Raw genomic sequence first — 56,741 nt, forward strand, 5'->3', positions numbered from 1 at the left:
CGGCGGTGCATGGTTCGTAGCTAGTCCCGTCGTTCGAAGAGTTCCAACGTTTCCGATGCCAAGTCTCGAATGGCAGCGGCTCTCCTAGATCGTCGGTTTGTCGGATTGCTATGTTCTGTGACAGGGTTCCGCCCGAGGTTTCCATATCTTCGGAATCACTTGGATTCGACGTGGAACAGGCGGTTAGTGCAAACAGTGTGATTAGCGACAAAGTTGCGATTCTCGAGTTTGCCATCGGTGTTCGTCTGGTCACGATCTCTATGCTTTGTAGCCGTACCCGCAATGGCTTTCGAGTTCGCAACCGGTTGACCCGATTCCCGGCTGATTCTTTGCTGAAGCGCAAAACTACTCGGGGATACTGTCAATAGTTGCGCGGGTAAGGGCCATTGCGCGGTCGCAGATCTCGGAAAGTTGAGGCCTCGGAAGTGAGGCAAAAGACACGCCCGTCACCACACCGGATTCTCGTGATTGCACATACGTGAAGCAATCACCTGAGTTTAGGGACGCGACGCCTACCTGCCGCCCAGACAACTCCCTGTCGGGCAACCAATTGAAGAACTCATTGCGAGATCGGTAACTTTGCAGACTGCTGAAGTCTCCTACGATCTGATGCGCGGACCAATCTAGCATCGATGGGTCCAAATACTGCCAATCGCATCCGCGGAGGGTTTGACCATTGACGGTTGCGGCGTCTGCGACAGATTTCGGATCTAGTCCCTGCGACTCTGCGATCTCAGGTGTAACAGCTGTGCACGGCTCGTATGGGGTGCCGTCATTGGACCGGTTCCAACGCTCTGGCATGCTGTTAGCGAAAGGCAAACTGACGCCATTGTCGTCCGTCTGCCTTACTGGCGATTCTTGGGGATTGCTTGATGTCCCGTTTGGAGTTGTTGCGGTCGCGCCGCACCCGCTGACGAACAGGAGCGATATTAGTATGCATAGGGGATAGAGGTTCTTCATTTCTCAGTTTGGGCCGTGGTCGAAGTCGAGGGATCCTTCGATATCGGTTTGTTCAATAACCTCTGCCGCGGCGGAGCACTGCTGGGCTAAAGCGCGAAGGCTGGAAACCTGCGAAACAAGATTTCCCTGCCACCCGACATCGCTCACGACGAGATTCCTGATCTTCTCTCTGAGTGCGTCGCCCTCTTCGCAGTCGTCGCCAAGGTAGTTTACCTGGGCAATTTTGACAGCGGCCGCTCTGCATTTTTCGAGATGTTCTGCAGCCTCTGTCGCCGCTTTCGCCCGCGCCTCCCACATCCCCTTCTCGGAGTACACAGCGATCCCATCCACCGGCTGCCCCCAATCCCGCTGATCTGGCGCAGCAGCGATCTCGGGTGGCTCGATGCACAGCGGCACGCTCGAGCCACTCAGCTTGGGTTCGTCACTCACGGATTCCTCCCCACGTTGGTTCGGACGCACAGACCCCCGTTGTGGTTCCCCGCGTCAACGCCTGTGAGCGGAGTGACGAGATCCGCCCAGATTGTCTTGTAGCATAGCGGGCCAGGTCCGGTGGACAGACGTCTGCCGGGGGGAGCCGGATCGGAGGGGCGATGACAGGCGCGGTCGGGGGCGGCAACACCAACTGGTTCGTCGCGATCCAACAGATCCTGTCGCGTCTGGAGTCGATGGGGCCGGAATCGGCCGCCGCCGACGCACAAGCACTCGCCCAGGCGATCTCGGCAGCTCACCAGGCCGCATCGACGCTCTACCGCTTCGGCGGCGACGGCCTCCAGGGTGTGGCGGCCTCCTCCAGTGAGGACGCGGCCCGGCAGATCTCGAGCGACATCGTCTCTGCGGCGGCCAACGCCAAGCCGGGAGTGGACGCGCTGGTGTCAGCCCAAGGCGTGCTCGCCGCCTCCCAGGCGCAACGCGGCTCGCTGTTGCAGTTGCAAGCCGAACTCACCGACCCGTTCGGCGATGCATACGGTGCGATGATGCGCGCCGGCCTGCTCATGACCCAGACCTACAACGGGCCGATGAGTTCGGCGGGTGACGGCCTGGGTTCGGCGGCGATGCCGTCCGGTACCCCCGGTGCCGGAGCAGGGGGCAGCGGGGGAGCGACCGCTGGTGGGTCCGGTGGCGGTTCGACCGCCGCCGCCAAGGGGTCTGCCGGTGCCGCGATGGACCTCGGCGAGTACGGCGCGCAATCGTCGAAAACCCCTGCGACGCCGATGGCCGATGGTGCCCCTTCCGCTCCGCCGGCTGGGCCCTCGACAGCAGGCTCCGGGGACACACCACTCTCCCTGGGCGAGACCGCCGCGAGTGGAGGTGGCGGCGACGGGCCCGACAGCCTCATGCGCGGGGGACTCGGCAGTCCCGAGTCAACGGGCGGTTCGACGACGCCGACCGGAATGATGCCCGGTGCTCTCGCCTCGGGCGCCGGTGGCGGCGCCAGAGCCGTTGGCGGGGCAGGCTCATCGAGTGGTTCCGGCGGGTCGGGCGGTTCCGGGAGCTCGAGCGGGGCCAATCCGGCTGCGCTCTCGCGCCGATTGGCCGCGCCGATGCCGATGGCGCCGAGTCCGCCGGCCGGCACGTCGGCACCGACGCCGGTGGGTGCCGGCCCGAGTCGTGCGGGTGCAGCGCCCGTCGGTGCTCCGCACGGAGGACGCGGTCGCGGGTCGAACGACACCGAGCACAAGGCGCCGCACTACCTGCACACCACCGAGAACGGCTCGGAGATCGTGGGCGAACTTCCGCTGGTCGCGCCACGGGTCATCGGCGACTGGGCGCCACCGCTGCCCGCCGAACCGACGCCGGACAGCAAGGCCGCCGACGGCGACAAGGGCGACAGTCCGGACAAAGATCTTCGTCTCTGAGGACTGGCCTGATCATCCACAGGCGCTGAGATGTCCACAGATCGCGTTCCAACTTCTGTGCGCGGCCTGAACCCTCCTACTGCCCGGCGATGCTGTATCCATGAGCGAGAACGCATCTCGGCCGCCGTCATCCCGGCAGGGTCCGAGGCCTCGGCCGCGACCCGGTACCGCCGACATCGGGCGCCTGGGGGAGGACCTGGCTGCCGACCATGTCCGGAATCTGGGTTGGTCTGTCCTGGAGAGAAATTGGCGCAACCGGTTCGGTGAGCTGGACTTGATCGCGGCAGACGGGGATGAACTCGTCGTCGTCGAGGTGAAGACGCGAGCGTCCCGGGTCTTCAACGACCCGGTCGCCGCGGTCACGCCACTGAAGCTGGCGCGGATGCGGCGACTGATCCGACAGTGGTTGGCCGACAACCGAGATCGATGGTGGTCGCGAATCCGGTTCGACGTCATCTCCGTTCAGCTCGATCCCCGCGACCCGACGGCCGTCGACACAGCCATCGTCCGCCACCATCGGGGCGTCTTCGAGTGACCGACCCGTCGATGATGACCGGACTCGGTCGCACGCACACCGTCGGCCTCAACGCATTTCAGGCCAACGAGATCGAGATCCAGGCCAACGTCGGCCACGGCCTCCCCGGATTCTGCGTCGGCGGCAAAGTGGATGCGTCGTTGCGAGAGGCGCGGGACCGGGTGCGCCCGGCGATCACCAACAGCGGATTCAAGTTTCCCGACCTCAAGGTGACCGTGTCGCTGGCTCCGGCCGATCTCCCCAAGGGCGGATCGTCTTTCGATCTGGGCATGGCGCTGGCCATTCTGGCAGCGACCAGCCAGGTCGACACGACGCGGGCCGCCAAGACCGTGTTTCTCGGCGAGCTGGGGCTCGACGGTGGGCTCCGCCCGGTCCGCGGAGTTCTGCCGGCGCTCAAACACGCGCGCGATCGCGGCTACACGCACGCGGTGGTGCCGATGCCGAACGTCGCCGAAGCGGTGCTGGTCGCCGATCTCGACATCGGCGGCGCCCGCTGCCTCCGCGATGTGGCCGGCTGGCTCAAGGGAGACCTGGTACTCGACACCGTCAGCGATGCCGCGGTGGTTCCGCCACCCGCCGAGATACACGACATGGCCGACGTGGTCGGTCAGTCGGAGGCCCGGCACGCGCTCGAGATCGCCGCCGCCGGTGCCCATCACGTCCTGATGACCGGGCCGCCGGGCATCGGCAAGACGATGCTCGCCCGCCGCCTGCCCGGCATTCTGCCGCCACTGGGGAGCGAGGAGTCTCTGGAGGTCACCGCCATCCACAGCATCGCGGGCACACTGCGAGCCGGCCATCCGCTGGTCACCGATGCGCCCTTCATCGCACCGCACCACACCACGTCGGTCACGGCGTTGCTGGGCGGCGGTACCGGACTGGCACGGCCGGGTGCGGTGTCACGTGCGCATCGCGGTGTGCTATTCCTCGACGAGTGTGCCGAGATGGGCCCGAAGGTTCTCGACTCACTGCGCCAGCCGCTCGAGGAGGGCGAGGTGCGGGTCTCACGTCGCGACGGTGTCGCGACCTATCCTTCCCGGTTCCAGCTGATCATGGCCGCCAACCCCTGTCCGTGCGCGCCTGCCCACGACATCGATTGTGTCTGTTCGTCGATGGCCCGGCGCCGCTACCTCGGCAAACTGTCCGGACCGTTGATGGATCGGGTGGACATCCGTGTGCGCATGGACCCACCGGGCAACGCGGCGTTGATGACCGCCGTCGAGGAACCCAGCTCCGCGGTACGCGAACGGGTGGCGCGCGCCCGTGGCGCCGCCATCGAGCGCTGGGGTGAACACGGATGGCTGACCAACGCCGAGGTACCCGGATCTGCTCTCCGACAACGCTTTCGCCTTTCACCGGCCGCGTTGCGTCCGGTGGAGCTGTTTCTGCGTGACGGCCGGGTCACCGCACGCGGTGCGGATCGGGCGATCCGCCTGGCATGGACGTTGTCGGACCTCAAGGGCGCCGAGCAACCCGGCGAGACCGAGGTCGCCGAAGCGTTGCTCTACCGCGATCGGGGCGGACGCTGATGGGGGCCCGCGACGATGCGGAGTGCCGGGCGTGGGCGTACCTCGCTCGTGCCGCGGAGCCGCCGAGTGCGGCGGTCCTGGCGCTGTGCGACGACCTCGGCCCTGTCGACGCTGCCGATGCGATTCGGTCGCGGTCAGTGCCGCGTGGCCACGAGGCCGCCCTCGAGGTGACCGGAGCGCGGGCCGATACCGACATGTCGGGCGAGGACCTCGAGATCGCCGATCGGGTCGGTGCTCGGCTGGTCACCAGGGCCGACGACGAATGGCCGGGCTGGCAGCTGATGGCACTGGGCCAGGCCGACACCGCATTCCGTGGTGGAGAGCCGCTCGCGCTGTGGGTCCGCGGGCCGGGCCGGCTCGATGAGATGGCCGGCGCGGGGATCGCTCTCGTCGGCTCCCGGGCGGCATCGTCCTACGGCGAACAGGTGACGTCGTCGCTCGCGGGCGGACTCGCGGCCGAAGGAGTGGCGGTGATCTCCGGGGCTGCCTACGGCATCGATGGGGCCGCACACCGTGCGGCGCTGGCCTGCGGTGCACCGACCATAGCGGTGATGGCGTGCGGAATCGATCGCGAGTATCCGGCCGGCCACGCGCGGTTGATCAGCGAGATCGCGGCACACGGTCTCGTGGTGTCCGAGTACCCGCCCGGCACCACCGCCGCGAAACATCGCTTCCTCACCCGTAACCGGCTGGTCGCGGCGATGGCGAACGCAGTGATCGTGATCGAGGCCGGCCGCCGATCGGGGGCCGCGAACACGGCGGCGTGGGCTCGAAAGCTCGGACGACCGCTGGGGGCGGTGCCCGGACCGGTCACGTCGGCGACGTCGGTCGGATGCCATCAGATGATCGCCGACGGATCGGCGGTGCTGGTGTTCGATGCGCCTTCGGCCCTCGCCCTGTCCGCACCCGACGCGACGCTCGGGACCGGTGGTGGTCGCGCACGGTCCACCGATTCGCTGTCTTCCGACGAGAAGCGGGTGCACGACGCGATTCCCGGTCGTGGCGCGGTGACCATCGACGAGATCGCGTTCTCCGCCGGCCTCGACCTCGCGGTCGTGCGGTCGGCCCTGGCGCGGATGGACGTGAGCGGCCACGTCCAGAACGTCGACGGCGCGTGGAAGTTGGCCAGATGAGCCCGCCGGTCGGTCGAGGCCTCGCGTACTACCTCCGGGTGAGCATCTCGACGAAGATGCGCTTGTCATCCTCGGTCGGCGCTTCCACCCGCTCTCCGCCCTGCATGTATCCGATCCCGACATAGACGAGTGCGGTGGCGCGGGCGTGCGCGTCGACATCCGAGAACCCGAGTTCGACGAAGGCGGTGCGGGCGACCTCGAACACGGTGTGGTCCAGAGCCACCACCGACGCCTCGAGGGTCGGGTCGGTCTCGGCCCAGGCACGCACGGCCGCCTCGACGGAACGTCGGCGGGTATCGCTGACGAGTTGGCCCATCGTCTGGATGCGTTCGATCGGCGGCAGCTTCTCCAGGTCCGCCAACATCTGGCGTGCGGTTTCCTCGACTGCACGGCAGTGGTCGGACAGCGCAGTCATCAACGCGGAGATGTCGGTGAAATGCCAGTAGAAGCTGCCCTTGGTGACCCCGAGCCGCTCACACAGTCGGGAGATCTTGATGGCACCGACGCCGTCGCTGATGAGCACCTGCATCGCCGCGTTGAGCCAATCGTCGACGGTGAGGCGGGATCCTCGTCTCGACGACGACGAATCCGGCATGGCAACCCTCGATCGAACTGGAGAAATGGGACATTCAACGACTTGAACTCCCAGATTAGATCACTTCACAAACCGGGGTGGACGCGGATCGGTTGACTTAGGCTTACCTAAGAAGCGTAGGGTGGGTGGCCGAGAGGAGGCTTCATGGCCAAGAACCTGAACGTCATGACCGTACTTCGTCGTGAGCAACTGACCCCGCACCTGGTGCGCCTGTACCTCGGGGGTGCCGGATTCGACGACTTCGTCCCGGCAGGCGAGCCCGCCACCTGGGACACCGACATGTACATCAAGCTGGCGTTCGGTCCGGACGGTGCGCCGTATCGGGGCCGTGATTTCGACCGCAAGTTGATCCGTCTGATGCCGCGCCGGGAACAGCCGGTGCTGCGGACCTACACGGTCCGGGCGATCGACCTGGCAGCTCGGGAGATCGCCGTCGACTTCGTCGTGCACGGAGACGAGGGAATCGCCGGTCCGTGGGCCGCGACCGTCGAACCGGGCACCACGATCCGATTCATCGGGCCGGGCAGTGGCTACCGCCCGCGGTCGGACGCCCCGTGGCACCTGCTGGCCGGCGACGAGGCCGGTCTGCCCGCGCTGGCCGCTGCGCTGGAAGCTCTTCCCGCCGACGCCGTCGCGAAGGTGTTCATCGAGGTGGCCGGGCCCGAGGACGAGATCTCGCTGACGGCCCCGGCCGGCGCCGACATCGTCTGGATCCACCGCGGCGCTCCCGCCGGCGAGGTCGGCGACGACAACGCGGGCGACAACGCACCGATCATCCAGGCAGTCCGCGACGCCGAGTGGCTCGACGGTGAGCCGCACGTGTTCATCCACGGCGAGGCGCAGGCGGTCATGCACAACCTTCGCGGCTACGTTCGCAAGGAGCGTGGTGTGAGCGCGTCGAACGCCTCCATCTCGGGGTACTGGCGGCGCGGCCGCACCGAAGAGGGCTTCCGCGAGTGGAAGTCGGAACTCCGTGCGGCAGAGGAAGCGGCCACCGCCGGCGCGTAGTCGTCGGATCACATCCGGAACTGCCCCGGCACCTCGTCGGCCGTGACGCCGACTCGGCCACGATCCGGCAACGCCCCGCGTGGCCGGTTGCGCGGTGTACGTCGGCGCGCTTGGGTCGGTCCATGACCGACGGTCACGAGGCGCACAGCGGGCTCATCGACGAGTTCGCGGCCTTCCTGCGCTACGAAAAGGGTCACAGCGAGCACACCGTGCGCGCCTACATCGGCGACGTGCGTGGACTCGTCGCGTATGCAGGCGCGCGCGGAGTCAGCGTCGATGACGTCGACCTGGCGCTGCTGCGATCATGGCTCGCCGACCACACACGCCGGGGTGCTGCGCGGACGACGATCGCCCGTCAGGTCTCATCCGCCAAGGCGTTCTGCAGCTGGGCGTCCCGGGAAGGCGTGTTCGACGGCGACCCGTCGACCCGATTGCAGGCCCCGACATCGCACCGAAGCCTTCCGACGGTGCTCGCACCCGACCAGGCGGCGGCGACCCTCGCCGCCGTCGATGCGTCGTCGACCGCGGACGACCCCATCGTGATCCGTGACGCCGTGATCCTGGAGTTGTTGTACGCCAGCGGAATCCGTGTCGGAGAACTGTGCGGACTCGACATCGGCGACGTCGACCGTGACCGCCGGGTGCTGCGGGTGATCGGCAAGGGCAACAAACAGCGGTCGGCGCCCTACGGTGAGCCCGCCGAGCGCGCCATCGACCGGTGGTTGGGTGATGGCCGGCCGGCGCTCGCGGACGCCCGATCCGGCGACGCGCTCCTGCTCGGTGCCAAAGGTGGTCGGCTGAATCAGCGGATGGCCCGCACTGTGGTGCACCGGGCGGTCCAGCAGGCAGGCGCGCCCGACGTCGGACCGCATGGCCTGCGTCACAGCGCCGCGACCCACCTGCTCGAGGGCGGCGCCGACCTGCGGGTGGTGCAGGAATTGCTCGGTCATTCGTCGTTGGCTACCACGCAGATCTACACCCACGTCAGCGTGGAACGGTTACGCGCAGTCCACCGGCAGGCCCATCCGCGAGCGTGAGGTCGTCACCGACGGGCTTGAGGCGCACCCGCACCGCACCCAGCAGACCCATCGGGTTCAGGTAGACCGCCGACCGTGCGCTGCCACGGCGAGCACCCCAATGTAGGCACGCCGCGACCGGGCAGCCGGGATGACCCACGACGGCGACACCGATGACCTCACCGCGCCGCACCGATTGGCCCTGCCGCACCGATGCGCGGACAGGTTCATAGGTCGTGATCAGCTCACCCTGATGCTGGATCGAGACAACCGGCCGGCCGGCCAACACGCCGGCGAAACGCACCCGGCCGGCCCCGGCGGCGCGTACCGCAGCGCCCGGGAACGTCGCCAGGTCGACGCCGCGGTGGCCCGGCTCCCAGCGCTGTCGTGGCGGATCGAACGTGCGTACCACCGTCGGCCCTGAGTCCAGGGGCGCGACGAACCGTCTCGTCTCCGCCCAGGCCAGTGCGGGTATGAGCCACACCAGCAGCGCGACGACCAGCAGTTCCGCGAGTACCGTGAGTGCCGCGCGCAGCGCTCTCGAGTGCAGTCCCCGCAGCCCGGGACTCGGTGGTGTCATGAACTTCAGACGCACGAGGAGTGCCGGTGGCTCCCGGCAATTTCCGCGCGGTGGGTTTCGGGGCCGGTCGGCATCGGGCGCCGGGCGCCGGCGATTTTGGTTTTCCGCAGCTGACCGGCGTAAACTCGCTGACGCACCTCATCGCAGATCGGTGAGGTGACTTCGCGCGCCTGCGTAGCGACCCGTCGTCCTCGATGACGACGACGTCCACAACGCCGGGTGGGCGGTCCCGGAAGCGGCTTCGTCGCGACCGGGTCCACCACGGCAGCAGGCGCCAGGGTCGGCATCAACCGGTGTCGACATCAACTGCACACAAAGGATCAAGACGACATGGCTGTCGTGACCATGAAGCAGCTGCTGGACAGCGGCGCACACTTCGGGCATCAGACCCGCCGTTGGAACCCGAAGATGAAGCGGTTCATCTTCACCGACCGCAACGGCATCTACATCATCGACCTGCAGCAGACGCTCACCTACATCGACAAGGCGTACGAGTTCGTCAAGGAGACCGTCGCCCACGGTGGCACCGTGCTGTTCGTCGGCACCAAGAAGCAGGCGCAGGAGTCGATCGCCGCAGAGGCGACCCGCGTCGGCATGCCGTACGTGAACCAGCGCTGGCTCGGTGGCATGCTCACCAACTTCTCGACCGTCCACAAGCGCCTGCAGCGTCTGAAGGAACTCGAGACCATGGAGCAGACCGGTGGTTTCGAGGGTCGCACCAAGAAGGAAATCCTCATGCTCACGCGTGAGAAGAACAAGCTGGAGCGCACCCTCGGTGGTATCCGAGATATGGCCAAGGTGCCGTCTGCCGTTTGGGTTGTGGACACCAACAAGGAGCACATTGCTGTCGGTGAGGCACGCAAGCTCAACATCCCGGTCATCGCGATCCTCGACACCAACTGCGATCCCGACCTCGTCGACTACCCGATCCCGGGCAACGACGACGCGATCCGCAGCGCCGCACTGCTGACCCGCGTGGTCGCCTCGGCCGTCGCCGAAGGCGTGCAGGCACGCGCCGGCCAGTCGTCCGACGACTCCAAGCCGGAGGCGGGCGGCGGCGAGCCGCTGGCCGAGTGGGAGCAGGAGCTGCTCACCCAGGCCACCGCGTCTGCCGGGGGCGACGCCGGCTCTGCCGCACCGGCCCAGTAGCAGCGGGATCGCTCGTACAGGTCCCGAGGTCTGTCCGGGTCGTGACCCGGCCCGGACAGACATCCGACACTCTCTCTAAGGAGGCTCGCCAACGATGGCGAACTACACCGCAGCCGATGTGAAACGACTTCGCGAGCTCACCGGCTCGGGAATGCTGGACTGCAAGAACGCGCTGGCCAACAACGACGGCGACTTCGACAAGGCCGTCGAGGAACTGCGCATCAAGGGCGCCAAGGACGTCGGCAAGCGCGCCGAGCGCTCCACCGCCGAAGGCCTCGTGGCCGCCAAGGACGGCGCGCTCGTCGAGATCAACTCCGAGACCGACTTCGTCGCCAAGAACGCCGAGTTCCAGGAACTCGCCGATCAGATCGTGGCGGTCGCCGCCGCGGAGAAGACCACCGACATCGATTCGCTGAAGGTTGCCAAGCTCGGCGACGGCACCGTCGACGACGCCGTGCAGGCTTTGTCGGCCAAGATCGGTGAGAAGCTCGAACTGCGTCGCGTGGCCTACCACGACGGCCCGGTCGCGGTGTACCTGCACAAGCGTGCATCGGATCTGCCGCCCGCCGTCGGCGTGCTCGTCTCCTACACCGGTGAAGGTGAGGAGGCCGCAGAGGCCGCCCGCGGCGCCGCGATGCAGGTCGCCGCGCTGAAGGCGAAGTACGCCACGCGTGACGAGGTCCCCGCCGACATCGTCGAGAACGAGCGTCGTATCGCCGAGCAGACCGCCAAGGAAGAGGGCAAGCCCGAGCAGGCGCTGCCGAAGATCGTCGAAGGCCGCGTCAACGGCTTCTACAAGGACGTCGTGCTTCTCGACCAGCCGTCGGTGCAGGACTCCAAGAAGACCGTCAAGGCTCTCCTCGAGGAGGCCGGCGTGAGCGTCAACGGCTTCACCCGCTTCGAGGTCGGCCAGGCCTGATCCGGCTCTCCATACCGCAACCCCGCGTCGGCACCATCCGGCGCGGGGTCGCTGTGTGTCTGGGCCACCGAAGCAATGACGCCCCGCGCCACCGCATGACGCCGCACACGTCGTGCCGGGACGTACGATATCGACTGAATCGAACAGTGGAGGAAGTTGGATGAGCGAAACGCCCGCCACTCGGGAAGCCGAGCGTCACGGTTTCACCCGGGTGCTTCTCAAACTCGGCGGTGAGATGTTCGGTGGTGGTGGCGTCGGGCTCGACCCGGACGTCGTCGCGACGGTCGCCGACCAGATCGCCGAGGTCGTCGGATCGGGTGTCCAGGTCGCAGTCGTCATCGGTGGCGGGAACTTCTTCCGCGGCGCCGAACTGCAGCAGCGGGGTCTCGACCGTGCGCGCTCCGATTACATGGGGATGCTCGGCACCGTGATGAATTGCCTGGCGCTGCAAGACTTCCTGGAGAAGCGCGGGGTCAACACCCGAGTGCAGACGGCCATCACCATGGGTCAGGTCGCCGAGCCCTACCTGCCGCTGCGAGCCCAGCGTCACCTGGAGAAGGGGCGTGTGGTGATCTTCGGCGCCGGTATGGGCATGCCGTACTTCTCCACCGACACCACCGCGGCGCAACGCGCGCTGGAGATCAAGGCCGAGGTCGTGTTGATGGCGAAGAACGTCGACGGCGTGTTCGACGCCGACCCGCGCAAAGTCCCCGACGCCACCTTGTTCACCGAGATCACCCATCGAGAGGTTCTCGACAAGGAACTGAAGGTCGCCGACGCGACCGCCTTCAGTCTCTGTATGGACAACAAAATGCCGATCCTGGTGTTCAATTTGCTCGAGGAGGGCAACATCGCCCGCGCAGTGGCAGGCGAGCGGATCGGCACCCTGGTCGCCACCTGATGGTCGCGAGCACACCCACCCAACACGCACAGCACCGAGTAGATATGGGACGACGATGATCGACGATGCGCTCCTGGACGCCGAAGAGAAGATGGAGAAGGCGGTCAGTGTCGCCAAGGACGACATGGGATCGATCCGCACCGGCCGCGCCAATCCGGCGATGTTCAACAAGGTCGCGATCGACTACTACGGCGCTCTGACCCCCATCACGCAGCTCGCCGGCATCAACACCCCGGAAGCGCGCCTCGTGGTGATCAAGCCATACGAGGCCTCGACGCTGCGCGACATCGAGACCGCCATCCGCAACTCGGATCTCGGCGTCAACCCCACCAACGACGGCAACGTCATCCGGGTGGCCATCCCGCAGCTCACCGAAGATCGTCGTCGCGATCTGGTCAAGCAGGCCAAGAGCAAGGGCGAGGACGCGAAGGTGGCGATCCGCAACGTCCGCCGCAAGGCCGTCGACGAGCTCAAACGTATCCAGAAGGACGGCGAGGCCGGCGAGGACGAGGTCACCCGCGCCGAGAAGGAACTCGACAAGACCACTGCGGGATACGTATCGCAAGTCGACGACCTGGTGAAACACAAAGAGAACGAATTGCTCGAGGTGTGAGCGCGGACGCCGCTCGCGCCTCCGCACCGAAACCGATGGCCACAGAATCCTCCGAGAGTCCGCCCGACGCCCCGGATCCGACAAAGAAGTCGCGAGCCGGGCGTAACCTTCCCGCGGCTCTGGCAGTCGGTTTCTCCCTCGGGATCTCGATCATCGTGATCCTGATGTTCGTCCCGAAGATCTGGTACGGCCTGGTTGCCGTGTCCTTCGCCGTGGCGACCTGGGAGGTGTTCAAACGCCTCCGGGACGGTGGTTACCAGATCGCGTTCTGGCCGTTGCTCGTCGGCGGGCAGGCGATCATCTGGGCCGGCTGGCCCTGGGGGACCACCGGGATTCTGACGGCATTCGCCGGGACGGTCCTGGTCCTGATGGTGTGGATGCTCCTGGCCAACGGCATCCACCGGGCTCCGGAGAATTATCTGCACAACCTGGCCACCAGTGTGTTCGTCCTCGCCTGGCTGCCCCTGCTCGCCGCATTCGGCGCGCACCTCGTGGTGCAGGATCAGGGAGCGGCCCGGGTCGCGACACTGATGGTCGTCGTCGTGTGTTCCGACGTCGGCGGCTACGCGTTCGGGGTGCTGTTCGGCAAGCATCCGATGGTGCCCGCCATCAGCCCGAAGAAGAGCTGGGAGGGATTCGTCGGGTCGCTCGTCGTCGGTACCAGCGGCGCCGTGGGCTGTGTGGTCTTCCTGCTCGACACCCACTGGTGGATCGGGATGATCCTCGGTCCGGTGCTGGTCGTCTGCGCCACGCTGGGCGACCTCGTCGAATCCCAGGTCAAACGCGACCTCGGGATCAAGGACATGGGCACGCTACTGCCGGGGCACGGCGGCATCATGGATCGGCTCGACTCGCTGCTGCCGTCCGCGTTCATCGTGTGGGCGGTGCTGACAGCCCTGTTGTGATTGGTTAGTTTCGCGCCTTGCGTAGTGCGCGACTCATCTGCAGCATCCGAAGCCCGCCGACCGCCGCGACGATCAACGCACCCGCGATGGCCGCGATGAGCAGGCTGACCCCGAGCGGCAGATTGACCTCCCAGAAGATCAGCATGATCCGCTGCGATTCCAGGTTCTGCAGGATGAATACCAACAGCAGAATGGTGACGATCGCGCCGATGACCACCCCGAAATAAGTTGCTCGGGTGCGGGTGTGCTCGACCTTCTTGACCCGCGTCCGCAAGGCATCGCGTTCCGCCATCAGTGCCTGGTGGTCGGGGTCGGTCTCCGGCACGGGCGGCGGTGAACTCCCGATCGGGTCGGGGCCGTCGACCGGTGGCTGCTGTTGCTGCGGATCCGGTGTCGTCATGCACCAATCATGACATGCGACAATGTCGATATGGCCTCATTGCCACTCGTGTTCGACGCGCCCAAACGAGGGCGACCACCCACCCACTTCGCCGATCTCGATCACACTGCCCGGGTCGAGGCGGTGCAGGAACTCGGGTTGCCGAAGTTCCGGGCGAATCAGCTCGCACGGCAGTACTACGGACGCCTCAACAGTGATGTCGAGGAGATGAGCGATGTCCCCGCGTCATCGCGGGACGCCGTGGCCGGCAAACTGTTCCCCTCCCTGTTGACGCCTGTACGCCACATCGGCTGCGACGGCGGGGACACCCGCAAGACCCTGTGGCGACTCCACGACGGCACGCTGCTCGAGAGCGTGCTGATGCGGTATCCGGACCGCAACACGCTCTGCATCTCCAGCCAGGCCGGGTGCGGGATGGCGTGCCCCTTCTGCGCCACCGGCCAGGGCGGCCTCGATCGCAACCTGTCGACCGCCGAGATCGTCGACCAGGTACGCGCCGCCGCCAGGTCACTGCGCGACGGCGAATTCGGTCCACCCGGGCGGCTGTCGAACATCGTGTTCATGGGCATGGGGGAGCCGCTGGCCAACTACAAGCGCGTGGTCAGCGCGGTCCGGCAGATCACCTCACCGGTACCCGACGGGCTCGGCATCTCGGCGCGATCGGTGACGGTCTCCACGGTCGGGCTCGCACCATCCATTCGGCGCCTCGCCGACGAGGGCGTGGCCGTCACCCTCGCGGTGTCGTTGCACACGCCCGACGACGAACTCCGCGACACCTTGGTGCCGGTCAACAACCGATGGTCGGTGGCCGAGGTGCTCGAGGCGGCGCGCTACTATGCCGACACCACCGGCCGTCGGGTATCGATCGAATACGCCCTGATCCGTGACGTCAACGATCAGCCCTGGCGTGCGGACATGTTGGGGGAGAAGCTACGCCGCGCCCTCGGATCGTTGGTGCACGTGAACCTGATTCCGCTCAACCCGACCCCGGGTTCGGAATGGGACGCCAGTCCCAAGCCCGTCGAGCGGGAGTTCGTGCGCCGCGTGCGTGAGCAGGGCGTCTCGTGCACCGTCCGGGATACCCGCGGTCAGGAGATCGCCGCGGCGTGCGGTCAGCTCGCGGCCGAAGAGCGCTGAGTCAGCTCTTCCAGCGACCGCGCTTGGCAAAAGCGGGCTTGACCAGGAAGTAGACCAGCACCAGGGCGAATCCGATGAGGTAGAGGTCCTCCACGCGCCCGGTGTGGTTGCCGATCAGCATGCCCAGCAGAGCGATCACACAGAACCAGCCGGCGAACATGAACCCCTTGCGCGCGCTCTGATGCCAGCCGAAGCGGGCCGACGGCGCATCCGCGGGCTCGCGAACCCACCCGGTGTCGATCTGCTCAACCTCGGTGCTTGCCACGCTGGCTCCTCACTGTGCGTGCGGTGTTACCGGTGTCACGGGAAGTCTGACGGCCGGTAGTAGTTCGGGATCAGCATAACGTGGCGCACCCTGCGTGTGGCGTCGACCTCTCGGCGGGATGTCAGCCGGTCCGCGGATTGCTCGTCGAGAAGCGAGCCCATCGAGATCGCAGTAGTGCGCGGGTCGTCCCAACGACGGTGGTGAGCCGGGTGGTCGGATCGGTGACAGAATGCCGCCATGTCCGACACCGCGCACCGAACGCTGGCCGACTACCGCAGTGAGCACTACCCCCGCGACATGGTCGGGTACGGCGCGACACCACCCGACCCGCAGTGGCCCGGAGGCGCGAAGATCGCGGTGCAGTTCGTCCTCAACTACGAGGAGGGCTCGGAGAACAATGTGCTCGAGAACGACCGGGGGAGTGAGACCTTTCTCTCGGAGATGATCGGCGCGCAGTCATTCCCCAATCGGCACATGAGCATGGAATCGATCTACGAGTACGGCTCGCGCGCCGGCGTGTGGCGCATCCTGCGCACGTTCTCCCGGCGTGAGTTGCCGCTGACGATATTCGCCGTCGCACAGGCGATGGCGCGTAACCCGGAGGCCGCGGCTGCCTTCGTCGAACGCGGTGACGAGATCGCCTGCCACGGATACCGTTGGCTCAGTTACCAATTGGTTGATTCATACGTTGAACGCGAGCACATGCACGCGGCGATCGACCTGCTGACCGAGATCACCGGGCAACGCCCGCAGGGCTGGTACACCGGCCGGGATTCACCGAACACCCGGCGGCTCGTCGTCGAACAAGGCGGATTCCTCTACGACTCCGACAGCTACGCCGACGACCTCCCGTACTGGGTGAAGGTGCCGCGCGGCGACGACCAGGTCGATCACCTCGTGGTGCCGTACACCCTCGACACCAACGACATGCGGTTCGCCTCTCCCGGCGGATTCCCGTCGGGAGAGCAGTTCTTCGCGCACCTGCGCGACGCGTTCGACGTGCTCTACGCCGAAGGGGTGGCCGGCTCACCGAAGATGCTCTCGGTCGGCCTGCACTGCCGGCTCGTCGGGCGCCCGGCCCGCCTCGCCGCCCTGGAACGATTCCTCGACCACATCCAGTCCCACGACGACGTGTGGATCACCCGGCGCATCGACATCGCCGAACACTGGCGGACGGTCCATCCAGCCGGCTGACGACGGTCCGGCGGGCCCGATCGACGAGATCCTGGGGCACGGCCAACGGAGTGTGGGTGTCGGTCGATCGTGAGCTGGGGGATTTGAGGTCTACTCGGCGCAGGCGGGACAATGAGCCGGTGACGACGCGCGTACTCATCCTGGGATCGACGGGGTCGATCGGTGTCCAGGCGCTCGAGGTGATCGCCGAGCATCCCGATCGCTTCACGGCGGTCGGCCTCGGCGCCGGCGGCGGCAACGTCGGGCTGCTGCGTGAGCAGGCCAAAGCATTCGGCATCCCGGCCGGTGCGCTCGCGCTCGCCGACCCGGATGCGGCGCGCAGGCTGTCCGACGGCCTCGGGTCGACCGTGATCGGCGGACCCGACGCGATGTGCGACCTGATCGACACGGTCGAGGCCGATGTGATCCTCAATGCCGTCGTCGGTTCCATCGGACTGCGGCCCAGCCTCGCGGCGTTGCGGTCGGGTGCGCGGTTGGCGTTGGCCAACAAGGAGTCGCTGGTGGCCGGCGGATCCCTGGTCCTCGACGCGGCCGCGCCCGGGCAGATCGTGCCGGTCGACTCCGAACACTCGGCTCTCGCCCAGTGTCTACGCGGCGGCACACCCGACGAGGTCGACCGGCTGGTGCTCACCGCGTCGGGAGGACCGTTCCGCGGCTGGACGCGCGATGCCCTGGACGACGTCACCCCGGAGCAGGCCGGTCGCCACCCCACCTGGTCGATGGGCCCGATGATCACGCTCAACTCGGCGACACTCGTGAACAAGGCGCTCGAGGTGATCGAGGCGCATCTGCTGTTCGGCGTCGACTACGACCGCATCGACGTCACCGTGCATCCGCAGTCGATCGTGCACTCGATGGTGACCTTCGTCGACGGCGCCACCATCGCCAAGGCGTCACCCCCGTCGATGAAACTGCCGATCGCGCTGGCGCTCGGGTGGCCCGACCGCGTCCCGGGCTCGTCGTCGGCGTGCGACTTCTCGACGGCATCCGCGTGGACATTCGAGCCGGTGGACAACGACGTGTTCCCGGCCATCGAGCTCGCGCGCGCCGCCGGTCGGGCCGGCGGTTCGTCGACCGCGGTCTACAACGCCGCCAACGAGGCGGCCGCCGCGGGTTTCTTCGCCGGCGCGATCCGCTTTCCCCGCATCGTCGAGATCATCGGCGAGGTGCTCGGCGAGGCAGATCAGTGGCGGGCCGAGCCAGGTACTGTGGATGACGTCTTGGCCGCCGACCGGTGGGCACGCGAGCGCGCAACGCGGCTGGTGGCGGCAATTTCGGATGGAGTGAGTCAGTGAGTTTCGCGCTGGGCGTGGTGCTGTTCGCCGCGGCGTTGCTGCTGTCGGTGGCCTGGCACGAGTGCGGTCACATGTGGGCGGCGCAGGCGACCGGCATGAAGGTCCGGCGCTACTTCGTCGGCTTCGGTCCGACTGTGTGGTCGACGCGCCGAGGCGAGACCGAGTACGGCCTCAAAGCCCTGCCGCTGGGTGGCTTCTGCGACATCGCCGGCATGACGCCCTACGACGAGATCGCCGACGCCGACCGCCCACGTGCGATGTACCTGCAGAAGCCGTGGAAGCGGCTGGTCGTCCTATTCGCCGGTCCGGCGCAGAACTTCATCCTCGGATTCGTGCTCGTCATCGTGGTGGGTGCGATCTGGGGGTTGCCCAACATCAGCCAGGACCCGGTGCCGGCGACCGTCGCACAGACCAGTTGTGTGCCGTCGTCCACCACATATTCGGACTCCGCCGAGCCGGTGTCGGCCCCATGCTCGGGAACCGGCCCCGCGGGTGCCGCCGGACTGCAGCCCGGCGACACGATCGTCGCCGTCAACGGGCAGTCGGTGTCGGACTTCTCCGAGGTCTCGCCGCTCATCGGGCAGGGGACCGGTCCGGTTGATCTCACCGTGCAACGCGGCGGCGAGCAACTGAACTTCACCATCACGCCGGAACCGTCCACCGTCGTCGTCAACAGCGCAGGCGAGACCACCACCGAACAGACCGCCAAGGTCGGCATCACCTTCGACCCGCCGCCGTCGATCACCCACTACGACGGTCTGGCCGTGATCCCCGGCGCGTTCGCGTTCACCGGTGACCTGTTCGTGGCGACCTGGGACGCGCTGCTGTCGCTGCCGTCGAAGGTGAGCGCCCTGTGGACCGCCGTCACCGGCGGTGAGCGGGCCGCGGACACCCCGGTCAGCGTCTACGGCGCGTCGGTGATGGGCGGACAGGCCGCGGAACGCGGTGCGTGGAGCATCTTCCTGATGCTGCTGATCAGCATCAACTTCTTCCTCGGCTTGTTCAACCTGGTGCCGCTATTACCGTTGGATGGTGGGCACATGGCCATCGTCGGCTACGAGAAGGCTCGCAACACCGTTCGCGGGTGGTTCGGCCGGGCCGCAGGCGGTCCCGTCGACTACCTGAAGCTCATGCCGATCACCTACGCGGTGGTCGTCGTGATGGGCGGGTTCATGGTGCTCACGCTGACCGCCGACATCGTCAATCCGATCAAGATCTTCTGATTGCCAACGAACTTCACACCCACAGCTTCCGATCACACGAGGTGAACGAGATGAACGCCCCAACGTCGCCTGACGCGATCCCGGTCGGGCTCGGCATGCCGGCTCCGCCGGCGCCGGTGCTGGCACCGCGACGCACAACCCGCCAGATCCAGGTCGGCCCGGTCGGGGTGGGCAGCGACCACCCCATCTCGGTGCAGTCGATGACCACCACCAAGACCCACGACATCAACGCCACCCTGCAGCAGATCGCCGAGCTGACCGCGTCGGGCTGCGACATCGTGCGTGTCGCCTGCCCGCGTCCCGAGGATGCCGAGGCGCTGCCGATCATCGCGAAGAAGTCGAAGATCCCGGTGATCGCCGACATCCATTTCCAGCCGAAGTACATCTTCGCCGCGATCGACGCCGGCTGTGCGGCGGTACGCGTCAACCCCGGCAACATCAAGGAGTTCGACGGCCGCGTCAAGGAGGTCGCGCAGGCTGCCGGTGCGGCCGGGATCCCCATCCGCATCGGTGTCAACGCCGGATCGCTGGACAAGCGGATCATGCAGAAGTACGGCAAGGCCACCCCGGAAGCCCTCGTGGAGTCCGCGCTGTGGGAGGCGGGCCTGTTCGAGGAGCACGGCTTCGGCGACATCAAGATCTCGGTCAAGCACAACGACCCGGTCATCATGGTCGAGGCGTATCGGCAGCTGGCCGCCCAGTGCGACTACCCCCTGCACCTGGGTGTGACCGAGGCCGGACCTTCGTTCCAGGGCACGATCAAGTCGGCGGTCGCGTTCGGCTCGCTGTTGGCCGACGGGATCGGCGACACCATCCGCGTGTCGCTGTCGGCGCCGCCGGCGGAGGAGATCAAGGTCGGCGACGCCATCCTGCAGTCCCTGAACCTGCGCCCACGCAAGCTGGAGATCGTGTCCTGCCCGTCGTGCGGTCGCGCCCAGGTCGACGTCTACAAGCTGGCCGACGCCGTCACCGCAGGACTCGAGGGCATGGAGGTGCCGCTGCGGGTCGCCGTGATGGGATGCGTGGTGAACGGACCGGGTGAGGCCCGCGAGGCCGACCTCGGTGTCGCATCCGGCAACGGCAAGGGACAGATCTTCGTCAAGGGTGAGGTCATCAAGACCGTTCCCGAAGCGGAGATCGTCGAGACCTTGATCGACGAAGCGCTGCGAATTGCAGGAGAATCGGGTGACACTGGTGACAGGGAAGCGGGTCCGCCGGTGGTCACGGTCAGCTGATCGTGTCGCCTGCGGCCACCGTCGACGGTTGAGAGGCCGTGTGACGCATCCCGCCCGAGGACGGCAGAGGGAGCGGTGGTGCTGAAGCTACTGGGTGATCGCCCGCTGGGCGCACGGGATGCGCCGGTGGTCGAGCATGTGCTGTCGTCGGACCCGGTGGCGATGTGCATGGTCGCAGCCCGCTTCGAGTCGCACGGCATCAACCCACGCCTGCTCGGTGGTGAACTGTGGACCACCGACGACCCGACCACATCCCTGTGTTTCTCCGGCGCCAACCTCATCCCGCTGCTCGGGTCCATCGCCGACATGGACGCGTTCGCCGACCGGGCCGCCGCCGCGCCCCGCGTGTGTTCGTCGATCGTCGGCCGCGCCGAGATGGTGCTGGCGTTCTGGGATCGGGTCGGCGCGTGTTGGGGCCCGGCGCGGGAGGTCCGCGACAGCCAGCCGCTGATGGCGCTCACCGGGGCACCGCTCGTCGCCCCCGACCCCCTCGTACGCCTGGTCACCCTCGACGACCTCGATGCCTACCTGCCCGCGGCAATCGACATGTTCATCGGGGAGGTCGGCGTCGACCCGTGCGCCGGTGACGGCGGCCGCTCCTATCGTCGCCGCCTGGCATCGCTGATCACCGCACAACGGGTGTTCGCGCGGTTCGACGGCGGTGAGGTGGTGTTCAAGGCGGAGATCGGCTCCCTGTCGCGGCGGGTCGGGCAGATCCAGGGCGTGTGGGTGGCGCCGCATCGTCGCGGCGAAGGACTCGGAGCAGCGGGCACCGCTGCCGTCGCCGCAGGAATCATCGGGCTTGGCCGAACACCCAGTCTGTACGTCAACAGCTTCAACCTCCCCGCACGGGAGATCTACCGGAAAGTCGGGTTCAGCGAGATCGCGACATTCGCCACCGTTCTGGTCGACTGAACGGGGTCTCGACACCGTCCGAGCCTGACCAGGAGATCTTGCCGCGTGGCGCCGGGGTTTTCGAGGTCTCCGCCCATATGATCGACATCAATGTTGCGGATGAGTCGACGTGCGGTCAGTGTTGCGTGTGTGACGGTGAGCGCTGCGCTGACCGTGGGTGTGGCCGGATGCGCCACCGTCGACGACGGGCCTCGGCAGGCGGTCGAGCAATTCCTCGCCGCCTATGGGGCCGGTGACATCGCCGGGGCAGCCGCACTCACCGACAACCCGCAGCAGGCGCAGGATGGTCTCGGCGCCGCGTGGGAAGGGCTGTCCGCGGAGGATCTCACCGCGAGTACCGGCAAGGCGCGCGTCACCGGTGACACCGCCGACATCGACGTCACCTACCACTGGGACCTGCCCCGCGACCGCGAGTGGAGCTACCCGGCCCGGGTGAAGATGGTCCGGTCGGACGCCGGTTGGGCGGTGCGATGGACATCAACCGACATACATCCGGATCTCGGCGCCAATCAACGACTTTCCCTGCAGATCGTGGAGGCACCGCGCGCGACCGTGAACGAGTCCGACGGCTCGGAGGTTCTGGTCAACGGCACCGTCGTCGGCATCAACTTCGATGCGGCCGAGGCTGCGGCGAACGGTTCGGTCGCCGACTCGGTCACCCGCCTCGTCTCCGCGTTGCGCCCGTTCGTGCCGTCGCTGTCCGCGCAGAAGATTGCCGAAGAGTCCACCGCCGGTGGCGGACAGTATCCGATCACACGCCTGTCCCAGCGCGACTTCGACCGGCTGCGTGACCAATTGGCCATCCCCGGTGTCGTGCACAACCAGCAGGCCGAACTGGTCGCGAAGAACCCCGATTTCGCTCCCGCGTTGCTCACCGAGGTCAAGAAGGTCGTCGACACCGAGGTCGACGGGCGCGTCGGCTGGCGGGTGGTGACGGTCAACCCGAACGGACTCGACGCCGACGTCCTCGCCGATCACGCCCCCGACCCGGCACCCGCGATCTCCCTCAGCCTGTCGCGGCGAGTCCAGAACGCCGCGCAGCGTGCTGTCGACGCCACCAACCGTTTCCAGGTCGCCATGGTCGTGCTGCAGCCATCGACGGGACGCGTCCTCGCCGTCGCCCAGAACAAGGCCGCCGATCGCGACGGCCCGATCGCGACGACGGGACTCTATCCGCCGGGCTCGACGTTCAAGATGGTCACCGCGGCGTCGGCGATCAGCCGGGACCTCGCGCACCCCGGATCGATGGTTCCCTGCCCCGGAGAGATCGAGATCGGGCCGCGCCGGATCCCCAACTACAACGGGTTCTCGCTGGGCACCGTCACGATGCAGAAGGCGTTCGCGAGTTCGTGCAACACGACCTTCGCCTTCCTCGCGAGCAAGATGGGGCCGTCGGACCTTGCCCACACCGCCGCGGCGATGGGCGTGGGTCAGCAATACGACATCGCAGGGCTCGACGTGGTGTCCGGGTCGGTGCCGATCGCGCCGGAACTCGTCGCCCGCACCGAGGACGGATTCGGGCAGGGCAAGGTCCTGGTGAGCCCCTTCGGCCTCGCAACGGTCGCCGCGACAGTGGCCAACAACGGCAAAGCCCCTGTGCCGCAACTGATCCTCGGTAAGCCGACCACGGTGGAGGGGCCGCAGCCGTCGCTGGACCCGGCAGTCGTCGCAGAACTGCGCCCGATGATGCGTGAAGTGGTCACGCAGGGCACGGCCACGGTCATCGACGGTCAGGGCGAAGTTCTCGGCAAGACCGGTGAGGCCGAGTTCGCGGGCGGATCACACGCCTGGTTCGCCGGCTACCGTGGTGACCTGGCGTTCGCGACCCTGGTCGTGCGCGGCGGCGACTCGAACAACGCGGTCGGCGTCACGCGCGACTTCTTCGCCGGGCTGCCTCCGGGGTATGCGGTCCGCGCTCGGTCCTGAGCGGTCGTGGTCGGGGTCGCGGTCGGGGTCGGGGGATCTCGATACGGCTCCTCGCTGCCGCTCGTCGTCCTACTCGATCAACGGAGGGGACGGTTCGCCTCCACGATCAGCGAGTGAGAAGCCGCGAGTGTTCACAACCGCTGGTCGAGTAGCCGCGATGTCGTCCCAACCGCTGGTCGAGTAGCCGCGAACGAAGTGAGTGGCGTATCGAGACCCCTTGCGCGCATACCGCTCTCACGTCCGCCGCGGCACGATGATCGGCTGCCCGGACTCGGGGTGATCCCAGATCTCGACCGGATGGTCGTAGGTTCTCGACAACAGGTCGGCCGTCATCACCTCGCGGGTGGGGCCGTGGGCGAGGAGGTGCCCGTCCTTCATGAGTGCGACCCGGTCGGCGTAGGCGGCCGCCAGCGACAGGTCATGCACGACCAACAGGATTGCGGCCCCGTCGTCGCGGGCGGCGCGCAGGATGTCGAGCACCGACTCCTGGTGGTGGATGTCGAGTGCGGCGGTCGGCTCGTCGAGCAGCATCACCGGGGTCTGCTGGGCGAGGGCCCGCGCGATCGACACCCGCGCCTGTTGGCCACCGGAGAGCTGTGCGAAGGGGCGGTCGGTGATGTCATGCAGATCGCAGGCCCGGATGGCGTCGTCGATGATCTCCGGCGACCGCACCGCGGCCGGTGTGCGCAACCACGGGAACCGACCCATCTCGACGACCTCGATCACCGAGAACGGGGTGTCGGTCCGATTGTGCTGGGTGACGAACGATCGCAGCCGCGCGAGTTGCCGCGACGATGTCTTCGACACGGCATGCTCGCCGATGCGCACGGTCCCGGCGTCGGGCTCGCGTAGTCCCGCCAGAACGGACAGCAGGGTGGACTTCCCGCAACCGTTGGGGCCGACGAGTGCGAGCAGGCTGCCCGGCTCGACCTGCAGCGAGACGTCGCGGACCACATCTCGCCCACCCAGGTTCACGGTGATGTTCTCGGCGGTGACGCCCAGGCGTTCGGACACGGCGGTCACCAGCCGGCCCCTGCCCGTCGGCTGCGGCGGAGCAGCAGGAAGAACACCGGTCCGCCGATGAGGGAGGTGAACATGCCCAGCGGGAGGTCGGCGTCGCCGAGCATCGTGCGCGCGGCGAGATCGGCGGCGGTGATCACGAGTGCGCCGCCGACGACGCTCGCAGGCAACAGGATCGCGTGGCGCGGGCCGACGATGAGACGGAGGACGTGCGGCACGACCAGTCCGACGAACATGATGATTCCGGAGAACGCGACGGCGGCGCCAGTGAGGATCGACACCAGGACGATCACCTGTCGACGTACGACCTCGACGTTGACGCCCAGCGACGCGGCCTGGATCTCGCCCAATGCGAGCAGATCGAGCTTGTGCGCGAGCACCAGCGACGCCGCGATCGCCGCCACGATCAACGGAGCTGCGACCCACACCTCGTTCCAGGTGGTGCCCGCCAGGGAGCCCAGCTGCCAGAAGACGATCTGCTCGCGTGCGGCCGTGGAGGCGACGAATGTCAGATAGGCGATGATGCCGAGCGTGAACGCGTTCACGGCGATCCCGGTGAGGACCAACATGATCGCCGACGTCGAACCGTCGCGCAGCGACAAGACGTACACCGACGCCGCGGTGAACAACGCGAACACGAACGCCGCGCCGGCCAGTGCCCAGTCACTGTCGAAGCTGCCGCCGAGCACGATCATCAGACACGCTCCGACGGCTGCGCCCGACGAGACGCCGATGATGCCGGGTTCGGCGAGTGGATTGGCCAGCACGCCCTGCAACAGGCAGCCGCCGGCGCCGAGAGCGGCACCCACCAGCAACCCCAACACGATTCGCGGGAATCGCACGTTCCACAACGCGGCCTCGCCGTTGGGGTGTGACGGCAGTGGGCCGATCTCGATGTGGAAGTGGTGCGCCAGACTGCCGAGCACCTCGAGCGGTGGCACCCCGACTCGACCCATTCCGGCCGAGATCACCACCAGCGCGGCTGTCGACAGGAGTAGCGCGGTCAGGACGAGAACGCTGCGGGTGCGGTGCTTGGCGCGGTGTTCGGCGGCGAGCGTCGCGGACCGCTGGGTCGTGGGTGCGCTCATACGTAGATCGCCTGCGCCAGGGAGCCGAGTACCTCGCCGACGTCCGGCCCGAACGCGAGGATCTTGGTCTCGTCCATCTGGACGACTCGTCCGTGCCTGCCCGCATCGGTCTCGGCGATACCCGGAAGTGCGAGCACGCCGTCGAGGCCGCCGACGGTGTCCGCGCCCTGGGTCATCACCAGGATCACGTTGGGGTCGGCCGCGATCATCGCCTCGGCGCTGACGGCGGTGAACGCACCCGTCAGGTCCGCCTCGGCGCCCGCGTCACGGCCACCGAGATTCTCGATGAGGTCGTCGGCCCCCGATCCCGGACCGGCCAGCAAGATCAGGTTGCGGCCGCGGATGTACACGAACGCCATGACCGGTTCCCCGGACGGCGAGGGCACCAACTCCCGTGCGTCGGCGACCTGACGGTCGGTGCGTTCGACGAGTCGCTCGCCCTCCTCGGGCACGCCGAGGGCTTCGGCGACCGACCGCATCAACGCGTCGTTCGTCTCGAGGTTGCGTGTGCCGGGGAATGCCACGACGGGGATGCCCGAGTCGGCGATCTGGTCGACCGCGGCGTCCGGCACGGTGTTTTCGTTGACGAGCAGCACTGTCGGCGCCAGCGCCAGCACGGCCTCGGCGTTGAGGCTGTGCCCGCGGTTGGTGACCACCGGCAACCCGACCGCGGACGGGAACGCCGTCGATGTGTCGCGGCCGACCACGTTGGGTCCGAGACCGAGTGCGAAGACGATGGTGCCGAGAGTGCCGTTGATGTCGACGGCGATGATCCGGCTCGCGTCGGTCACGGTGACCGGGCCGCGGCCCACCGAGTCGACGGTCACCGGCAACGTGGGTGTCGGGTCGTCGGCGACGGGTTCGACGTCGCGTTGGGGCAGTTCGGCGGTCTGCGGCCCTTCGCGCAGGTTGGCGGTGGGTGCCATCGACGGCGCCGGCTGCTCGATGGGTTCGACGAAGCAGGCCGAGGCGAGGGTCATGACCGCCACGAGCACGGCCGCGACAAGGGGCCGGCGTTTCTTGATCGGGGTCACGCGGCGCCCTTCGTGGCTCGTCGCTTGCGCTCCTCGCACCTCAGGGAGCGGGGGTGGCTCGCGCGCTCCTCGCACCTCAGGGAGCGGGGGTGGTTCCCCCACCTGGTCCCTGAGGAGCCCGCGAGGAACGAGCGTGCGTCACGAAGGGCCACGTTTCCTCCCGTCCCGCTGAGCAGACCCGACTTTAGTCTCACCTTAGTTCGCGGCCACCGGGCCACACCGGCCCGCCTCCGGCCCGCGACCCGAGTCGATAAGCTGGACGGCATGACTGTTCGCGCTGCCCTGCGGCCCGGCACCCTCTCGCCGACCCGCCCCGTCCCGGATTCGATCGAGCGGCCGGAGTACGCGTGGCGGGACACGGTCAACGAAGGACACGAACCGTGGGTGCAGACGCCGGAGACCATCGAGAAGATGCGGGTCGCCGGCAAGATCGCGGCGAACGCGCTGGCCGAGGCCGGCAAAGCGGTCGCACCCGGTGTGACCACCGACGAACTCGACCGGATCGCGCACGAGTACATGATCGACCACGGCGCGTACCCGTCGACCCTGGGCTACAAGGGGTTTCCCAAGTCGTGCTGCACGTCGTTGAACGAGGTGATCTGCCACGGCATCCCGGACTCCACGGTCGTCTCCGACGGGGACATCGTCAACATCGACGTCACCGCCTACATCGACGGTGTGCATGGGGACACCAACGCGACCTTCCTGGCCGGTGATGTGTCCGCCGAGGCCACCGACCTCGTCGAACGGACCCGGGTCGCCACCGAGCGCGCCATCAAGGCGGTGAAGCCGGGACGTGAACTCAACGTCATCGGCCGGGTCATCGAGTCATATGCGAACCGGTTCGGCTACAACGTGGTCCGCGACTTCACCGGCCACGGGATCGGTGAGACCTTCCACAACGGGCTGGTGATCCTGCACTACGACGAACCCAACGTCGACACGGTCATCGAGCCCGGCATGGTGTTCACCATCGAACCGATGATCAATCTCGGCGGGCTCGGCTACGAGATCTGGGACGACGGCTGGACGGTTGTCACCAACGACCGGAAGTGGACCGCCCAGTTCGAACACACTCTCGTGGTGACCGACGACGGCGCGGAGATCCTGACCCTGCCCGACCGGTGACGGCGGTCTCCCCGGTGCACCACGCGTGAACGGCGCGCTCCTGGTCGGCGGCACCAGCTCGGATGCCGGTAAAAGCCTCATCGTGGCCGGCTTGTGCCGCCTGCTCCACCGCCGCGGGGTCCGGGTGGCGCCGTTCAAGGCGCAGAACATGTCGAACAACTCCGCGGTCACCCTCGACGGCGGCGAGATCGGCCGCGCGCAGGCGCTGCAGGCCTACGCGTGCGGGCTGGAGCCGTCCACCCGATTCAACCCGGTGCTACTCAAACCCGGCAGCGATCGCCGCTCCCACATCGTGGTCCGCGGGCAGCCGGTGGGCGAGGCGGGGGCCCGCGATTATCACGAGTGGCGTGGCCGTTTGGCCGGCATTGTCACCGACGAGCTGGCATCGCTGCGGACCGAGTTCGACGTGGTGATCTGCGAGGGCGCCGGGTCGGTGGCCGAGATCAACCTGCGGGCGACGGACCTCGCCAACATGGGCCTGGCCCGGGCGGCTGCCATGCCTGTCCTACTGGTCAGCGACATCGACCGCGGCGGATCGCTGGCGCATCTGTTCGGTTCGACCGCGGTGCTCGACGAGGCAGACCAGCGGTTGATCGCCGGGTACGTCATCAACAAGTTCCGGGGCGACCCGTCGATCCTGGCGCCCGGCCTCGACATGCTGCACCGGCTCACGGGCCGGCCGACACTCGGCGTCGTCCCGTTCAGCGACGAGCTCTGGATCGATGCCGAGGACTCGCTGTCGACGCCGGTCGGCCGCCGCGTCGGGCCGTCTGAGGACGCCGACACCAGCAGGCCGACGGTGCGGCTGTCGGTGGCCGCGATCCGGCTGCCGCGGGTGTCGAACACCACCGATGTCGAGGCGTTGGGCTGCGAGCCGGGTGTCGACGTCACCTGGGTGGACGACCCGGCGGCTGTTCGGGCCGCCGATCTCGTCGTGCTGCCGGGTACGCGCGCGACGGTGTCCGACCTCGCCTGGCTGCGTGCCCGCGGCATCGATGCGGCATTGATCGAACGTGCCCGTAGCGGGCGGCCCGTCATCGGCGTCTGCGGTGGCTTCCAGATGCTCGGTCGGCGCATCGACGACCCGGTCGAATCCCGGATCGGCCCGGTCGATGCGCTCGGGCTGCTCGACGTCGACATCGTCTTCGACCCGAACAAAGTGCTCCGACAGGTGTCCGGTACCGGCATGGGTCATTCGATCAGCGGCTATGAGATTCACCACGGCCGCATCGGGCGGTCGGGGGAGCAGCCATGGATCGAGGATGCCGTCCACGGTCCGGAGGGCGCCGTTCGCGGCGCAGTGCGCGGAACACACTGGCACGGGCTGCTGTCGTCGGACGCCTTTCGTCGAAAACTGCTGCGTGAAATGGCTGTCGAGGCAGGGAAACCGGGTTTTGTCGTGTCCGAGACGACGTCGGTGGACGAGACCCGCAACGCCCAGGTGGACCTGATCGCCGACCTCGTGGGTGAGCACCTCGACGTGCCAGCGATCGAGGCGCTCATCGCGCGGGGTGCCGACCCGCGGGCACCGGTCATCACGCATTCGGTCGGCTGAGAGCACCAGCGGCACAGGGTGCCGACCGGGGGCGAAGATTCTCGCCTATCCTGGGCCCGTGGACACGCAACAGCGCGCCGTTCAGCTCGGCGAGCACACTTTCGACATCCGGATCAGCGGCCCCGAGGACGGAAAATGGGTGTTGCTGCTGCACGGCTTCCCTGTCAACGGGACCTGCTATGACAAGGTCGTTCCCCGTCTCCACGAAAGTGGATTGCGCACAATTGTTTTCGACCAGCGCGGGTACAGCCCCGGTGCCCGGCCGGACGGCGTGGACGCGTACGCGCTCAACCTGCTGGTCGATGACGCGATCGGCGTGCTCGACAGTCTGCACGTGCAGTACGCGATGCTGGTCGGACACGATTGGGGTGGCATCGTCGCCTGGCACCTCGCGGGCAAGCATCCCGACCGGTTCACCGGCCTGGTGGCGGCGAGTACCGGTCACCCCTCGGCGATGCGTGACGCCCTCGACTCCACCGACCAGCGGGAACGTTCGCTGTACATCAAGGACTTCATCGCCGACGACGCGGAACAGAAGCTGCTGGCCGACGACGGTGCGGCGCTGCTCGCCACCGGGATCACCGCCGACGAACTGGCTCCGCTGACCGAGCCGGGGGCGCTCACCGGCCCGCTGAACTGGTACCGGGCCAACTTCACCGGCAAGATCGCCGAGAAGTTGGCCTGCCCGCCGGTCGAGATCCCGACGACGATGGTGTGGGGTGACGGTGACGAGGCACTCGGCCGTGAGCAGGCTCAGCTGAGTGGACGGTACGCGTACTCGGACTTCCGGTATTGCGAACTGCCCGGCATCGGTCACTGGATTCCCCAGCAGGCCAGTGCCGCACTGGCATCGGAGATCGCGCTGCGCTCCACGGTGTTCTGACCGAGGCGACGATCCGTCGCCGACTGTCATCCGTTCGACGTACGGGGCAGCGGGAATTGGGGTAGTAGGGCACGCCAAGTGACGTAGTCGCCTACGCGTGTCGGACGTCACCACACCGGCCACCCTTGATACATGAACGTGCCGGCAGATCGCACCGTACCCATCCGGGTGACAACGTGGGGAGCCGCGGCGATCACCGCCGTCGCGACGGTTGCCGTCGCGGGCTGTACGAAGGATCTCGAGCCCGAGTCCAGCCAGGTCGTCCTCCAGGCCGCATCGTCGCAGGGTGACTCGCCGTGGACCGAATCGGTCGCCGAACCCGTCGACATGTCGAAAGTGGTCACGCTCGACGCCAAGGTGACGGGTCCGGCCGGGCAGGCGACGGCGGCCGACGGCACCATGGTGGGTCTGTACGGTGGAACAGCCGACCAGACTGCCTGTGACGCACCGCAACTCACCTCCTTCCTCGCTGCGGACCCGGCCAAGGCGGCCGCGTGGCAGAGCGTCCTCGGTGTCACCGACATCTCGGCGTACATCGCGTCGTTGCGTCCCGTCGTCCTCATGCGGGACACGCTCGTCACCGACCACGGCTACCAGGACGGCAGTCCCACCGAGTTCGACGCACTGCTGCAGAAGGGCACCGCCGTGTTCGTCGACACCGCATGGGTGCCGCGCGTTCGCTGTGCCAGTGGCAGCCCGCTGACGCCGTCGGACGTCGAGCTCGCCGAGGCCGACTACACCGGGGACCAGTGGCCGGAGATGCAGGAACGCGAGGTGGTGTCGCCGCCGGCGCCGCACACCGGTTCGTCATCGGCGCACTCGTCGGAGCCCGTCACCTCGTCGAATGCCCCCGAACCGCCTGGCCGCCCTGTGGATGAGTCGCCGGCTGGCGATCAAGATGATGCGGAAGGCTCCCCAATGCCCGGCGGCGACGAGCAGCCGCCCGGTGACGGCGGGACCGACACCGGGGGAGGCGGTCCCTATGAGGTTCCGCCGGAACCGGCGCAACCGGGCGTGGGGGGCGAGGGCGCGGGTAACCAGGGTGGGCTGCCCGACCCACAGTTTGCCGACGATCCGGTTGTCTACCCCGACGACCCGGTCATCTACCCCGACGGCACCTTTCAGTGACTCCGGGCGAGCCATCTCGACAGAACGGAACAGTCATGAGGTCAACGCATCATTCGTCGTCCCGCGTGGGTGTTGCCGCGCTCGCCGCACTCATGGCCGCGGGCGCGGTGGTGTCTACCGCGCCGACCGCGACCGCCGATACGCCGCCCGACGACTCGCCGGCCACTCGCGCAGCCGCCGTCATCCGGCCCTCGATCGTGTACCTCGAGAGCAACGTGCCGGACGTATCGACTTCCCGCTGTACGGGTTTCGTCGTCAATCCGGACGGATACATCGCCACCGCCGGTCACTGTGTCGACCCTGATCACGTCGCCTATGGGCAGTCGGCACTCGACTCCGGCAACCGCACCCTCGACCGGATCGAGGCGACCGGTCTACATGTGTCCGTTCTCGGTGCCGGCCAGTCCGGTGAAGACGTGAAACCGGTACCGGCTCGCGTGGTCGATGTCCGGCCGATGAGACAGGGTGATGTTGCGCTGCTCAAGGTTCCGCTTTCCAACCTGCCGTCCTCCGAGTTGTCCACCGCCGAACCGGAGGTGGGCACCCCGGTGCAGTCCATCGGATATCCGGCATCGACCGAGTCGGTGACCGACTACAGCCTCGAACCCACCGCGAAGAGTGGGACGGTGAGCGCCCTCAAGACGCTCGGCACCGCGCCCGTGATCGAGGTGAGCGCCGCGATGTCGCCGGGTATGAGCGGCGGTCCGACGATCACCGACGACGGAAAAGTGCTCGGGGTGAACAGCTTTCGCCCCTCGGGTGAGCCGGGAGCGTTCAACTACGTGTCCGCGGTGACCGAGCTCCGGGAGATGATGAAGAACAACGGCGTCACCTCCGAGCTGTCACCGGCGGACGGAGCGTACCGCGAGGGGCTGGGCGCGTATTACGCGGGCGACTACGACGACGCCATCAAGAACTTCGACAATTCGATCGCGTTGTCGCCGGGGTACCCGAACGCCTTCCCGAAGCGCACCGAGGCGGTTCGTCGTCGCGAGGCGGCCGGCGAGGGCTACGGCTCCGGCAATCTCATGTCGGTGATCCTGATCGCCGGCGGAGTGCTCGTCGGTCTCGCGTTGGTCGGCTGGCTCGCGTACTACCTCTACACACACCGAGGGAACCGCGCCCGCAACGATGTCCCGCCCGACGTGCTGCCCGCAGGTTCCTACCCTGCACCGCAGGCACACTCGGTCGGGGCGGGAGGCCAGGTGCCGCCCCCGCCTCCCACCTCCGGCGGCGCCGTGACGACGAGTCCGCCTGCGGCCGGCGCCCGATGTGACAACTGCGGGTTCGAGCTGCCCCCGGGACAGGCCTTCTGTGGACGCTGCGGCAAACGCCAGGAGTAGCCGCACGTACCCAGACCACGCATGTGAACGTTGGGAGACAGAGATCATGCAATGCAGAACAACCACATATGTGTACTCGAATGATCCGGTCCTGCAGGCCGGGGTCGCCAGTCAACTGAATCTGCGTCCCGAGGTGGTGGTCGTCAGCGATGCCGCGTTGGACACCGCCGAGGTCGCGGTCGTCGTTGCCGACCAGCTCGACGATCTGGTGAAGAAGAATCTGAAGGCGCTGCAACGCAACGGCGTACCCCGGACCATGTTGGTCCTCGGCACCATCGACGAGAGCACCGTGGTCGCGGCTGCCGAGGCCGGGGTCAGCGGTCTGGTCCGCCGCACCGACGCCACCGCCGACGTTCTGGTCCGGCAGATCCGGCATGTCGCCGACGGGGGTGGCGTCGTCCCCACCGATCTCGTCGGCAGCCTCCTCGGACAGGTCGGCCGCCTGCAACGACAGGTGCTGTCGCCGCGCGGACTACATTTCTCCGGTCTCACCGACCGCGAGATCGACGTGCTGCGACTGGTTTCCGAGGGCTACGACACCGCCGCGATCGCGAAGACGTTGTGCTACAGCGAGCGGACGGTGAAGAACGTGCTGCACGATGTGACCACCCGGCTGCAGTTGCGCAACCGATCACACGCCGTGGCCTACGCCCTGCGTGAAGGGCTGATCTGAGGTGATCGACGAGATCGATGCCGCACTCCGGTCGATCGTCGTCGACGACGCGCTGGGCGGCGCCGCGGTCGATGTGTCGTTCGACGCGCCGACCAAGGACTGGGCGAGCAAGCGGAGCGGTCCGACGATCTGTGCCTACCTCTACGACATCCGCGAAGATGTCCGCAGGCGCGAAACCGGTTTCGTCAACGAGTATCACGAGGGAAGGACGACGGCGCGGCACAGTCCACCCCGCTACTTCCGGTTGTCGTATCTGGTCGCCGCCTGGACCCAGCGTCCCGAGGACGAGCACGGTCTGCTGGCGTTGTTGCTGCGCAGTCTCGTCAACCACCCGGTGATCCCGGCGGAGCGGCTGGGGCCGTCCCTGCGCGACGTCGCGTTACCGGTCACGATGACGGTGGCCTTGCCACCATCGGACGACCGTTCGTTCGCCGACGTGTGGAGTGCTCTCGGTGGCGAACTCAAGCCGTCGATCGATGTTGTCGTCTGCGCCCCGCTGCCCATCGCCCGGACGCAACCGGTGGGTCCGCCGGTCCGGACACCGGTGCTGCATTCGGTCGAGCTGGGGAGCGACCGCGACGCCGAGGTGCGTCGTCGAGCACGGATCGTGGAGCACCCGACGGAACCGGCATGAACGACAACCTGTGGTATCTGCGAGCTCGAATCGAGCTGGTGGAAGACCGGATTCGTGAGGTGGTCGGCTTCCGGCGAAGCGTGGACCCCACCCCGGACGATCCGTTTCGCGGTCTGTACATCGGTGACGCCACCGTCGACGCACTCCTGGAGCCCCAGGCTGACCCGCCGGTCCAAAGCGGCGCACGTGTGTCGGTCGAGTCGGGTGCGGATGCACGCGAGGGTGCCGGCGCCGACCTGCGACTGCGCCGGCTCGCACGTACCGGCGGCCTCTCGGAGCTGGATGTGGAGTTGTTGCTCATCTGTGCGTTGCCGGAGATCGACGCCCGGTGGGAACGGCTCTACGGCTACCTGAACGATGACGTCTCCCGTCGCCGCGCGTCCCCTGACCTCGCTTTCGCCCTGTCCGGCCGATCATCGTGGGAGGGGAGTGCGCGTTCGCGTCTGGCGCCCAGCGCACCGCTGGTGGATCTGGGCCTCGTGGTCGTCGACGACACCGATCGTCCCTTCCTCACCCGGACCCTGCGGGTACCGGATCGCGTCGTCGATCACCTCCTCGGTGAGGACGGACCGGATCCTCTGCTCGTCGACGTCGTGACCGACCCCGGTCGGTTCGACGGGGAGACCGCGGAGCAGGTCGCGCGTGCGTTGCGGTGCCACGCCGACCTCGTCTATGTGCGCGACGACCACGGGGGCAACGGGAGTGCCGCGGCGGCAGCCGCCATCGACGCGACCGGTCGACCCGCGGTGACCGTGGATCTGCGGCGACTCCCGCAGGACGGACTCGGCCCGGTTCTCGCGGCAGTCCGCCGTGAGGCGGTGTTGCGTGAGGCGGTCATCGTCTTGGACGGCGTGCACGAGAGGCCCGACGGTTTGCGCCGGTCTCGCTTGTTCGCCGGGCCGGCGCCGCTGGTGGTGGTGGGGCGCGGCCCGTGGGAGCCGGAACTGGCCGATCGGTTGCCGTTGACGGTGAATGCATCGCCGGTCTCGACGCGAGATCGCCTGGGGGTGTGGCTCACCCATGTCACGGTCGAGTCGACCGACGTCGAGATGGATGCCCTCGCGGTCTATGCGTTGACACCCGAGCAGATCGGGCGAGCGGTCGACACCGCCCGGCGGGCAGTCGCGGTCGACGTCGGCGGACTGCGGGTCGATCACCTCTTGGAGGGGGCCCGCATGCTGAACTCGGCCGGGCTGCAACGCCTGGCTCGCCGCGTCACACCGGAGGTGGACTGGTCGGATCTGGTGCTGCCGGAGGCGACCGTCGACAGGTTGCGAGAACTCGCGGGCCGTGCACGATTCCGGCGGCAGGTTCTGGGGGACTGGCGGATGCGTCGGGGTGGTGCCCGCGGGCAGGGTGTCATCGCACTGTTCGCCGGCGATTCCGGTACGGGAAAGACGATGGCGGCCGAGGTGCTCGCGGGTGCCCTCGGACTCGATCTCTACACCGTCGATCTCGCATCGGTCGTCTCGAAATGGATCGGGGAGACCGAAAAGAACCTCGACCGGATCTTCGCCGAAGCGGAATCGGTCAACGGTGTGCTGCTCTTCGACGAGGCAGATGCCCTGTTCGGCAAACGGAGTGAGGTCCGCGACGCGCAGGATCGTTACGCGAACGTCGAAACCGCTTACCTCCTGCAGCGTCTCGAAGCGTTCCGGGGACTCGCCATCCTGACCACGAACCTGCGGGCCAACCTCGACGACGCCTTCACCCGTCGCCTCGATGCGGTGATCGAGTTCCCACGCCCGGACGAGGACGCACGGCGGGAACTCTGGCGCCACAGCCTGGCGGCGCCTGTCCCGTGCGCGCCCTCGCTCGACATCGACCTGTGTGCGCGAACATTCGCGATGTCCGGCGGCAACATCCGCTCCGCCGCGGTGACGGCCGCATACCGGGCGGCCGCGGAGTCCCGCGCGGTCACCACCGACGACCTCGTTCACGGCGTCGAGCAGGAGTACCGGAAGATGGGGCGGCTGATCGGTCCGGAGTTCGCGGAGTTCTCAACGGCGTCGGATGCACAGTCCGCCTAGGAAACCGAGTGCTGCGCCGACCACGACCAACACCGCGCCGTACATGGGTCCACCGGTCCCGAACCTCTGCGTGAGGTACACCATGTATCCGACGAACCCGAGAGCCATTGCGATGGCCGCGGTCTGCGTCGGCTTCCCGGTCCGGGCGAACACCCCGAGGGCCATCGCCCCGGCCAGCACCAGCACCGCCAGACGGGCGATCGGCTGGGTCAGGGCCACCTCGTCGATCTGTTCTGTGCCCGGTTGCGACTGTGCCACAGGCAGTTTGTCGATGAGATAGTCAGGAAGAGTGACCGCCCACGGCGCGAATGCACCTGCGGCCGCGACCAGTGCGCCCAACAACGTGAGCACGACCCGCACGATCGGCAACCAGTCGGACGTGCGCTGGGCGAAGGTGCCCTCGCAGGTGACGGTGGACCGGCCGTCGGTGGCCGTGAACGACAACGGACGTTCGGCGGCCTCGCCGGGGTCCGGTGGATCCGCGGACACCGTCACATCCGCCCACACCGACCGACGCGGCGGAACGTCCACGGTGGGTGGTCGGATCGTCAACCTCGCCGCGGCTTCCGGGTCCGAACCGGCCAGATGAGCCCGGAGCCACTGGTCTGACGACGAATTGTCGACGATGAGTTTGCTGCGGCCCGTGGCCGAGTTGCGCACACTGATCTTGCTGGGGTGCAGCCGCAAGGTCGTCGTGGTGATCGCCGGCGGCGAGGTGGACAGGGCCAGTGTTCCGGTGGTCTCCACCTCGTCGATCTCATCGGATGCAAGAACCGTGAACGGATAGGAGACGTCCTCGCCGGCCGCGGGCGCGTCGGCCTCGACGGTGAGCGACAGCGTCGCGATCTTCCCTGCGGCGACCCGGATCTGCGAGGTGGGAAACCGGAACGCCACTTTCGATTCTGCGTCGCGGCCACCCACGGTCAATGTCCGGTCGGCGGCACCGCGTCGGTTGTCGACCACGAGGGTCAGGTCGGCCATCGTGAAATCGCGGACCCGCAGCACGCTGGGTTCGAGGCGGAGCTCGACCGGAACGTACTCCGGTGCCGCCGAACGTTGTTGGGTGACGGCCACCGAGGTCTCGGATTCGTCGTCGCCGGCGGTGGCCGTGACGGTCAGGACGCGCTCCATCCGGCTGCCGAAGTCGATGGTCGGGAGCTCGAAGGTGAGGGTTGCGGACACCGTCTGAGCCGGCGGTATATCGAGCTGTCGGGGCTCGATGACGAAGTCGACGACTCCTTCCGGGTCCGACGCCGTCAGCACCACCGACTGAGGGTGGTTCGCGGCCGAGTTGTCCACCGTGAGACGCGCGGTCCCACGGACCTCGTCCGTCAACCGAACGATCGACGGATGGGCCTCGAGCGTCACCGGACGGCCGAATCGCGGCACGGTGACCTCGATGGTGGCGGTCGTCGTCTTGCGGTCGTCGGTGAGGGAACGGATCTCGAGTGCGACCGCGACGGTCTGGGCATCCGGGGACGTCCCCTCGGTGATGCCGAAGGCGATCGGCACCATCGCGTCGGTGTGGGGAAGCAGACGGATCTCCTCGTGGGTCACCGTCAACCAGTCGGGTGCAGCCGGGACATGCACCGCGTAGCCGTCCACGATCGGCGACGGGTTGTACATGTGCAGCGACATCGGCGCCGCTGCAGCCGGATCGAGCACCACCGACGTCTGGTCCGGTTCCACGGTGGGTGCGATCACCCGACTCACGTCGGTGGCGCCCGGCGACGGTACGGTTGCGGGCCGCGCCGACGCACGTCCCGACGGCGCGGCCGCCGAGCCCCGCGTGCTCTTCGGGGCACTGGACCACCCGAAGTACCCGTCACACTCGGTGCAGAACTGTGTCCCGGGCGGATTCGCGGTTCCGCATGATTCGCAGATGATGTCGCTCACCACAGCCTCGTTTCGCCTACAGAGGTGTCGGATCAACTGTGACAGCTCATCCATCGGGGACCAATCGCTTTGGGGCCCAGATGTACTGCCCGAACGGGCAGACCGCACCTCGGCGGCCACCTCTGCTCCCGATGCCCGAAAGGGAACCCGGAACTGCCCTCGCCTCCGGCCGAAGGCACGTTCTCACAAAGAGTTCGAGCGAAGAAGATCGAGGCAATCACCGGTTCACGAGGCGAGTCAGGAGCATCCCATGCCTTCATATCTGTCACCGGGCGTCTACGTCGAAGAAGTCGATTCGGGTTCCCGGCCCATCGAGGGCGTCGGCACCGCGGTCGCGGCATTCGTCGGTCTCGCCGAGAAGGGGCCGTTCGACAGTCCCACCCTGGTCGCCAACTGGACACAGTTCACCTCGACCTTCGGTGGGTTCATGGCGAACACGTCGCTGGCGCAGGCGGTGTTCGCGTACTTCCAGAACGGCGGTGGGAACTGCTACATCGTGCGCATCGGCCAGGACGGCAGCGGGTCGTCGAACGGCTCACCACGCCGGTCGATCGAGCCGGCAGCAGCGCAAGCCGAGATCGGCAACCTGAAAGCCGTTGCGCTCGAGTCGGGATCAGCCGACGGGCACTTGTCGGTGGAGGTCGCCGAACCCGACGAGGGCGCTCCCGAGGGCAGCGTGAAGCTGGTCGTGAAGCGGGGTGACGAAGTGGTCGAGACGCACACCGGCACGGTCGGTGGTCGCGGACAGCACAACCTGAAAACGGTCGTCGCCAACGACTCCACACTGATCAAGATCGAGGTCGTCTCCGGGCATAGCGGTGGTGAACTGGTGGCGGGCCAATCGGCGGCCCTGGTCGCTCCCGCACCCACCGCGGAGGTGCCGTCCACCCTGTCGTCGGAGGACTACGTCGGCAAGGTCGAAAACCGGACGGGCTTCTCCGGTCTGGAGGCCATCGACGACATCACCATGGTCGCCATCCCGGACCTCATGACCGCCTACGCCCAGAAGGCCGTCGACCTCGACACCGTCAAGCAGGTCCAACTGGCCATGATCGCGCACTGCGAGCTCATGGGCGATCGCATGGCGATCCTGGACACACCCCCGGGACTCAACGCTCAGCAGGTGAAGCAATGGCGAACCGAGACCGCCGGGTACGACTCGAAGTACGCCGCGATGTACTGGCCCTGGGTCGGCGTCGGCAAGGGCGAGTACCTCCCGCCGTCCGGGTTCATGGCCGGCATCTGGGGACGCAACGACGACACCCGCGGGGTACACAAGGCGCCCGCCAACGAAGTGGTCCGCGGCGCCGTCGAGATCGAGACACAGATCACCCGCAACGAACACGACATGCTCAACCCGTCCGGGATCAACTGCATCCGTGCGTTTCCCGGCCGCGGCATCCGCGTCTGGGGAGCGCGCACCCTGTCCTCCGATCCGTCCTGGCGATATCTGAACATCCGTCGGTTGTTCAACTACCTGGAGGAGTCGATCCTGGACGGGACGAACTGGGTCGTGTTCGAACCGAACGACCCCGCACTCTGGGCTCGATTGCGGCGCACCATCAGCGCCTTCCTCACCAATGAATGGCGCCGGGGCGCCCTGTTCGGCCTCACACCCGACGAGGCGTTCTTCGTCAAGTGCGACGCGGAGACCAACCCCGCCGAAGGCATCGACGCAGGCGAAGTGGTGTGCCAGATCGGTGTCGCGCCGGTGAAACCCGCCGAGTTCGTGATCTTCCGGCTCTCCCAGTACTCCGGCGGCACCAGCCTCGTCGCCGAATGACCACCCGAGAAAGTGAAGTGACACCATGGGACTACCCGAATTCGACAGCAGCGTCGGCCATTCGTTCGGCCTCGAGTTCGACGGCATCCAGATCAAGTCGATCACCGAGGTCAACGGCCTCAAGATGGAGCAGGACGTCATCGAGTACAAGTCGAACACGGCGGCCGACGGAAAATACTCGATCAAGAAGCTGCCCGGCCGATGGAAGGCCGGCGAGGTGACGCTGACCCGGCCCCTCACCGACGACAACAGCTTCGACAAATGGATCAAGGACTCTCAACTCGGGAAGATGGGCGACGTCCGCAAGGGCGGGGCGATCGTCGTCTACGACTACGAGGGCAGCGCCGTCAAGAGGTACAAGGTGACCAACGCATGGCCGAAGAGCCTGGAGGTCAACACGATGAAGGCCGGAGACACCAGCGTGCTCACCGAGAAGCTGGTGCTGACCTACGAGCGCCTCGAGGTCGACAGTGCGTAGGACCCACGGTGGCGCAGCCGTTCTCGACGACGCGGCCGTCGCGGACGGCGACCGGGCCGGCGGCGGAGGCGGAAGTCCGACCCTGGCCACGGAGTTCGACTTCGTCCTTCCACGCGGATACGTCGACGCCGCGGGCGGGTTACACCAGAGCGGAACCATGCGGTTGGCCACCGCGCGTGACGAACTCGTGTCGCAGCGAGACGACCGGGTCCGGGAGAACCCGGGATACCTGTCGGTGGTGCTCATCAGCCGGGTGGTCACACGACTGGGCACCGTCGACGACGTACATGCAGGCGTGGTGGAGTCGATGTTCGCCTCCGACCTCGCCTTTCTCCAGGATCTGTATCGACGGGTGAACCAGGAGGGCCACACCCGCGCCGGGGTCGTCTGCCCACACTGCACCGGCGAGTTCGCCGTCGACCTCTCCGGTGGGCGCCTGGGGGAATAGCGACGTACGGGATCGAGAACCTGTTTCGGGAGATCTCGTACGTAGCCCTCAATTTCCACTGGGGTCGAGAAGAGCTTCTCGACCTCGAGCACGCCGAACGACAACGCTACGTCGCCCTCATCAACGAATTGAGCACCGACGGTTGACGGCACAGAAACGGAGACGACACCGATGAATTGGCGATCGTGGTTCCGCCGAGACCTGTCGGCGCCCGAGGTGCAACGCACGACCGGATGCAGCAGCGTGCCGACCTCGGCGCCTCGCGAACCGGTCATCATGGAGCCGATGCACATCGCGATGTCCGACGACATCGCGACCACCGGTCGCTTCGGGGCATCACTCTGCACAAGTGACACACCGACAGTGATGCGGTCACTGGCGACGACTCTGGATCTCCAGCACGACCAACGCCTCTTGCCGAACGCCGGTGGAGTCGGCGCAGGTGACGTCGTCCCGGTCGCGCGACCGACCCCGCCGATCGTGACGGTGGCGAGGTCGACCGAGAGGTCGCCGGTCCCACGCAACCTCGGTGTGTTCTCTGCGGCTGCAACGCATCCCGTCATCGTCTCGTCCCCCGATGGCTCCCCGGCGGAAATGCCGTGCTCTGGTGAGGTCGCCGAACCAGTGAGGACGGCATTGCCGGAAGTACTTGATTCGACCTCGGTGCCCGAGCCCGCGCAGGTCAGCCGAACTCTGCCCACCACAGACGATGTCGGTGTCGGCATCATGGGCAGGTCGATCACCCCGTTGCCCGCATCAGTTCAGTTGGCAACACACGAAGCACAACCGGTTCGGAGTGCGGTCGTGCGGGGGAGCAGTCTCGACGATGCAGTCCCCGACAGCCCGACCTCCGACAATACGATCGCAGCACCGCTCACCCCGATGGCGCGTCGAGCGCCGGCCATCGCCGCCGAGTCGCGCCGCGCTGCCGACGGGCCAGCTCAGGGCGCCGTGCAGCGACTCCAGACGGTGTCGGTCTCGCGTCATTCCACAATGTCTCCCCGCGAGCCGGCACCTCCACTTCCGCCCACCGACGGCCCGTCGACGTCATCGGAAACCTCCGGGTGGGCGGAGGCTGTGGGCTCGACAGACACCGTCGCCGTCGTCGGGCCATCGGAGGCACCGCTGACGGCGCCCACGACCACAACGGCGGCGGTTCAGCGTACGGATACGGCGACTCCCGTTGGCGCGCCGGAGGTGACGTCGTCGGTGCAGACGACGCCACCAGATCAACCGGCGATCGCGAGCTCGCCTGCAACGGCCCTTCGTGACGCTCGCAGGCTCGCTCCCCAGGGACCGAGCGGGGTTCGGGAACCGCGCGGGCCGGGGGTGGCGCCTGTGCAGCGTCGCGCGATGACCTCGAAAGCCGAGTTCGATGTTCCTACGGCTCGACGCCCAGTGAACGAAATTCGGCGCCCGGTCGACCGGATCGAGCGCCCAGTCGACGTAATTCAGCGCCCAGTCGACGGGAACGAGCGCCCAGTCGACGAAATTCAGCGCCCAGTCGACCGGATCGAGCGCCCAGTCGACGAAATTCAGCGCCCAGTCGACGTAGTGGAAGTGGCGCCGGTGCAACGGGTTGCGGTCGGGCGACCGCTTTCCACGGCGCGCTCACGGACCACCGCGGAATCGATGACCTCGGATGCACCGGTGTCGTTCGCGACGATGTTCGGGGCAAATCGCATCGACGTCCCTCCCGCAAGGCCTGCGACAGGAGCCGGCGCCGCACCCGTCCAGCGGGCATCAGCCGTCTCGGAACCCGGTTCGGCCGGAATCGGTTCAGCGACGGTCCGCCCACAGCGGCATAGCGTGCCGTCGGCCGCTCCGGTGCAGCGATTCCCGCTTCCCGTTCAGATTCCGTCGCCGGTTCGTGACGCGCTCGGATCGTCGTCGGTGCCGGATCTGCTGGGGACGCAGGCCGGACACCTACGTGACCGGGTCGCCGACGCCCTGCCTCGCGAAGCGGTCGACAAGGTGGCAGCCGTGGCGGATTCCGTGCCCGGTCTGCGTGACTCGGTGACGGGTGCCGCGTCACAGGCGATCGATTCGGGCAGAGAGCATCTCGCAGCAGTCGTCGACGGCGTGAACCCGACTCGCGACCCAGCCGCACCGAACCAGGGGCCCATGGACGCGGGTGACCTGGAGGACCTGGCCCGCCGTCTCTACGAACCGCTCTCGGCACGCCTACGCACCGAGCTGTGGCTCGACCGTGAGCGCTCGGGAATGCTCACCGACCGATGATCCGCACGACCGAGAATCCGAGGAGTTGACATGACCACCACCGATCCCGCAGTGAGCGTGTGCTTCTCGGTCACCGTGGACTCGGCGCCGCTCGGCGACTTCGTGAGCTGCGAAGGGCTGGGACTCGAGATCGTGCTCGAGCAGCGCGAGGAGGGCGGCAACAACGGGATGGTGTGGCAGTTGCCGAGTCGGGTGAAGTTCAGCAACATCAAACTCACCCGGCCGGTATGCGACGACAGCTACAAGCTGGCCGAGTGGGTGAGTGCGGTCGTCGGCGGCTACACGCCGGGCACCGCGAAGATCGCGGCGAAGAACGCACAGGGCGACACCGTCGCCGAATGGTCGCTCGACGGCGTACTCCCGGTTCGCTGGACCGGGCCGTCGCTGAGCCTGGAGACACCGAAGGTCGCCGTGGAGACCATCGAACTCGTGCACCGCGGCATCCGCGGCTCCAAGGGGTCGGGATCATGAGCAGCGCCGTCGCCGTTTCCGCACACACCGCCGGCACCTCTACCGGGTCGGGAGGCGCCGATCAGATCGTGCACGCCGAACTGGAGCTGTTCGAGCCGACCAAGGCGCCCGGGGGCGCGAAGCCCGGCGGCAAGCTCGGATCGATTCCGTTCCAGTTCAACCCACGCGAGGTCACCATCACCAAGGCGGCGCGGTGGGAGAGCAAACCGACCAAGGGGGCCGCCAAAGCGGGCGCGGCCGAGTTCATGGGCGCCCAGCCGTGCACGTTGTCGCTGGAGATGTTCCTCGACGCGACGGCCAAGCACGACGACAGCGTGGCCAAAGGTGTCGACCGCTTGATGTCGTGCTGTGTCCCGACCAGCGCGACAACCGGTACGCCCAAGGCGATCCCGCCGCTGGTCGTGTTCAAATGGGGAGGACTGACCAGCTTCCCGGGGTTCATCACCAAGGTCACCGCGAAGTTCACCCTGTTCGCGGCCGACGGCGCACCGTTACGTGCCGTGTGCACCGTCGAGATCGAGGAGATGCCCGGCGGCAAGGGCGGGCAGAACCCCACTTCTCGTGCCGCGTCCGCGCGCCGCAGTCATGTGCTGATCGCAGGTGAGTCGCTCGCGACGCTGGCCCATCGGGAGTACGGGGACCCGCAGCGGTGGCGGGACATCGCATCGTTCAACGGTATCGACGATCCACTCCGTGTGCCGTCGGGAACGCGGATCTGTCTGCCCGCGGTCGATGATGCACGGGCGGGCGACCGGCCGAGGGAGTTGAACCGATGACGACCACCTCCGGACTCACCATCACCGTCGGCGGCAGCCCCCTCCCGGACGCGGTGATGCTACAGCTGATGTCGTCGTATGTGGACACCAACACCGGCCTCCCGGACGCGTTCTCGCTGCGCTTCCGCGACAACGCACGGCAGGTCCTGGCCGACGGTGGACTGCGGATCGGTGCGCCCATCCGCATCGCGATCACCACCGATGCGGCGTCGTCGACGACAGAACTCCTCGTCGGCGAGATCACGGCGATCGAGGCCGAGTTCGAGAAGGCGGGCACATTCACCACCGTCCGCGGCTACGACCAGTCCCACCGGCTCTTCCGGGGCCGTCACACCGCGGCATACACCCAGGTGACCGCGTCGGATGCGGCCACTCAATGCGCGCGACGGGCAGGTCTGCGGCCCGGACGCATCGAACCGTCGACCACGGTGTACGAGCACCTGTCGCAGCAGGCGCAGACCGACTGGGAATTCCTCTCTGCACTCGCGCAGGGCATCGGGTACCGCGTCGGGGTCACCTCCGGGGCACTGGATTTCGCACCACCCGCACCGGCCGACGAGGCGCCGGGACGTGACCCGGAGAACCCGCTGGTGCTGCGATTCGGCACCGACATCGTGCGTCTGCGGTCCGCGATCTCGGCGTCCGAACAGGTCGGTCGGGTCGAGGTCCGCGGCTGGGATGTCGCGACCAAGCAGCCGATCATCGCTGCGGCGCAACCCGATTCCCCGGGTGCACGGCTGACCGACCTCGACGCCGCCGGTCTCGCCGCGACCTTCGGCGATCGGACTCATGTGGAGTCCGATCGGGGTGTGCGGTCACAGGCCGAGGCCGACGCGTGCGCGCAGGCGAGAGCCACCTCGATCGCCGGCAGTCACGCCGAGATCGAGGCGGTCTGCACCGGCAACCCGACGCTACGGGCGGGAACCGCCGTCGCGCTCATCGATCTCGGTGCTCCCTTCGACGGCAAGTTCGTCCTGTCGTCCGCGCGCCACCGCTATGACCCCCAGGTCGGCTACACCACGGCGATCGCCGTGTCGGCCGCCCACAATCGCAGCATGCTCGGCCTCACGTCGGTGGCGACCCCCGCCGCATCGTCGACAGGCGTGACGATCGCCCAGGTCACCGACATCAACGACCCCCAACAGCAGGGGCGCGTGCGCCTGTCGTTTCCGCAGTTGTCATCGGACTACGTGAGCGGCTGGGCCCGGACGGTCATGGCGGGGGCGGGCAAGGATCGTGGCGTCCTCGTGCTCCCGGAAGTGGGTGACGAGGTCCTCGTCGCGTTCGAACGTGGCGACGAGATGCATCCGTACGTTCTCGGCGGTCTGTTCAACGGCGTCGACACACCGGACGCGAAAGGTGTCGAGTTGGTGGATTCCGGATCCGGATCGGTCAACCGGCGCTCGTGGGTGTCCCGGCGCGGGCACCGTATCGACCTCCAGGACCGGGACGGTCGCGACGAAGGAGTCGTGATGGCCACCGCAGACGACGCACTGCGCATCGAACTCGACGCCGTCGCCCGCGCCATCAGCGTCCGCAGCACCGGGACTCTCGCGCTCCGTGCCGATCAGGGCATCACCATCGACGCCGGCTCGGGCCCACTGGATCTGCGCGGCGGGAAAGTGTCGGTCAACGCGACAACCACGGCCGAGGTGACCGCATCCGGCCCGGTGACCGTCCAGGGCACCCCCATCAAACTCAACTGAGGAGAGACCATGCCACCAGCCGCGCGCGTCGGCGACCCGACCGCCCATCCGGGTGTCGTGGGGCCGCCGGGTTGTCCGACGGTCCTCATCGGCGGCGCACCCGCCGCCACGGTCGGTACCCCACATATCTGCTCGTTCCCGCCCCCGGCGGTGCACCCGCCCACGGCGATCGTGCCGCCGGGTTGCCCCACGGTGCTCATCGGAGGACGACCGGCGGCCCGCGTCGGCGACCTGTCGGGGTGCGGTGCCCCCATCGTCTCCGGCGCGCCCACCGTTCTCATCGGCTGACGAAAGCAGGTGCCCGACATGGATGATCGACTCACCACAGACTTCGTCGGTCGCGGCTGGGCGTTCCCGGTCCGGACCGGCCCCACCGGTACCTTCGCCCTCGCCGGCGGCGGCAGCGACGTCGAGCAGGCGATCGAGATCATTCTCCGGACGACGCCGGGGGAGCGGCCCATGCGGCCCGAATTCGGGTGCCGGATCAACGATCACGTGTTCGCCCCGGCGACGTCGGGGACCGCCGCCGCGATCGCGCGCGACGTGCGCACCGCGCTCGAGGACTGGGAGCCGCGGATCGACGTCGACGACATCCGCGTCGATTTCGACGCGGCCGACATGGGGACCTTCTACATCGACGTGTGCTACCGCATCCACGGCCGGAACGACCGCCGGAACCTGGTGTTCCCCTTCTACGTCATCCCCGACGAGCCGGACGAGACCGGGGCCCCCGGTGTCCCGGCCGCACCCAACACTCTGGGAGAACCGTGATGTTGCCTGCCCCCGACCTCGACGACCGCAGGTTCCAGAATCTCGTCGACGACGCGCGCCGCCTTGTCCGCGAACGATTCCCGGAGTGGAGTGATCACAACATCTCCGATCCCGGAATCACCTTGATCGAGGCGGTCGCGACCATGGTCGACCAGCTCATCTATCGGCTCAACCGGGTGCCTGACCGCAACTATCTCAAGTTCCTGGACCTGCTGGGACTGGAGTTGCGTCCGGCGTCAACCGGCCGCACGCGGGTGACGTTCTGGCTGTCCGCCCCGCAACCACAGATCGTCAACGTCCGATCGGGAACCGAGGTGAGCACGGTGCGGACCGACGTGACCGAGCCGGTGGTGTTCTCGACCGACCGTGCCCTCGACATCGTTCCGTGTTCGGCGAAGCGGGTCTTCGCCGCTCCCGCGGACGCCGACCCCACCGATCGCAGCCTGTCGTTGCGCGGTGACGGATTCGACTGCTTCTCCGCGACACCGCGCACCGACGACGCGCTGCTCGTCGAGTTGACCGATCCGGTCCCGTCCTGCGCGGTGCTGTTGCGGATCACCTGCCGGGTCGCCGGTGTCGGTGTGGATCCCCGCCGGCCCCCGCTGCGATGGGAAGCGTTGACCGAACGCGGTTGGGTGGCCTGCGATCTCGGGAAGGACGAGACGGGCGGGTTCAACGAACCCGGCGACGTCGTCGTGCACTTGCCCGACGATCATGCCCGCGCCGTGGTGGCCGGGCAGCGTGGCGCCTGGCTGCGATGCCGGCTGATCGACGCGATCCCGGGGCAGCAGACCTACACGCTGTCACCGCACATCACCGCGCTGTCGGCGCAGACGGTCGGCGGTACCACCTCGGCCGCACACATGCAGACGGTTCCCGGTGAGGTTCTCGGTATCTCCGATGGATCGGTGGCGCAACGGTTCCGGCTTCATCAGCACCCCGTGGTCCGTTCCGATGCGCTGAGCGTGACCGTCAGCGACGGCACCGAATCGTCGACGTGGCGTCCGGTGGACGACTTCGCCGACTGTTCCGCGGACGATCCGGTGTTCCACCTCGACCCGGTCTCGGGGGAAGTGGTCTTCGGTCCGGCCATTCGTGACGCGGACGGAACGGTGCGCGGATACGGCGCGATTCCGCGCAAGGGTGCGGTCGTCGCGATCGGGGACTACCGCATCGGTGGCGGCGCCGACGGCAACGTCGGTGTCGGTCAGTTGCGGGTCCTCAAGAGCAGCGTGCCGTTCATCGCCCGGGTGGAGAACCGGGTGGCCGCCGTCGGCGGCGCCGAGGCCGAGACGATCGACGAACTCAAGCTGCGCGGTCCCGTGGTCTTGCGCTCCCGCGGGCGGGCGGTCACCGCCGAGGACTTCGAGGAACTGACGCGTCAGGCCGCACCGGAGATCGCGCGGGTGCACTGCCTCGCCGACGATGCCGCTCCCGGAGTCATCCGGCTGCTGGTGATCCCGCATGTCGCCGACTCCGCCGACGGCGAGATACGCGTCCACGACCTGACCCCGCAGCGCCGAACCCTGGACACCATCGCCGGGTACCTGGACGAGCGCCGTCTCGTCGGCACCCGGCTGTTGATCGAGCCACCCCAGTACATCGGGGTCACCGTGCTGATCAGTCTGAGCGCAGTCGTCGGGTTCGACCGCGAGACAGTGAAGGCCGACGTCCGGTCGCGGGTGTACCGGCTGCTGCATCCGGTGCGTGGTGGTCGTTCGGGCCGCGGGTGGCCGGTCGCACGATCGCTCGGTGTCCCCGACCTGGCGGCGGCGATCGCCGATGTCCCCGGTGTGGACATGAGCGGCGAAGTCGACGTGCAACTCATGCCGGTCAATCCGGCGACCGAGCGCCGCGGCGAGCCGACCGACCGATTGACCCTTCCGCCCAACGGTTTGTTCCTGTCGCACCGCCATCAGGTGCGCGTGATCTGACGGAAGGGGAGTCCGGTGAGGAGTGAGTACAGTGCGCGGTGACCTGCCGACGGTGGTGAGCCCGCATCCGGTCGGCGCGACCCTACCGTCGATCTACGCCGACGACACTTACGCGCAGGGGCTGTGTGAGTCGTTCGACCGGATGTTGGGCCCGGCCATCCTCGTGCTCGACTGCTTTCCGGCTTACCTCGATCCGGCGACCGCGCCCGCCGACTCGCTGAACTGGCTGGCCGGCTGGATCGGACTCGTCCTCGAAGGCCACGAATCGCCGGCGAAGAAGCGCGAACTGATCGGCGTCGGAGCCGAATTGCTGCGGTGGCGCGGCACGCGGCGCGGTGTGCACGACGCCGTGGTCGCGGCTTTCGGTGTCGCTCCGCAGATCAGCGAACCCGGCGGCGTGACGGTCTCGGCCGAGGCACCCGACCATGGTCCCGATGCAACCGATGACCGCGACCAGATGCTGGCCGTCACCCTCACCGTCGCCGACCCGGAATCCGTCGACCTATCGCGGCTCGAAGCCGTTGTGGCACAGGTGAAACCGGTACATCTGCCGCATCAGGTGCAGGTCGTGACGGGCTGACCTCGGGGTTCAGCCGAAGCGTTCGGTCCGCACCCGTCGTGGGTCGTGGCCCGCGGTGAGCATCGCCGCCGCGCAGAACTCGACGAAGCGGTTGGGTCCGCAGATGTACACGGCGGGATCGCGATCGGGCGGCATCGTGACTGCGGCGAGCTCGGCCGCGTCGAGTCGGCGCGCACCGCGCGCGTCGTCGTCCGGCGCTGATCGGGTGAAGGCGAGATGGATGGGCAATCGACGACGCTCGGCCAGTTGTCGCAGATCATCGGCGAACAACATCCGGTCCGGTGACCGAAACGAGTACACCAGATTGAACGGCACTGCGGGGGCAGCGATCTCGCGGCTCCGGAGCATCGCCATCAACGGCGCCAGGCCGGACCCGCCCGCGATCAGCTGCACCGGTGCGGTGTCGGTGGGCTCCCAGGTGAACCAACCCCCGTGCGGGCGGGTGATCTCGAGTGGTTCGCCGACCTCCACGACGTCGACCAGGTACGGAGACACCTCGCCGTCATCGGCGCGTTCCACGGTGACCTCGACGACACGTGGTTCGCGGACATCCGACAGGGAGTACGTCCGCGCGGTCGAGTAGCCGTCCTCGGCGGTCAGTCGGATGTCGAGATGCTGGCCCGGGAGACCCTGAAACGGCTCAGACAGGGCCAGGGACAAGGACCGCGCGCTGGTGCTGTGCCGGAACTGCGAGATCACGGTGGTGATCTGCCACTCGTTCATGAGTAGCGCTGCTCCGTCCACGGGTCGCCGTGCATGTGGTACCCGTTGCTCTCCCAGAAGCCGGGGGTGTCCGACGACATGAAGCGCAGTCGGCACACCCACTTCGCGCTCTTCCAGAAGTACAGGTGCGGCACCAGAAGCCGTGCCGGACCCCCGTGTTCGGCAGGCAGCGGTTCACCGTCATAGGAGTCGGCGACCCAGCCGCGGCCACCGACCAGGTCGGTGAGCGCGAGGTTCGTGGTGTACCCACCGTGGCAGTGCGCCATCACATACGGTTCCGCCGGCCACGGTAGCTCGGCGATGATGGTGTCGAATGACACGCCACGCCAGCGGGTCTCGAACTTCGACCAGCGGGTCACACAGTGGATGTCGGTGACGATCTCCTCGTGCGGCAGTTCCTGGAACTGCGACCAACTCCACTTGTGGATCCGGTGTTGCGCCGATTGGACGGCCAACGACCACTTCTCCAGGCCGACGGAGGGTGTCGGTTCGGCCGAGAGCACCGGGAAATCGAACGTACGGTACTGGCCGGGCGGCAGCCGCCCGGCGTCACGGTCGCGTCTGCCGACGAACCCACGGTTCACGATCGCCATTGCAGCGATGCTACCGGCGGACGTCCCTGCGTACCGGGGTCAGATCTCGAGGCCCAGCAGTGCGTTCTCGAGGACCTCCGGCATCGCCGGGTGAATCCAGTACTGGCCGCGTGCCACCTCCAGCGCGGTCTGGCCGAACGACATCGCCTGGATCGCCGGCTGGATCACGGTCGGGGCCTGCGGACCCAGCACGTGAGCGCCGAGCAGTCGGCCGGTGCCGCGTTCGGCGATGACCTTGCAGAACCCGGTGGTGTCCTCCATCGCCCAGCCGTAGGCGACGTCGCCGTAGGCCTGCACCTTGACAGTGATGTCGAGTCCCTGGTCACGCGCCTCGTCTTCGGTCAGTCCGACCGCAGCGATCTGCGGATGCGTGAACACCGCGGCGGGCACGAACCGATGATCGAAGGTGTCGAGGTCCTCGGAGTCCCAACCCTTGAGCAGGTTGGCCTGCACGACCCGTTCCTCGTGGTTGGCGACATGCTTGAGCTGATAGGGCGAACTGACGTCGCCCAGGGCCCACACCCGAGGCGCGTCGGTACGACCGTGCGGATCGCAGATGACCCGCCCGTCGGCGTCCAGCGCGAGGCCGATCGACCCGAGGTTGAGTCGGTCCCCGTTGGGTTTACGGCCGGTTGCGACCAACAGCACGTCACCGTCGAGATGTCCGCCGTCCTCGAAGTCCACCCGCACCCCGCCGTCGGGCAGATCCTTGGCCCCGACCACATTCGTGTCCAGGTGCACATCCCACTTCTCACGTGCGACCTCGGTGAATCGCGTCGTGACGTCGGCGTCGAGCTTGCGGAGCAGCGCGCCGCTGCGGGCGATGATCGACACCGAACTGCCGAGGGCGCCGAACACGTGCGCGAACTCGGCTGCGATGTAACCGCTTCCGACGATGATCAGCCGTTCCGGCAACTCCTCGAGGCGCATCACGTCGTTGTTGGTGTAGTACCGGACGGCGGATTCGGCGATCGCCGGTGGGATCGTCGCTCGCGACCCGGCCGCGATGACGACCTCGTCGGCGAGCACCAGCGACTCCGCGGTTACCAGCCGATAGCGGCCGTCCTCGTCGCGACCGTCGAACTCGACATGGGCGGAGTGCACGGTGATGTTGGGGCAGCGGTCGACGCGATATTCCTTGCCGCCCACCGAGATCGGATCGATCCGACCGAACACGCGTTTGACGATGCCGGGCCAGTCGACGGAATCCACCCGGCTGTCGACACCGAGCCGGCCGCCATGTCGGGCGATCTCGGCCACCTCCGCGCCGTACACGAACATCTTGGTGGGGATACACCCGACATTGAGGCACGTGCCGCCGTAGACACCTTCCTCGAAGATCGCGATCGTCTTGTCGTCGAACCGATGATCCGGGATCGAATTGCCACTGCCGGAACCGATGATCGCCAGATCGACGACCTGCGGCGCGGTCATGCGCGCCCCGAGGGTGTGTCCGATGTCGCGTCGGAGGGTGTGTCCACCGGCGTCGCGGGGGCGCCGAGCGTGTCCTGGAGCCAGAGGTCGATCTCGCGGTAGGCGTGCTCCCGAGCGTGCCGCACGGAGAGGAACACGTCGTGACGGGCATCGGCGATCGGGACCACCGACACCCGGTCGCCGAGGCATCCGCTCCACCGGGACATGTGCCTGGCGTCGAGCACCACGTCGGCGTCGTCGACAGAACTCGGGCGGGCACCGTCGAACAGGGTCTTGTCGGATCGGAGCACCAGCGAGGGCACGCCGACGTCGATGCCGCGGTGCAGTCGGGCGTGCCCGCGACGGACCGCGTTGAGGAACCCGAAGGTGACGGGGAAGCCGCCCATCGGTTTCAGGGCGAGGTCGTAGGCCCATTCGCCGCCGGTCGTCTCGTGGATGCTGCGGCCGTATCCCTCCGAAAGCTCCTGCGGCAACACCGCCTTCGGGCGCACCGCGGCGAGCACTCGCAGCAGTGCCGACACCGGCGGCGTACGCAGGACCGGGCTGCCCTGCAGGTCGAACCACGGACTGTTGAGCAACAGCCCAGCGACGTGTGCGTGACGCTCCCGCGACGACGACCGCAGCCGGTCGAGCCACAGCGGGGTGATGATGCCGCCGGTGGAGTGGGCGGCGACGATCACCCGCGCCCGCCCGTCGTCGCCGGCCGTCTCGTCGACGACGACGTCGAGCGCGCGGCCCAGCTCCTCGTCGTACTGCCGCAGGTCGGTGGTCAGGTGCGCGGTGTGCTGCGGCTGCAGCGACCGCCCGCACTTGCGCAGGTCCAAGGCATAGAAGGCGTAGCCGCGGGCGTGGAAGTAGTCGGCCAGCGGTTCGTGGAAGAAGTAGTCGGTGAAACCGTGGACGTAGAGCACGGCACCGTTCGTCGACGGTTCCGGGCCGGCCTTGCGGACCAGGGTCGCGGTGATCGGGTCCTCCCCGTCGGGGTCTGGTCCCAGCGGGAGAGTCAGGACCTCGTATCGGTCCAGGAACTGGTCGGGTTGCCAGGTCGCAGCTGGTCGGCTGCCGTCGTGGGCAGCTGTCGAGGATGCGGTCACGACCTCCACTCTAGAAGAGCGCCCCAGGTCGGCCAGTGGGCCGAGGTGTCGCCCAGCCCACAATTCCGCAGAGGCGATTCCATTGTTTCGCGGCAAATGGGGAACAATGGCCGATGACAGGGATGAACGACATGGATGCCCCGGTGACAGCGTCACCGGTGTCGGAACGTCCACCTCGTGCGAAAGAGAGCTCTTCGTGTCTCACTCGGTGATCAAGACGGATGTCGCACTGGTCGGTGCCGGGATCATGAGCGCCACCCTCGGCGCGCTGATCCATCGGGTACAGCCGGACTGGTCGATCAGCCTCTTCGAACGACTCGACGCGGCCGCCGCGGAGAGCAGCGACCCGTGGAACAACGCCGGCACCGGGCACTCCGCGCTCTGCGAGCTGAACTACACCCCGAAAACCGCAGACGGCGACGTCAACATCGACAAAGCGCTCAACATCAACGAGCAATTCCAGGTGTCGCGGCAATTCTGGGCCTACGCCGTCGACAACGGCATCCTCGGCGACCCCAGCGAGTTCATCAACCCGATCCCGCACGTCAGCTTCACCCACGGCCAGGCGGGCGTCGACTACCTGCGCAAGCGCTACGACCGTCTCGCCGGCCAGGTGCTGTTCGAGGGCATGGAGTTCATCGACGACGAGGCGACGTTCAGCGAGCGGTTGCCGCTCATGTCGGCCGGCCGGGACTTCTCCGACCCGGTCGCCCTGAACTGGTTCACCGAGGGCACGGATGTCGACTTCGGTGCGCTCACCCAGCAGCTGATCAACAACATCGGCGAGTCGGGCGCCGACATCTACTTCGGCCACGGCGTCACCAACCTGTCGAAGCAGTCCGACGGCAGCTGGATGGTCAAGGTCCGCAACATGCGGACCAAGGAGAAGTTCACCGTCCACGCCAAGTTCGTCTTCGTCGGCGCCGGTGGCGGCGCCCTGCACCTACTGCAGAAGTCGGGTATCTCCGAGGCCAAGGGCTTCGGCGGATTCCCGGTGTCCGGTGAGTTCTTCCGGTGCACCAATCCCGACCTCGTCTCCGAGCACCAGGCCAAGGTGTACGGGCAGGCGGCCGTCGGTGCGCCGCCGATGTCGGTGCCGCACCTCGACACCCGCGTGATCAACCACAAGCCCGGGCTGCTGTTCGGCCCGTACGCCGGATGGTCGCCGAAGTTCCTCAAGAGCGGCAAGATCACCGACCTGCCGTTCTCGGTCAAGCCGAACAACCTGCTGCCGATGCTGTCGATCGCGCCGCAGGAGTTCGGTCTGCTCAAGTACCTGATCAGTGAGTTGGCGGCCAGCCGCGCCGACCGCGTGAACACCCTCGGCGAGTTCGTCCCCCGTGCCGACGGCGCCGACTGGGAGATCATCACCGCAGGTCAGCGTGTGCAGGTGATCCGCAAGACCGGCGTCGGTGGATCGTTGGAGTTCGGCACCGCGGTGGTCACCGCCGACGACGGCACCATCGCGGGTCTGCTCGGTGCATCGCCGGGTGCCTCCACGGCCGTTCCGGCGATGCTCAACGTCCTGGAGAAGTGCTTCCCCAAGGAGTACGCGGGGTGGAAGCCGACGCTCACCGAGATGATCCCGTCCTTCGGGCAGAAGCTCTCCGACAACCGTGACCTGTTCCGGCAGGTGTGGGACTGGACCAACGCGAGTTTGCAGCTGCGGCGCGATGCCGTGGCCCCACAGGTCGACACCGAACCGGCACAGGCGACCGCGGTCTGACACCGCCGCCCGACGAGTGCGCGCGTCTGTGATAGGCACGACACCATGACATCGGTAGGGCACCTCCACCACAGTCCGGCCGACGAGATGGATGCGGCCACCCTGTACAAGATCCTGCGGCTGCGGGTCGACGTCTTCGTCGTCGAGCAGGCGTGCCCGTACCCGGAGCTCGACGGCCGCGACCTGGACCCCGGAACCCGGCAGTTCTGGATCGCCGACGACGACGTGGTGGTCTCCACGTTGCGGTTGCTCACCGAGCCGCCGTCTGCCGACGGCGCACCGACGTTCCGCATCGGGCGGGTGTGCACCGAGCGCGGCCATCGCGGGCAGGGTTTGACCGCGCGACTCATCACGGCCGCGCTCGCGCAGATCGGCGATCACGGATGCGTGATCGAGGCCCAGGCCTACCTCGTCGACATGTACGCCAAGTTCGGGTTCGCCGTCGAGGGGGCGGAATACCTCGAGGACGGCATCCCGCACGTCACGATGCGCCGTGAGCCGGTGACCTCGCAGGCCCGCGACGTCGTCGCCGGTGGGCCGCAGTGACCGGCCGTCACCACCGGGCGACCTCGGTCGAGGGGCCTGTCCGCTATCCGTTCAGCGCCGTCGTCGGGCAGGAACGGCTCAAGCTGGCGCTGATCCTGTCGGCGATCTCCCCGGGCATCGGGGGTGTGCTCATCCGCGGCGAGAAGGGCACCGCGAAGTCGACGATCGTGCGCGGACTCGGGCCATTGCTCGAGGCCGACCACGCGGCGGGAAGGAACGTGGCGGGGGAGAACCCGGAGACGGGGCACCCGCGTGGTCGCGTGGTGGAGTTGCCGATCGGGGCGACCGAGGACCGGGTCGTCGGCTCGCTCGACCTGACCGCCGTACTGAGCGAGGGCCGCGCACAGTTCACCCCCGGTCTGCTCGCCCGCGCCGACGGGGGCGTCCTCTACATCGACGAGGTCAACCTGCTTGCCGACCATCTCGTCGACGTGCTGCTCGACGCCGCCGCCAGCGGACGGGTGACCATTGAACGCGACGGTGTATCGCATACGCAGCCCGCAGACTTCGTCCTGGTCGGCACGATGAACCCGGAAGAGGGGGAGCTGCGTCCGCAGCTGCTCGACCGGTTCGGTCTGGCCGTCGATGTCGCGGCCGGCCGAGACATCGACGAGCGGGTGGAGATCGTGTCGCGGCGGATGGCCTTCGACGCCGACCCGGAGACATTCGTCGCCGATCATGCGGCCGCCGAGGCCGAACTGACGACCCGGATCGCCGATGCGCGTGCCCTGGTGTCCGCCGTCCGGATCCCGGCCGCGGAGCTGCGGCGGATCGCCGGCATCTGTGCGCATCTGGAGGTCGACGGACTGCGCGGCGACATCGTCGTGGCGCGGACCGCGGCCGCACACGCCGCGTGGCGACTCGCTGACGAGGTGACCGCCGACGACGTCCGGGTGGCGGTGGAACTCGCCTTGCCACATCGGCGCCGGCGCAACCCGTTCGACGAATCCGGTCTGACCGATCAGCAGCTCGACGACGCGATGGATGCGGGCCACGACGCCGCCGAATCGGGCCCCCGGGACCCCGACCCGACCGATCCCGACCCAACCGATCCCGACCCGACCGATCCCGACTCGACCGATCCCGATCCGACCGATCCCGATGGGGGCGGCGCACCCCCGCCGGACGACCGCACCGACTCATCGCCCGAGCCGTCGTCGATGTCCGCGAACGACCGCCAGACCTCCGAGAACGCGGACGCCGACGACGAGGCGCCCACCGAACCCGTGCCGGGTCCACGTTTCGGAGACACCCCCGCCGCCGCGCACACACCCCGGATTCGGCGCCTCAGCGTCGACGGCATCGGCGAAGGCGACCCCGGTCGCCGCTCACGCGCTCGTTCTCGGCGTGGACAGACCACGCGCGCAATCGATTTCACACATGGCGAACCGGTCCACCTGTTCGGCACGATCCTGTCGGCCGCCGACCGGGTGGCCGCCGACGGCCGTGCGACAACGGGTGACGTCCGTCTGCGGTCCGGTGACCTGCGCAGCGCGGAACGCATCGGCCAGGAGGGCAACCTCGTCGTGTTCGTCGTCGACCTGTCCGGCTCGATGACCGCGCGCCGCCGGCTCTCGGCGGTGACCGGGATCTGTGTCGACCTGCTGCGCGACTCCTACACGCGCCGCGACCGGGTCGCGGTCGTCGTCGCGCGTGGGTCGTCCGCCGAGGTGGCGGTACCGCCGACAAAGTCCGTCGACATCGCGGTCCGGCGCCTCGCCGACCTGCGGACCGGT

Annotated in this window: 56 protein-coding genes (2 of these 56 only partly in view); 41 read left to right on the forward strand and 15 right to left on the reverse strand. The window is 67.7% G+C overall.

Annotated elements, in window-relative coordinates; genetic code table 11:
- The 3 genes from V1Y59_RS06465 to V1Y59_RS06470 all read right to left on the reverse strand — a co-directional run.
- Positions 1-253, reverse strand: the 5' portion of a protein-coding gene (locus V1Y59_RS06465) for a DUF3558 family protein (protein ID WP_330504001.1). Its footprint begins 398 nt before the window's first position; the window shows 253 of its 651 coding nt (coding positions 1-253); it begins with the start codon at positions 251-253; its stop codon lies off the left edge, out of view.
- A gap of 92 nt (positions 254-345) precedes the next feature.
- The gene (locus V1Y59_RS23685; RefSeq protein WP_431309117.1) at positions 346-960 is read right to left on the reverse strand and encodes a DUF3558 family protein; all 615 of its coding nucleotides are present in this window, start codon (positions 958-960) and stop codon (positions 346-348) included.
- 3 nt (positions 961-963) lie between these two features.
- Positions 964-1,389: a hypothetical protein gene (locus V1Y59_RS06470; protein WP_330504002.1), complete on the reverse strand. Its 426-nt coding sequence runs from the start codon at positions 1,387-1,389 to the stop codon at positions 964-966.
- Between the two features lie 161 nt (positions 1,390-1,550).
- On the opposite strand from V1Y59_RS06470, the gene V1Y59_RS06475 reads away from it, so the two are divergent.
- From V1Y59_RS06475 to dprA, 4 genes are all read left to right on the forward strand, one after another.
- Entirely contained in the window at positions 1,551-2,816 is a 1,266-nt protein-coding gene (locus tag V1Y59_RS06475) for a hypothetical protein (protein WP_330504003.1), read from the forward strand.
- A 100-nt stretch (positions 2,817-2,916) separates the two neighbouring features.
- Positions 2,917-3,351: a YraN family protein gene (locus V1Y59_RS06480; protein ID WP_330504004.1), complete on the forward strand. Its 435-nt coding sequence runs from the start codon at positions 2,917-2,919 to the stop codon at positions 3,349-3,351.
- Positions 3,352-3,365: 14 nt separating this feature from the next.
- Complete coding sequence (locus V1Y59_RS06485) at positions 3,366-4,880, forward strand: YifB family Mg chelatase-like AAA ATPase (RefSeq protein ID WP_330504126.1); 1,515 nt, start codon at positions 3,366-3,368, stop codon at positions 4,878-4,880.
- Entirely contained in the window at positions 4,880-6,013 is a 1,134-nt protein-coding gene (gene dprA, locus V1Y59_RS06490) for a DNA-processing protein DprA (RefSeq protein ID WP_330504005.1), read from the forward strand. The genes V1Y59_RS06485 and dprA overlap by 1 nt, the downstream gene beginning before the upstream one ends.
- A 28-nt stretch (positions 6,014-6,041) precedes the next feature.
- Here dprA and V1Y59_RS06495 read toward each other — a convergent pair whose 3' ends face one another.
- Complete coding sequence (locus tag V1Y59_RS06495; RefSeq protein WP_330504006.1) at positions 6,042-6,608, reverse strand: TetR/AcrR family transcriptional regulator; 567 nt, start codon at positions 6,606-6,608, stop codon at positions 6,042-6,044.
- A gap of 144 nt (positions 6,609-6,752) precedes the next feature.
- On the opposite strand from V1Y59_RS06495, the gene V1Y59_RS06500 reads away from it, so the two are divergent.
- Entirely contained in the window at positions 6,753-7,616 is an 864-nt protein-coding gene (locus tag V1Y59_RS06500; RefSeq protein WP_330504007.1) for a siderophore-interacting protein, read from the forward strand.
- A 122-nt stretch (positions 7,617-7,738) separates the two neighbouring features.
- On the forward strand, positions 7,739-8,653 hold the full coding sequence (locus tag V1Y59_RS06505) for a tyrosine recombinase XerC (protein WP_330504008.1): 915 nt from the start codon (positions 7,739-7,741) through the stop codon (positions 8,651-8,653).
- On the opposite strand, the gene V1Y59_RS06510 is transcribed toward V1Y59_RS06505, so the two are convergent.
- The gene (locus V1Y59_RS06510) at positions 8,601-9,212 is read right to left on the reverse strand and encodes a peptidoglycan DD-metalloendopeptidase family protein (RefSeq protein WP_330504009.1); all 612 of its coding nucleotides are present in this window, start codon (positions 9,210-9,212) and stop codon (positions 8,601-8,603) included. The two genes, V1Y59_RS06505 and V1Y59_RS06510, sit on opposite strands and share 53 nt — an antisense overlap.
- 330 nt (positions 9,213-9,542) lie before the next feature.
- Here V1Y59_RS06510 and rpsB point away from each other — a divergent pair, with 330 nt between their 5' ends.
- The 5 genes from rpsB to V1Y59_RS06535 all read left to right on the forward strand — a co-directional run bounded on the left by rpsB (position 9,543) and on the right by V1Y59_RS06535 (position 13,699).
- A complete protein-coding gene (gene rpsB, locus V1Y59_RS06515) occupies positions 9,543-10,361 on the forward strand; it encodes a 30S ribosomal protein S2 (RefSeq protein ID WP_330504010.1) in 819 nt (272 codons plus the stop codon).
- 94 nt (positions 10,362-10,455) lie between these two features.
- Positions 10,456-11,280 (forward strand): translation elongation factor Ts, encoded by an 825-nt coding sequence (tsf, locus tag V1Y59_RS06520; RefSeq protein WP_330504011.1) that lies wholly within the window; start codon positions 10,456-10,458, stop codon positions 11,278-11,280.
- Positions 11,281-11,440: 160 nt separating this feature from the next.
- Complete coding sequence (pyrH, locus tag V1Y59_RS06525) at positions 11,441-12,181, forward strand: UMP kinase (RefSeq protein WP_330432311.1); 741 nt, start codon at positions 11,441-11,443, stop codon at positions 12,179-12,181.
- Positions 12,182-12,236: 55 nt separating this feature from the next.
- On the forward strand, positions 12,237-12,794 hold the full coding sequence (gene frr, locus V1Y59_RS06530) for a ribosome recycling factor (protein ID WP_330504012.1): 558 nt from the start codon (positions 12,237-12,239) through the stop codon (positions 12,792-12,794).
- Positions 12,795-12,829: 35 nt separating this feature from the next.
- A complete protein-coding gene (locus V1Y59_RS06535) occupies positions 12,830-13,699 on the forward strand; it encodes a phosphatidate cytidylyltransferase (protein WP_330504013.1) in 870 nt (289 codons plus the stop codon).
- A 4-nt stretch (positions 13,700-13,703) separates the two neighbouring features.
- Here the strand turns inward: V1Y59_RS06535 and V1Y59_RS06540 are convergent, their stop codons facing one another.
- Complete coding sequence (locus V1Y59_RS06540; protein ID WP_330504014.1) at positions 13,704-14,099, reverse strand: LapA family protein; 396 nt, start codon at positions 14,097-14,099, stop codon at positions 13,704-13,706.
- Positions 14,100-14,129: 30 nt separating this feature from the next.
- Here V1Y59_RS06540 and rlmN point away from each other — a divergent pair, with 30 nt between their 5' ends.
- Complete coding sequence (gene rlmN, locus V1Y59_RS06545) at positions 14,130-15,236, forward strand: dual-specificity RNA methyltransferase RlmN (RefSeq protein ID WP_330504015.1); 1,107 nt, start codon at positions 14,130-14,132, stop codon at positions 15,234-15,236.
- A gap of 1 nt (position 15,237) precedes the next feature.
- Here the strand turns inward: rlmN and V1Y59_RS06550 are convergent, their stop codons facing one another.
- The gene (locus V1Y59_RS06550) at positions 15,238-15,501 is read right to left on the reverse strand and encodes a DUF2631 domain-containing protein (RefSeq protein WP_330504016.1); all 264 of its coding nucleotides are present in this window, start codon (positions 15,499-15,501) and stop codon (positions 15,238-15,240) included.
- Positions 15,502-15,738: 237 nt separating this feature from the next.
- On the opposite strand from V1Y59_RS06550, the gene puuE reads away from it, so the two are divergent.
- The 6 genes from puuE to V1Y59_RS06580 all read left to right on the forward strand — a co-directional run bounded on the left by puuE (position 15,739) and on the right by V1Y59_RS06580 (position 23,289).
- Positions 15,739-16,695, forward strand: coding sequence for an allantoinase PuuE (gene puuE, locus V1Y59_RS06555; RefSeq protein ID WP_330504017.1), 957 nt, complete (start codon positions 15,739-15,741; stop codon positions 16,693-16,695).
- A gap of 119 nt (positions 16,696-16,814) precedes the next feature.
- Positions 16,815-17,990 (forward strand): 1-deoxy-D-xylulose-5-phosphate reductoisomerase, encoded by a 1,176-nt coding sequence (gene dxr / locus V1Y59_RS06560; protein WP_330504018.1) that lies wholly within the window; start codon positions 16,815-16,817, stop codon positions 17,988-17,990.
- Positions 17,987-19,213: a M50 family metallopeptidase gene (locus V1Y59_RS06565; RefSeq protein ID WP_330504019.1), complete on the forward strand. Its 1,227-nt coding sequence runs from the start codon at positions 17,987-17,989 to the stop codon at positions 19,211-19,213. Before dxr ends, V1Y59_RS06565 begins: the two co-directional genes overlap by 4 nt.
- Before the next feature lie 50 nt (positions 19,214-19,263).
- Positions 19,264-20,448, forward strand: a complete 1,185-nt coding sequence (gene ispG, locus V1Y59_RS06570; protein WP_330504020.1) for a flavodoxin-dependent (E)-4-hydroxy-3-methylbut-2-enyl-diphosphate synthase — start codon at positions 19,264-19,266, stop codon at positions 20,446-20,448.
- 78 nt (positions 20,449-20,526) lie between these two features.
- The gene (locus V1Y59_RS06575) at positions 20,527-21,363 is read left to right on the forward strand and encodes a GNAT family N-acetyltransferase (RefSeq protein WP_330432301.1); all 837 of its coding nucleotides are present in this window, start codon (positions 20,527-20,529) and stop codon (positions 21,361-21,363) included.
- 90 nt (positions 21,364-21,453) lie between these two features.
- Positions 21,454-23,289, forward strand: a complete 1,836-nt coding sequence (locus tag V1Y59_RS06580; protein WP_330432300.1) for a penicillin-binding transpeptidase domain-containing protein — start codon at positions 21,454-21,456, stop codon at positions 23,287-23,289.
- Between the two features lie 234 nt (positions 23,290-23,523).
- Here V1Y59_RS06580 and V1Y59_RS06585 read toward each other — a convergent pair whose 3' ends face one another.
- Genes V1Y59_RS06585 through V1Y59_RS06595 form a run of 3 tightly spaced genes read right to left on the reverse strand, consistent with a single transcriptional unit; the run spans position 23,524 to position 26,377 of the window.
- Positions 23,524-24,312, reverse strand: a complete 789-nt coding sequence (locus V1Y59_RS06585) for a heme ABC transporter ATP-binding protein (protein WP_330504021.1) — start codon at positions 24,310-24,312, stop codon at positions 23,524-23,526.
- Entirely contained in the window at positions 24,309-25,397 is a 1,089-nt protein-coding gene (locus V1Y59_RS06590) for a FecCD family ABC transporter permease (RefSeq protein ID WP_330504022.1), read from the reverse strand. The genes V1Y59_RS06585 and V1Y59_RS06590 overlap by 4 nt, the downstream gene beginning before the upstream one ends.
- Positions 25,394-26,377, reverse strand: a complete 984-nt coding sequence (locus tag V1Y59_RS06595; protein ID WP_330504127.1) for a heme/hemin ABC transporter substrate-binding protein — start codon at positions 26,375-26,377, stop codon at positions 25,394-25,396. Before V1Y59_RS06595 ends, V1Y59_RS06590 begins: the two co-directional genes overlap by 4 nt.
- 318 nt (positions 26,378-26,695) lie before the next feature.
- Here V1Y59_RS06595 and map point away from each other — a divergent pair, with 318 nt between their 5' ends.
- The 8 genes from map (at position 26,696) to V1Y59_RS06635 (ending at position 35,805) form a co-directional block, all read left to right on the forward strand.
- Positions 26,696-27,559, forward strand: coding sequence for a type I methionyl aminopeptidase (map, locus tag V1Y59_RS06600; RefSeq protein ID WP_330432297.1), 864 nt, complete (start codon positions 26,696-26,698; stop codon positions 27,557-27,559).
- A gap of 25 nt (positions 27,560-27,584) precedes the next feature.
- Positions 27,585-29,114 carry a cobyric acid synthase gene (locus V1Y59_RS06605; RefSeq protein ID WP_330504023.1) on the forward strand — a complete coding sequence of 510 codons (1,530 nt, stop codon included), beginning with the start codon at positions 27,585-27,587 and terminating at the stop codon, positions 29,112-29,114.
- Positions 29,115-29,172: 58 nt separating this feature from the next.
- Positions 29,173-29,997: an alpha/beta fold hydrolase gene (locus V1Y59_RS06610; protein WP_330504024.1), complete on the forward strand. Its 825-nt coding sequence runs from the start codon at positions 29,173-29,175 to the stop codon at positions 29,995-29,997.
- Positions 29,998-30,129: 132 nt separating this feature from the next.
- Complete coding sequence (locus V1Y59_RS06615) at positions 30,130-31,125, forward strand: DUF6777 domain-containing protein (protein WP_330504025.1); 996 nt, start codon at positions 30,130-30,132, stop codon at positions 31,123-31,125.
- 35 nt (positions 31,126-31,160) lie between these two features.
- Positions 31,161-32,468, forward strand: coding sequence for a trypsin-like peptidase domain-containing protein (locus tag V1Y59_RS06620; RefSeq protein WP_330504026.1), 1,308 nt, complete (start codon positions 31,161-31,163; stop codon positions 32,466-32,468).
- Positions 32,469-32,514: 46 nt separating this feature from the next.
- Positions 32,515-33,141: a response regulator transcription factor gene (locus V1Y59_RS06625; protein ID WP_330504027.1), complete on the forward strand. Its 627-nt coding sequence runs from the start codon at positions 32,515-32,517 to the stop codon at positions 33,139-33,141.
- Between the two features lies 1 nt (position 33,142).
- Positions 33,143-33,775, forward strand: a complete 633-nt coding sequence (locus V1Y59_RS06630) for a Pvc16 family protein (RefSeq protein WP_330504028.1) — start codon at positions 33,143-33,145, stop codon at positions 33,773-33,775.
- Positions 33,772-35,805, forward strand: coding sequence for an ATP-binding protein (locus V1Y59_RS06635; protein WP_330504029.1), 2,034 nt, complete (start codon positions 33,772-33,774; stop codon positions 35,803-35,805). Before V1Y59_RS06630 ends, V1Y59_RS06635 begins: the two co-directional genes overlap by 4 nt.
- On the opposite strand, the gene V1Y59_RS06640 is transcribed toward V1Y59_RS06635, so the two are convergent.
- Complete coding sequence (locus V1Y59_RS06640) at positions 35,776-37,701, reverse strand: zinc ribbon domain-containing protein (protein WP_330504030.1); 1,926 nt, start codon at positions 37,699-37,701, stop codon at positions 35,776-35,778. The genes V1Y59_RS06635 and V1Y59_RS06640 overlap by 30 nt on opposite strands.
- 250 nt (positions 37,702-37,951) lie before the next feature.
- On the opposite strand from V1Y59_RS06640, the gene V1Y59_RS06645 reads away from it, so the two are divergent.
- The 12 genes from V1Y59_RS06645 to V1Y59_RS06700 all read left to right on the forward strand — a co-directional run bounded on the left by V1Y59_RS06645 (position 37,952) and on the right by V1Y59_RS06700 (position 48,889).
- On the forward strand, positions 37,952-39,484 hold the full coding sequence (locus tag V1Y59_RS06645) for a phage tail sheath family protein (RefSeq protein WP_330504031.1): 1,533 nt from the start codon (positions 37,952-37,954) through the stop codon (positions 39,482-39,484).
- A gap of 25 nt (positions 39,485-39,509) precedes the next feature.
- Positions 39,510-39,962, forward strand: a complete 453-nt coding sequence (locus V1Y59_RS06650) for a phage tail protein (protein WP_330504032.1) — start codon at positions 39,510-39,512, stop codon at positions 39,960-39,962.
- Positions 39,955-40,410: a hypothetical protein gene (locus V1Y59_RS06655; RefSeq protein WP_330504033.1), complete on the forward strand. Its 456-nt coding sequence runs from the start codon at positions 39,955-39,957 to the stop codon at positions 40,408-40,410. The genes V1Y59_RS06650 and V1Y59_RS06655 overlap by 8 nt, the downstream gene beginning before the upstream one ends.
- A gap of 11 nt (positions 40,411-40,421) precedes the next feature.
- Positions 40,422-40,556, forward strand: a complete 135-nt coding sequence (locus V1Y59_RS06660; protein ID WP_330504128.1) for a DUF6760 family protein — start codon at positions 40,422-40,424, stop codon at positions 40,554-40,556.
- A gap of 1,663 nt (positions 40,557-42,219) precedes the next feature.
- Entirely contained in the window at positions 42,220-42,651 is a 432-nt protein-coding gene (locus V1Y59_RS06665; RefSeq protein WP_330504034.1) for a hypothetical protein, read from the forward strand.
- 30 nt (positions 42,652-42,681) lie between these two features.
- The gene (locus V1Y59_RS06670; protein WP_330504035.1) at positions 42,682-43,122 is read left to right on the forward strand and encodes a phage tail protein; all 441 of its coding nucleotides are present in this window, start codon (positions 42,682-42,684) and stop codon (positions 43,120-43,122) included.
- Positions 43,119-43,898 (forward strand): CIS tube protein, encoded by a 780-nt coding sequence (locus V1Y59_RS06675; protein ID WP_330504036.1) that lies wholly within the window; start codon positions 43,119-43,121, stop codon positions 43,896-43,898. Before V1Y59_RS06670 ends, V1Y59_RS06675 begins: the two co-directional genes overlap by 4 nt.
- The gene (locus tag V1Y59_RS06680; RefSeq protein WP_330504037.1) at positions 43,895-45,604 is read left to right on the forward strand and encodes a VgrG-related protein; all 1,710 of its coding nucleotides are present in this window, start codon (positions 43,895-43,897) and stop codon (positions 45,602-45,604) included. The genes V1Y59_RS06675 and V1Y59_RS06680 overlap by 4 nt, the downstream gene beginning before the upstream one ends.
- Before the next feature lie 9 nt (positions 45,605-45,613).
- Positions 45,614-45,892, forward strand: a complete 279-nt coding sequence (locus V1Y59_RS06685; RefSeq protein WP_330432281.1) for a PAAR domain-containing protein — start codon at positions 45,614-45,616, stop codon at positions 45,890-45,892.
- A gap of 18 nt (positions 45,893-45,910) precedes the next feature.
- Entirely contained in the window at positions 45,911-46,375 is a 465-nt protein-coding gene (locus V1Y59_RS06690; protein WP_330504038.1) for a GPW/gp25 family protein, read from the forward strand.
- Positions 46,375-48,309: a putative baseplate assembly protein gene (locus tag V1Y59_RS06695; RefSeq protein ID WP_330504129.1), complete on the forward strand. Its 1,935-nt coding sequence runs from the start codon at positions 46,375-46,377 to the stop codon at positions 48,307-48,309. Before V1Y59_RS06690 ends, V1Y59_RS06695 begins: the two co-directional genes overlap by 1 nt.
- A gap of 22 nt (positions 48,310-48,331) precedes the next feature.
- Entirely contained in the window at positions 48,332-48,889 is a 558-nt protein-coding gene (locus tag V1Y59_RS06700; protein WP_330504039.1) for a phage tail protein, read from the forward strand.
- Between the two features lie 9 nt (positions 48,890-48,898).
- On the opposite strand, the gene V1Y59_RS06705 is transcribed toward V1Y59_RS06700, so the two are convergent.
- From V1Y59_RS06705 to V1Y59_RS06720, 4 genes are read right to left on the reverse strand one after another with little or no spacing between them, the layout of a single operon-like run.
- A complete protein-coding gene (locus V1Y59_RS06705) occupies positions 48,899-49,612 on the reverse strand; it encodes an FAD-binding oxidoreductase (RefSeq protein ID WP_330504040.1) in 714 nt (237 codons plus the stop codon).
- Positions 49,609-50,205 carry a sulfite oxidase-like oxidoreductase gene (locus V1Y59_RS06710; RefSeq protein ID WP_330504041.1) on the reverse strand — a complete coding sequence of 199 codons (597 nt, stop codon included), beginning with the start codon at positions 50,203-50,205 and terminating at the stop codon, positions 49,609-49,611. Before V1Y59_RS06710 ends, V1Y59_RS06705 begins: the two co-directional genes overlap by 4 nt.
- A gap of 39 nt (positions 50,206-50,244) precedes the next feature.
- A complete protein-coding gene (mtr, locus tag V1Y59_RS06715) occupies positions 50,245-51,639 on the reverse strand; it encodes a mycothione reductase (RefSeq protein ID WP_330504042.1) in 1,395 nt (464 codons plus the stop codon).
- On the reverse strand, positions 51,636-52,733 hold the full coding sequence (locus V1Y59_RS06720; RefSeq protein ID WP_330504043.1) for an alpha/beta hydrolase: 1,098 nt from the start codon (positions 52,731-52,733) through the stop codon (positions 51,636-51,638). Before V1Y59_RS06720 ends, mtr begins: the two co-directional genes overlap by 4 nt.
- 196 nt (positions 52,734-52,929) lie before the next feature.
- On the opposite strand from V1Y59_RS06720, the gene mqo reads away from it, so the two are divergent.
- The 3 genes in view from mqo to V1Y59_RS06735 are tightly spaced (at most 45 nt apart) and all read left to right on the forward strand, a layout consistent with a single transcriptional unit that may run on beyond the window.
- Positions 52,930-54,459 (forward strand): malate dehydrogenase (quinone), encoded by a 1,530-nt coding sequence (mqo, locus tag V1Y59_RS06725; protein ID WP_330504044.1) that lies wholly within the window; start codon positions 52,930-52,932, stop codon positions 54,457-54,459.
- 45 nt (positions 54,460-54,504) lie between these two features.
- Entirely contained in the window at positions 54,505-55,005 is a 501-nt protein-coding gene (locus V1Y59_RS06730; protein ID WP_330504045.1) for a GNAT family N-acetyltransferase, read from the forward strand.
- On the forward strand, positions 55,002-56,741 hold the 5' portion of the coding sequence (locus V1Y59_RS06735; RefSeq protein WP_330504046.1) for a VWA domain-containing protein. It continues 318 nt past the right edge of the window; the window shows 1,740 of its 2,058 coding nt (coding positions 1-1,740); its start codon is at positions 55,002-55,004; the stop codon falls past the right edge of the window. Before V1Y59_RS06730 ends, V1Y59_RS06735 begins: the two co-directional genes overlap by 4 nt.

The organism is Gordonia prachuapensis (assembly GCF_036350515.1).
Lineage (GTDB): Bacteria > Actinomycetota > Actinomycetes > Mycobacteriales > Mycobacteriaceae > Gordonia > Gordonia prachuapensis.

Excerpts from the sequence above, each read along its gene's own strand:
- V1Y59_RS06495 (WP_330504006.1), bottom strand. The coding sequence starts at position 6,608 with ATGCCGGATTCGTCGTCGTCGAGACGAGGATCCCGCCTCACCGTCGAC.
- V1Y59_RS06510 (WP_330504009.1), bottom strand. The coding sequence starts at position 9,212 with ATGACACCACCGAGTCCCGGGCTGCGGGGACTGCACTCGAGAGCGCTG.
- V1Y59_RS06635 (WP_330504029.1), top strand. The coding sequence starts at position 33,772 with ATGAACGACAACCTGTGGTATCTGCGAGCTCGAATCGAGCTGGTGGAA.
- V1Y59_RS06590 (WP_330504022.1), bottom strand. The coding sequence starts at position 25,397 with ATGAGCGCACCCACGACCCAGCGGTCCGCGACGCTCGCCGCCGAACAC.
- V1Y59_RS06595 (WP_330504127.1), bottom strand. The coding sequence starts at position 26,377 with ATGACCCTCGCCTCGGCCTGCTTCGTCGAACCCATCGAGCAGCCGGCG.
- V1Y59_RS06645 (WP_330504031.1), top strand. The coding sequence starts at position 37,952 with ATGCCTTCATATCTGTCACCGGGCGTCTACGTCGAAGAAGTCGATTCG.
- V1Y59_RS06500 (WP_330504007.1), top strand. The coding sequence starts at position 6,753 with ATGGCCAAGAACCTGAACGTCATGACCGTACTTCGTCGTGAGCAACTG.
- V1Y59_RS06670 (WP_330504035.1), top strand. The coding sequence starts at position 42,682 with ATGACCACCACCGATCCCGCAGTGAGCGTGTGCTTCTCGGTCACCGTG.
- pyrH (WP_330432311.1), top strand. The coding sequence starts at position 11,441 with ATGAGCGAAACGCCCGCCACTCGGGAAGCCGAGCGTCACGGTTTCACC.
- V1Y59_RS06535 (WP_330504013.1), top strand. The coding sequence starts at position 12,830 with ATGGCCACAGAATCCTCCGAGAGTCCGCCCGACGCCCCGGATCCGACA.
- V1Y59_RS06650 (WP_330504032.1), top strand. The coding sequence starts at position 39,510 with ATGGGACTACCCGAATTCGACAGCAGCGTCGGCCATTCGTTCGGCCTC.
- mtr (WP_330504042.1), bottom strand. The coding sequence starts at position 51,639 with ATGACCGCGCCGCAGGTCGTCGATCTGGCGATCATCGGTTCCGGCAGT.
- V1Y59_RS23685 (WP_431309117.1), bottom strand. The coding sequence starts at position 960 with ATGAAGAACCTCTATCCCCTATGCATACTAATATCGCTCCTGTTCGTC.
- V1Y59_RS06730 (WP_330504045.1), top strand. The coding sequence starts at position 54,505 with ATGACATCGGTAGGGCACCTCCACCACAGTCCGGCCGACGAGATGGAT.
- V1Y59_RS06485 (WP_330504126.1), top strand. The coding sequence starts at position 3,366 with ATGACCGGACTCGGTCGCACGCACACCGTCGGCCTCAACGCATTTCAG.
- V1Y59_RS06705 (WP_330504040.1), bottom strand. The coding sequence starts at position 49,612 with ATGAACGAGTGGCAGATCACCACCGTGATCTCGCAGTTCCGGCACAGC.
- V1Y59_RS06540 (WP_330504014.1), bottom strand. The coding sequence starts at position 14,099 with ATGACGACACCGGATCCGCAGCAACAGCAGCCACCGGTCGACGGCCCC.
- V1Y59_RS06675 (WP_330504036.1), top strand. The coding sequence starts at position 43,119 with ATGAGCAGCGCCGTCGCCGTTTCCGCACACACCGCCGGCACCTCTACC.
- V1Y59_RS06580 (WP_330432300.1), top strand. The coding sequence starts at position 21,454 with ATGTTGCGGATGAGTCGACGTGCGGTCAGTGTTGCGTGTGTGACGGTG.
- V1Y59_RS06685 (WP_330432281.1), top strand. The coding sequence starts at position 45,614 with ATGCCACCAGCCGCGCGCGTCGGCGACCCGACCGCCCATCCGGGTGTC.
- puuE (WP_330504017.1), top strand. The coding sequence starts at position 15,739 with ATGTCCGACACCGCGCACCGAACGCTGGCCGACTACCGCAGTGAGCAC.
- dprA (WP_330504005.1), top strand. The coding sequence starts at position 4,880 with ATGGGGGCCCGCGACGATGCGGAGTGCCGGGCGTGGGCGTACCTCGCT.
- rpsB (WP_330504010.1), top strand. The coding sequence starts at position 9,543 with ATGGCTGTCGTGACCATGAAGCAGCTGCTGGACAGCGGCGCACACTTC.
- V1Y59_RS06615 (WP_330504025.1), top strand. The coding sequence starts at position 30,130 with ATGAACGTGCCGGCAGATCGCACCGTACCCATCCGGGTGACAACGTGG.
- frr (WP_330504012.1), top strand. The coding sequence starts at position 12,237 with ATGATCGACGATGCGCTCCTGGACGCCGAAGAGAAGATGGAGAAGGCG.
- V1Y59_RS06695 (WP_330504129.1), top strand. The coding sequence starts at position 46,375 with ATGTTGCCTGCCCCCGACCTCGACGACCGCAGGTTCCAGAATCTCGTC.
- V1Y59_RS06505 (WP_330504008.1), top strand. The coding sequence starts at position 7,739 with ATGACCGACGGTCACGAGGCGCACAGCGGGCTCATCGACGAGTTCGCG.
- V1Y59_RS06710 (WP_330504041.1), bottom strand. The coding sequence starts at position 50,205 with ATGGCGATCGTGAACCGTGGGTTCGTCGGCAGACGCGACCGTGACGCC.
- V1Y59_RS06620 (WP_330504026.1), top strand. The coding sequence starts at position 31,161 with ATGAGGTCAACGCATCATTCGTCGTCCCGCGTGGGTGTTGCCGCGCTC.
- map (WP_330432297.1), top strand. The coding sequence starts at position 26,696 with ATGACTGTTCGCGCTGCCCTGCGGCCCGGCACCCTCTCGCCGACCCGC.
- tsf (WP_330504011.1), top strand. The coding sequence starts at position 10,456 with ATGGCGAACTACACCGCAGCCGATGTGAAACGACTTCGCGAGCTCACC.
- V1Y59_RS06475 (WP_330504003.1), top strand. The coding sequence starts at position 1,551 with ATGACAGGCGCGGTCGGGGGCGGCAACACCAACTGGTTCGTCGCGATC.
- V1Y59_RS06480 (WP_330504004.1), top strand. The coding sequence starts at position 2,917 with ATGAGCGAGAACGCATCTCGGCCGCCGTCATCCCGGCAGGGTCCGAGG.
- ispG (WP_330504020.1), top strand. The coding sequence starts at position 19,264 with ATGAACGCCCCAACGTCGCCTGACGCGATCCCGGTCGGGCTCGGCATG.
- V1Y59_RS06625 (WP_330504027.1), top strand. The coding sequence starts at position 32,515 with ATGCAATGCAGAACAACCACATATGTGTACTCGAATGATCCGGTCCTG.
- rlmN (WP_330504015.1), top strand. The coding sequence starts at position 14,130 with ATGGCCTCATTGCCACTCGTGTTCGACGCGCCCAAACGAGGGCGACCA.
- V1Y59_RS06690 (WP_330504038.1), top strand. The coding sequence starts at position 45,911 with ATGGATGATCGACTCACCACAGACTTCGTCGGTCGCGGCTGGGCGTTC.
- V1Y59_RS06680 (WP_330504037.1), top strand. The coding sequence starts at position 43,895 with ATGACGACCACCTCCGGACTCACCATCACCGTCGGCGGCAGCCCCCTC.